Annotated in this window: 43 protein-coding genes and 1 pseudogene; 4 read left to right on the plus strand and 40 right to left on the minus strand. The window is 70.5% G+C overall.

Annotation, left to right across the window (positions count from 1 at the left end; genetic code table 11):
* Positions 1–13 precede the first annotated feature (13 nt).
* From VKZ50_11930 to rimP, 3 genes are all read right to left on the minus strand, one after another.
* Positions 14–430 (minus strand): YlxR family protein, encoded by a 417-nt coding sequence (locus VKZ50_11930; GenBank protein HLJ60430.1) that lies wholly within the window; start codon positions 428–430, stop codon positions 14–16.
* A gap of 2 nt (positions 431–432) precedes the next feature.
* Positions 433–1650 carry a transcription termination factor NusA gene (gene nusA / locus VKZ50_11935; protein ID HLJ60431.1) on the minus strand — a complete coding sequence of 406 codons (1218 nt, stop codon included), beginning with the start codon at positions 1648–1650 and terminating at the stop codon, positions 433–435.
* A gap of 94 nt (positions 1651–1744) precedes the next feature.
* Positions 1745–2239: a ribosome maturation factor RimP gene (gene rimP, locus VKZ50_11940; protein ID HLJ60432.1), complete on the minus strand. Its 495-nt coding sequence runs from the start codon at positions 2237–2239 to the stop codon at positions 1745–1747.
* A gap of 296 nt (positions 2240–2535) precedes the next feature.
* On the opposite strand from rimP, the gene VKZ50_11945 reads away from it, so the two are divergent.
* Positions 2536–3225, plus strand: a complete 690-nt coding sequence (locus VKZ50_11945) for a head GIN domain-containing protein (protein HLJ60433.1) — start codon at positions 2536–2538, stop codon at positions 3223–3225.
* 36 nt (positions 3226–3261) lie between these two features.
* On the opposite strand, the gene asnS is transcribed toward VKZ50_11945, so the two are convergent.
* Entirely contained in the window at positions 3262–4554 is a 1293-nt protein-coding gene (asnS, locus tag VKZ50_11950; GenBank protein ID HLJ60434.1) for an asparagine--tRNA ligase, read from the minus strand.
* Between the two features lie 17 nt (positions 4555–4571).
* Positions 4572–5105: a hypothetical protein gene (locus VKZ50_11955; GenBank protein ID HLJ60435.1), complete on the minus strand. Its 534-nt coding sequence runs from the start codon at positions 5103–5105 to the stop codon at positions 4572–4574.
* Between the two features lie 96 nt (positions 5106–5201).
* On the opposite strand from VKZ50_11955, the gene VKZ50_11960 reads away from it, so the two are divergent.
* Positions 5202–5939 (plus strand): HAD family hydrolase, encoded by a 738-nt coding sequence (locus tag VKZ50_11960; GenBank protein HLJ60436.1) that lies wholly within the window; start codon positions 5202–5204, stop codon positions 5937–5939.
* Between the two features lie 67 nt (positions 5940–6006).
* Here VKZ50_11960 and VKZ50_11965 read toward each other — a convergent pair whose 3' ends face one another.
* From VKZ50_11965 to VKZ50_12115, 31 genes are all read right to left on the minus strand, one after another.
* Positions 6007–7017 (minus strand): hypothetical protein, encoded by a 1011-nt coding sequence (locus tag VKZ50_11965; protein ID HLJ60437.1) that lies wholly within the window; start codon positions 7015–7017, stop codon positions 6007–6009.
* Positions 6980–7897: a ParA family protein gene (locus VKZ50_11970; protein ID HLJ60438.1), complete on the minus strand. Its 918-nt coding sequence runs from the start codon at positions 7895–7897 to the stop codon at positions 6980–6982. The genes VKZ50_11965 and VKZ50_11970 overlap by 38 nt, the downstream gene beginning before the upstream one ends.
* Before the next feature lie 118 nt (positions 7898–8015).
* Positions 8016–9287: a CCA tRNA nucleotidyltransferase gene (locus VKZ50_11975; protein HLJ60439.1), complete on the minus strand. Its 1272-nt coding sequence runs from the start codon at positions 9285–9287 to the stop codon at positions 8016–8018.
* A 68-nt stretch (positions 9288–9355) separates the two neighbouring features.
* Positions 9356–10147 (minus strand): SigB/SigF/SigG family RNA polymerase sigma factor, encoded by a 792-nt coding sequence (locus tag VKZ50_11980; GenBank protein ID HLJ60440.1) that lies wholly within the window; start codon positions 10145–10147, stop codon positions 9356–9358.
* Between the two features lie 3 nt (positions 10148–10150).
* Complete coding sequence (locus VKZ50_11985; protein ID HLJ60441.1) at positions 10151–10579, minus strand: ATP-binding protein; 429 nt, start codon at positions 10577–10579, stop codon at positions 10151–10153.
* 1 nt (position 10580) lies between these two features.
* Complete coding sequence (locus VKZ50_11990; protein HLJ60442.1) at positions 10581–10970, minus strand: YtxH domain-containing protein; 390 nt, start codon at positions 10968–10970, stop codon at positions 10581–10583.
* Complete coding sequence (locus VKZ50_11995; protein HLJ60443.1) at positions 10967–11386, minus strand: DUF948 domain-containing protein; 420 nt, start codon at positions 11384–11386, stop codon at positions 10967–10969. The genes VKZ50_11990 and VKZ50_11995 overlap by 4 nt, the downstream gene beginning before the upstream one ends.
* Positions 11383–12480 (minus strand): tRNA 2-thiouridine(34) synthase MnmA, encoded by a 1098-nt coding sequence (gene mnmA / locus VKZ50_12000; GenBank protein ID HLJ60444.1) that lies wholly within the window; start codon positions 12478–12480, stop codon positions 11383–11385. The genes VKZ50_11995 and mnmA overlap by 4 nt, the downstream gene beginning before the upstream one ends.
* A 49-nt stretch (positions 12481–12529) precedes the next feature.
* On the minus strand, positions 12530–13864 hold the full coding sequence (locus VKZ50_12005) for a replication-associated recombination protein A (protein ID HLJ60445.1): 1335 nt from the start codon (positions 13862–13864) through the stop codon (positions 12530–12532).
* Positions 13865–13952: 88 nt separating this feature from the next.
* Positions 13953–15176 carry a Glu/Leu/Phe/Val dehydrogenase gene (locus tag VKZ50_12010; protein HLJ60446.1) on the minus strand — a complete coding sequence of 408 codons (1224 nt, stop codon included), beginning with the start codon at positions 15174–15176 and terminating at the stop codon, positions 13953–13955.
* Positions 15177–15379: 203 nt separating this feature from the next.
* Positions 15380–17185 carry an aspartate--tRNA ligase gene (gene aspS, locus VKZ50_12015; protein HLJ60447.1) on the minus strand — a complete coding sequence of 602 codons (1806 nt, stop codon included), beginning with the start codon at positions 17183–17185 and terminating at the stop codon, positions 15380–15382.
* Entirely contained in the window at positions 17182–18519 is a 1338-nt protein-coding gene (gene hisS, locus VKZ50_12020) for a histidine--tRNA ligase (GenBank protein HLJ60448.1), read from the minus strand. The genes aspS and hisS overlap by 4 nt, the downstream gene beginning before the upstream one ends.
* Before the next feature lie 4 nt (positions 18520–18523).
* Positions 18524–19183: a hypothetical protein gene (locus tag VKZ50_12025; GenBank protein HLJ60449.1), complete on the minus strand. Its 660-nt coding sequence runs from the start codon at positions 19181–19183 to the stop codon at positions 18524–18526.
* Positions 19180–19653 carry a D-aminoacyl-tRNA deacylase gene (gene dtd / locus VKZ50_12030; protein ID HLJ60450.1) on the minus strand — a complete coding sequence of 158 codons (474 nt, stop codon included), beginning with the start codon at positions 19651–19653 and terminating at the stop codon, positions 19180–19182. Before dtd ends, VKZ50_12025 begins: the two co-directional genes overlap by 4 nt.
* Positions 19654–19937: 284 nt before the next feature.
* Positions 19938–21110, minus strand: a complete 1173-nt coding sequence (locus VKZ50_12035) for an aminotransferase class V-fold PLP-dependent enzyme (protein ID HLJ60451.1) — start codon at positions 21108–21110, stop codon at positions 19938–19940.
* The gene (locus tag VKZ50_12040) at positions 21107–22315 is read right to left on the minus strand and encodes an aminotransferase class I/II-fold pyridoxal phosphate-dependent enzyme (GenBank protein HLJ60452.1); all 1209 of its coding nucleotides are present in this window, start codon (positions 22313–22315) and stop codon (positions 21107–21109) included. The genes VKZ50_12035 and VKZ50_12040 overlap by 4 nt, the downstream gene beginning before the upstream one ends.
* Before the next feature lie 55 nt (positions 22316–22370).
* Positions 22371–24641 (minus strand): bifunctional (p)ppGpp synthetase/guanosine-3',5'-bis(diphosphate) 3'-pyrophosphohydrolase, encoded by a 2271-nt coding sequence (locus VKZ50_12045; GenBank protein ID HLJ60453.1) that lies wholly within the window; start codon positions 24639–24641, stop codon positions 22371–22373.
* A 17-nt stretch (positions 24642–24658) separates the two neighbouring features.
* A complete protein-coding gene (gene recJ / locus VKZ50_12050; GenBank protein HLJ60454.1) occupies positions 24659–28174 on the minus strand; it encodes a single-stranded-DNA-specific exonuclease RecJ in 3516 nt (1171 codons plus the stop codon).
* A gap of 41 nt (positions 28175–28215) precedes the next feature.
* Positions 28216–29511, minus strand: coding sequence for a phosphonoacetate hydrolase (gene phnA / locus VKZ50_12055; protein HLJ60455.1), 1296 nt, complete (start codon positions 29509–29511; stop codon positions 28216–28218).
* Between the two features lie 192 nt (positions 29512–29703).
* Positions 29704–30027: a LapA family protein gene (locus VKZ50_12060; protein ID HLJ60456.1), complete on the minus strand. Its 324-nt coding sequence runs from the start codon at positions 30025–30027 to the stop codon at positions 29704–29706.
* A 10-nt stretch (positions 30028–30037) separates the two neighbouring features.
* Complete coding sequence (secF, locus tag VKZ50_12065; protein ID HLJ60457.1) at positions 30038–31081, minus strand: protein translocase subunit SecF; 1044 nt, start codon at positions 31079–31081, stop codon at positions 30038–30040.
* 4 nt (positions 31082–31085) lie between these two features.
* Positions 31086–32471, minus strand: coding sequence for a protein translocase subunit SecD (secD, locus tag VKZ50_12070; GenBank protein ID HLJ60458.1), 1386 nt, complete (start codon positions 32469–32471; stop codon positions 31086–31088).
* Between the two features lie 112 nt (positions 32472–32583).
* Complete coding sequence (locus VKZ50_12075) at positions 32584–33477, minus strand: PaaX family transcriptional regulator C-terminal domain-containing protein (GenBank protein ID HLJ60459.1); 894 nt, start codon at positions 33475–33477, stop codon at positions 32584–32586.
* Positions 33478–33507: 30 nt separating this feature from the next.
* Positions 33508–34713: an acetyl-CoA C-acyltransferase gene (locus VKZ50_12080; GenBank protein ID HLJ60460.1), complete on the minus strand. Its 1206-nt coding sequence runs from the start codon at positions 34711–34713 to the stop codon at positions 33508–33510.
* 75 nt (positions 34714–34788) lie between these two features.
* Positions 34789–35565 carry an enoyl-CoA hydratase-related protein gene (locus tag VKZ50_12085; protein ID HLJ60461.1) on the minus strand — a complete coding sequence of 259 codons (777 nt, stop codon included), beginning with the start codon at positions 35563–35565 and terminating at the stop codon, positions 34789–34791.
* Positions 35566–35580: 15 nt separating this feature from the next.
* Positions 35581–36309, minus strand: coding sequence for a uracil-DNA glycosylase (locus tag VKZ50_12090; protein ID HLJ60462.1), 729 nt, complete (start codon positions 36307–36309; stop codon positions 35581–35583).
* Positions 36306–37079, minus strand: coding sequence for an enoyl-CoA hydratase-related protein (locus tag VKZ50_12095; protein ID HLJ60463.1), 774 nt, complete (start codon positions 37077–37079; stop codon positions 36306–36308). The genes VKZ50_12090 and VKZ50_12095 overlap by 4 nt, the downstream gene beginning before the upstream one ends.
* Before the next feature lie 29 nt (positions 37080–37108).
* Positions 37109–37810, minus strand: a complete 702-nt coding sequence (locus VKZ50_12100) for an SPOR domain-containing protein (GenBank protein ID HLJ60464.1) — start codon at positions 37808–37810, stop codon at positions 37109–37111.
* Positions 37811–37969: 159 nt separating this feature from the next.
* A complete protein-coding gene (locus VKZ50_12105) occupies positions 37970–38998 on the minus strand; it encodes a lysylphosphatidylglycerol synthase transmembrane domain-containing protein (GenBank protein ID HLJ60465.1) in 1029 nt (342 codons plus the stop codon).
* Between the two features lie 21 nt (positions 38999–39019).
* Complete coding sequence (locus VKZ50_12110) at positions 39020–41695, minus strand: valine--tRNA ligase (GenBank protein HLJ60466.1); 2676 nt, start codon at positions 41693–41695, stop codon at positions 39020–39022.
* Between the two features lie 411 nt (positions 41696–42106).
* Positions 42107–44932 (minus strand): diguanylate cyclase, encoded by a 2826-nt coding sequence (locus VKZ50_12115; protein ID HLJ60467.1) that lies wholly within the window; start codon positions 44930–44932, stop codon positions 42107–42109.
* 259 nt (positions 44933–45191) lie between these two features.
* Here VKZ50_12115 and VKZ50_12120 point away from each other — a divergent pair, with 259 nt between their 5' ends.
* The gene (locus tag VKZ50_12120) at positions 45192–49568 is read left to right on the plus strand and encodes a DEAD/DEAH box helicase (protein HLJ60468.1); all 4377 of its coding nucleotides are present in this window, start codon (positions 45192–45194) and stop codon (positions 49566–49568) included.
* Positions 49568–50539 (plus strand): D-2-hydroxyacid dehydrogenase, encoded by a 972-nt coding sequence (locus tag VKZ50_12125; protein HLJ60469.1) that lies wholly within the window; start codon positions 49568–49570, stop codon positions 50537–50539. The genes VKZ50_12120 and VKZ50_12125 overlap by 1 nt, the downstream gene beginning before the upstream one ends.
* A 64-nt stretch (positions 50540–50603) precedes the next feature.
* Here the strand turns inward: VKZ50_12125 and lon are convergent.
* From lon to tig, 4 genes and pseudogenes are all read right to left on the minus strand, one after another.
* A pseudogene (lon, locus tag VKZ50_12130) lies at positions 50604–53105 on the minus strand (endopeptidase La).
* 428 nt (positions 53106–53533) lie between these two features.
* Complete coding sequence (gene clpX / locus VKZ50_12135) at positions 53534–54808, minus strand: ATP-dependent Clp protease ATP-binding subunit ClpX (protein ID HLJ60470.1); 1275 nt, start codon at positions 54806–54808, stop codon at positions 53534–53536.
* A gap of 33 nt (positions 54809–54841) precedes the next feature.
* Positions 54842–55441, minus strand: coding sequence for an ATP-dependent Clp protease proteolytic subunit (locus tag VKZ50_12140; GenBank protein HLJ60471.1), 600 nt, complete (start codon positions 55439–55441; stop codon positions 54842–54844).
* A gap of 113 nt (positions 55442–55554) precedes the next feature.
* Positions 55555–56931 (minus strand): trigger factor, encoded by a 1377-nt coding sequence (tig, locus tag VKZ50_12145; GenBank protein ID HLJ60472.1) that lies wholly within the window; start codon positions 56929–56931, stop codon positions 55555–55557.
* Positions 56932–57207: the final 276 nt, after the last annotated feature.

The raw sequence follows: 57207 nt of genomic DNA on the forward strand, positions 1-57207 counted from the left end.
AGCTCATGGACCTTCACGACGATCCCTCCGTTTCACGCCTGTTCAGACCTATCGGAGCCTGCGCCGCCGCGTCCCGGATACCCCGCGGTGCCGCGTTTCCGCGCCCGGCCTCCTGCACTTGCCTCAGGGAAACCCGACGCACGACCGGGGCACGAGGCGTCGCGTCCCGGGCCGCCGCCTCTCGCAGGGCATCGAGCAACCCGTCCGGCAGGGGCTGCTCCAACACTCCCGCGAGGCGGCCGTCGCGCACCGCCCGGTCCACGCAGTCGGGCTCCGGACACACATAGGCGCCTCGCCCGGCCAGCCTCCCTGTGACGTCCACGCGCACGTCCCCGGCGGGCGTGCGGACGACGCGTACCAGGTCACGCTTGCCCCGAGTCCGCCCGCACGCCACGCACTGCCGTTGAGGAACCTTGCGCACCCTGGGCATCGCTACTCCGCCGCGGTCTTCTCCTCGACGCGCCCGGCGACCTCGTCCACGACGGCCGCCACGGCGGGCTCCCCTCCGCCGACGCTCGCCTCCTCCGGAAGGGGTGCGGGCTCGCCCTCCGCGGGCAACTGCACCGTCTCCTCCGCGGGAAGGTCGGCGAAGATCTTGCGGGCCTCCAACTCCTTGATCTGCGACTCGCTCTTGATATCGATCCGCCACCCGGTCAGCTTCGCCGCCAGGCGAGCGTTCTGCCCCTCCTTGCCGATCGCCAGCGAGAGCTGATTGTCGGGCACGATCACGAGCGCGGTCTTCGTCTCCTCCGTCACCTGGACCCGAATCACCTTCGCCGGGCTGAGGGCGCTGGCGACGAACGTGACGGAGTCGGCCGCCCAGGGGACGATATCGATCTTCTCGCCACGCAGTTCATCCACGATCGACTGCACGCGGGAACCCTTCGGGCCGACGCAGGATCCCACCGCGTCCACGTTCCGATCCCGCGACACCACGGCCACTTTGCTGCGAGCGCCGGCCTCGCGGGCGATCGCCTTGATCTCCACGATTCCCTCGTAGATCTCCGGAACCTCGAGCTCGAACAGTCGCTTCAGCAAGCCGGGGTGCGTGCGGCTGACCACGATCTGTGGCCCCCGCGTCCCCTGTTTGACCTCGACGACATACGCCTTCACCCGATCGTTCTGACGGTACCCCTCGCGCGGCACCTGCTCGGTCGGCGGCAGCACCGCTTCGATCCGCCCCAGGTCCATGTAGACGTTCCGCCGCTCGACCCGCTGCACCGTTCCGGTGACGATATCGCCCTCGCGGTCGCGGAACTCCTTGTACACCATGTCACGCTCGGCCTCGCGGATCCGCTGCACGATCACCTGCTTCGCGGTCTGCGCGGCGATCCGCCCGAAGTCCTTCGGCGTCACCTCGACCTCGACGATGTCGCCGACCCGGCTCTCCGGGTCCCACGTCTGCGCCTCGGCCAGCGGGACCTCGGTGTTCGGGTCCGTCACGGTCTCAACGATCGTCCGGACGCTGTAGACGTGCTGTTCGCCGGTCGTCCGATCCACCTCGACGCGGATGTTCTGCGCGGCGGCGCCGAAGTTCTTCTTGTAGGCGGACAACAGGGCCGCCTCGATGGCCTCGACGAGCACATCGGTCCCGAGCCCCTTCTCCTCTTCAAGCTGCTTGATCGCTTTGATCAGCTCCGTGTTGTTCATTCCGGCGTCACCCCCAACATCCCCCGGCGGCCGCCAAACCCGCGGTCGCCCCACCCTCCACCCGGATCGTCGTGAAGCGGCGCACCCGGCGCGTCTACGACCGCCTCAGGTCCTGCCGCAACTCTTCCATGTGGACGACGAGCCGTGCCTGCGCGATCTCGGTCGGTGCGAAGCGGACCTCGCGCCCGTCGTCGAGCCGCACGGCCACGCGGCCGTCCACTAACCCGAGCAGCCGTCCCCGAAACCGCCGCTGGCCGTCCACCGGTGCGTACGTCGTGACCGCCACGTTGCGTCCCGAGAACCGCACGAAGTCCTCTGGTTTCCGCAACGGCCGGTCGAGCCCCGGCGACGACACCTCCAGCGTGTACGCTCCCAACGGGAGATCGTACAGGTCCAGTTCCCGGCTCAGCGCCTCGCTCAGGCGGGCGCAGTCCTCAACGCCGACCCCGCCGTCCCGATCCACCAACACCTGCAGCACCTGATGACGCCCCGCGCCGTGCAACTCGACGTCCACGATCTCGAGCCCCATCCGAGCCCCGATCGGCGCAGCCAGCGCCACCACCTGTCCGGCGACTTCCTGGCGTCTCATCGACTCCCCTTCACACACACGCGCCCCAGCCTTCGGCGCCTCCTGAAGAAGCGAAAGAGTGGGTTTCAAACGACCCACTCCCCCGAACGCGCCAAGATTGGGGCACCGTCTTGCGCTAGCGCCGCTAGTGATTCGACTGTGAGTATAGCATAGCGCTTGCTCGACTGACAAGGACCGCCCCGGCGGGAGGCGCAGGGTGAGATCGCACCCTGGCGGCGGCAGGCGCCGCCGGGGCCCCGGCGAACCCCCCCTCACGCGGTCGCGACGATGGCCGGCCGCGGGGGAGCGTGCGGGCGATGGGGCGGAAGCTGTCCGGGCGGCCGCGGCGCGCGGGACGGACTGCGGTGACCGCGGTCTGCGGACTGCTTGCCGTCGGGTGCGCAACGCCGGGCGCCGTGATCGAGGGCACCGGGGGCGTCGTCGAGCAGGCCCGCGCAATGCCGTACTTCACCGCCGTCCGCGTCGCCGGCGCCTACGATGTCCACGTGGTTGCCGGCGCGACTCCCGACGTCACAATTCACGCCGACGCGAGCCTACTGCCCTACATCGAGACCTCGATCAAAGGGGACACCCTGTCCATCGGCACCACGCGCGGCGCGGTGCTTCGTCCCACCCGCACTCCGCGCCTCGATGTCTTCACGCGGGACGTGACCGCGATCGCCGTCACCGGCACCGCGGACCTCCTCGCCGAGCACCTCACCGGCGACGGCCTGGAGGTACAGATCACCGGCGACGGGCGCGGCACGCTCGCCGGCGCGGTCCGCGCGCTCCGTATCCGGGTGAGCGGCACGGCCGCCGTGGACGCCCGGAACCTCTCGGCCGACGCTGCGGTCGTGGCGATCAGCGGGGTCGGGGACGTCACCGTGACCGCCCGGGACCGCCTCACCGTCGACGTGTCGGGCACCGGCCGGGTGCGCTACGCGGGCCATCCCGCGGATATCACCCAACACGTGAGCGGAAACGGTCAGGTCGTACCGGTCCAGTAGCCGGGCGCGCACGCTCCGGCCCGCCGCGGCCCGGTCCTACGGATACAACCGGTTGATCAGCCTCGGAAAGGGTATCGTCTCCCGCACGTGCTCGAGCCCGCAGATCCAGGTCACCGTCCGTTCGATTCCGATCCCGAATCCACTGTGGGGGACCGCGCCGTAGCGCCGGACGTCCAAGTACCATTGGTACTCCTCGCGCGGCAGCTTCATCTCGTCGAGACGCCGTGCAAGCAGCGCGTGGTCGTGAATGCGCTCGCCTCCGCCGACGATCTCGCCGTACCCCTCGGGGGCCAGGAGATCGGCGCCCAGCACGACCTCGGGGCGTTGCGGGTCGGGCTGCATGTAGAACGCCTTGCACCGCGCCGGATACCGATGCACGAACACCGGCCGGTCGAACTGTCGGCTCAGCACCGTCTCCTCGTCGCCCCCGAAGTCCTCGCCCCACGTGATCGCGGCGCCCTGCGCGCGCAACCGCTCCACCGCCTCGTCGTACGTGATGCGCGGAAACGGCGGCCGCACGGCCTCCAGCGCGGCGGGATCGCGCTGCACGAGCTCCAACTCGCGGCGCCGCCGCTCCAGCACCCGCCGCACCACGGCCGTGACCAAGCCTTCCGCCAGGTCCATATAGCCGTCGAGGTCGAGGTACGCGGCCTCGGGTTCCAACATCCAGAACTCCGTGAGGTGACGGCGCGTCTTTGACTTTTCGGCGCGAAACGTCGGGCCGAAGCAGTAGACGCGCCCAAACGCGGCGGCCGTGGCCTCATTGTACAGCTGGCCGCTCTGCGTGAGGTACGCGCGCCGCTCGAAGTACGGCGTCTCGAACAGCGTCGTCGTGCCCTCACACGCGGACGGCGTGAGGATCGGGGTATCCATCCGGAGATAACCGAGCTCGTCGAGATGGTCGCACATTGCCCGCTCGACCTCGGCGCGGATACGCATGATCGCCCACTGCCGCTGGCTGCGGAGCCAGAGGTGCCGGTGATCCATGAGGAACTCCACGCCGTGCTCCTTCGGCGTGATCGGGTACGGCTCCGCGACGTGCACCACCTGTAGCCGACGAAGCGCCATCTCGTACCCGCCGGGCGCCCGCTTGTCCTCGCGCACGAGCCCTTCCACGATGACGGCAGACTCCTGCGTCAGGGCACCCACGGCCTCGAACACGTCCGCCGGAAGCTCGGCCCGCACCGCCACGGCCTGGAGAATCCCGCTGCCGTCGCGCACGAGCAGGAACCGCAGCGCGCCGCTGCTGCGCAGGTTGTAGACCCATCCGCGAATCTCGACGTCCTCGCCCACGTACTCGCCGATGCGCCCGATCGTGGTCCCGACCATGCGACCGCTCCCGTCCATCATGAATGATTGCCCGCCGCGTCCACCGCGTGCTCGATCGTCGCCAGCTCCGCGCTGTCCGTCAACGGCGGCGACGCGTCCACCTGTCCCTCGCGGACGATCAGGACGCGGTGCCGCCACAGCCCCGTGAAGGGGATGACGACGCCGGACACACCGCCGAGCCGCTGCCCTGCCACATCCAGCGCCTGGGTCCGCCAGATCGTCACGTCGACCAGGTGCTCGTTCATGCGGAGGTTCGCCAGCAGGCGCGGCCCCCCGGGTTCCGGGGCGATCGCCGGGACGGCTCCGAGCACCTGCCATACCGCATCGAGGACCGGCGCCGCGGCATCGGGCGAGAGGCGGACCGTCTTCCCGCGCACGACGGTGACGAACGCGTTCGACGTGGTGAAGCCGCCGGATGTCTGCACCGGCTCGGTGGCGTGGCGCGGGGTCGGGGCGGGACCGCGCGTGAGCCTCAATGGACCCACGCACCCCGTCGCCACGACGGTCGCCGCGAGCGCCCATATGATCCCGCCACGCACAATCGCCGACACGATGCGAACGCGTGTGACTCCCGGGCGGTGCCTCGGGGAAATCTGCGGACACGCATCCGGCGTCCGCCGAACCGTCATGGGTAACGGGTACGCCGGGTGCGCGTGCTTCTCCTCCGCCCTCGCGCGCAATTGCGGTTGCGGCGGCGGGGCGGTGCGTCGTACAATGCGCACATGGTGCCGCCGACGCGAGTCGCCCTGATCTTCGACATGGACAACACGCTGATCGGCTCCCGGATCGATTTCGCGGGCATCCGGCGCAGCCTCATTGCGTTGTTGCGGGCCGCGGGCGCCACCGACGACTCCGACGAGGCGCTACTGCGGCGCGCGATCCCCGAGCTCGTCGCGTGCGGCAGCGCGCACGATGGCGTACACGGCACCGTGGTCGCCCCCGAGATGTGGCGGATCATCGAGGCACATGAACTCGACGGACTGCGGGACGCCGCCGCGCTCGACGACGCTCCCGCAGTCCTCCGCACTCTCGCGTCCCGAGGGTACCGAATCGCAATTCTGACCAACAACGCGCGCGCCGCCGCGACCGAAGCAATCCGCGCGGCCGACCTCGCGCACTGCGCGGAGACGGTCGTCGCTCGCGGCGACGTAGCGACGCTCAAGCCCGCCGGAGACGGCGTGCGTGAGGTGATCCGGCGGCTCGGCGGAGTCGACCGCGCCTACGTGATCGGGGATTCGTGGGTCGACGGTGCCGCGGCCGCAGCGACCGGGGCGCGGTTCATCGCCTACAGGCGGCCGCTCGAAGACCTGCGCCACCGCGGGGTCTTGCCGTGGCAGACGATCCACCATCTCAGCGAGATGCTCGAGCTCAACCTGACCGACTGACGTCCGCGGGCCCGAGACCTGACCTCCGACCGCATCGCCCGCGGCGCGCCGGGCGTGGTGCCGCCGGTCACCAGAGGTGCTTGTATTTCGCCGCGAACCGCCGCTCAAGGGCCTCCTGGTGGAGGTGGTACACCGGACAGTCTCGCATCGCGCACACGTGCAACGCGGTGTTGCAGTACGCGTCGGATACACGCCAGCATTCGTTGTTCACGAAATAGGCCGAACACACGCCCTTGCGCGACTGCACCTGACGCGGCTCGACGCCGTTGAGCAGCATGTGATCGCCGGCCGGCCGGTGCTCGCGCGGGGCACGCCGACGCGACGCGGCCGCCTTCTTGGCGGACGTCCGCGGCCGGGTCTTTCGTGCCCGCGCCTTCGCCCGGGCCGCTCCCTCACCCCCCCGCCGCTCGCGCCCCGGGGCTGACGGCGCCCCGGCGACCCGATGAGCCTTGGACGCCGGAGCGCTCTGCCGCACCGCCGCGTCCGCCTGAGCGGCCTCCTCGCGTGGTGCCGCCGCCTCACGCTCCGCCGCGGTCCGCGGCTCCGGTGGACTCTCAAGACGCCTCGGACCCCACCGCGGCTCGACGAGACTCTCATCGCGCCCGTCGGGTTCACGATGCTCCTTGGCGTGCTCCGGGGCGTCATGGCCGTCGTGTGGCGCATCCGTCGCGGGTACCCGTCCCGCAGGCGGCGCGTACCCATCCCTCCAGCCCGTGCCGCCGTCGGTTGCGTGCGGGGCGGGCGACGCCGGTCCGACGCGGGCGGGACCGACTTCCCGCACCTCGACGGCGAGCACCTCGGCGTCCAATATCACCCGTTCGTCGACGTCACTCCCGGCGTCCGACGCGGCTGCGTCCTCGGCGTCCCGCTCTCCCGTGTCCGCCACGACGGCGCTCTGCACGTCGCCCCACTCCGCGCGGGGATGGGGCGCGTCCTGGGGCGCCGCGGGGGCGCTATCTGTGTCCTGCGCCGGCGCCTCCACGGTCGCGTCGCGCCCCTCGAGATCGGCCAGCTCGCGGGACGTCTCCTGGATGAGCGACCTAATCCCCCGCCGGAGCGCCTCGCGGTGCTTGCTCAAGCGCCATCACCTCCTTGGCGAGACTCATGTACTCCTGGGCCCCGCGCGAGGTGCGATTGTGCACAAAGACCGGCACGCCGACCATGCTCGACTCAACGAGCTTGATGTTGTGGTGCACGACACTCCGGAACATCTTGTCCCCGAAGTAGTCCTTGATCCCCTGCAGGATCTCCTTGCTGATGCTGGTTCGGGCATCGTACATTGTCGGGACGACCCCGGCGATTTCAATCTCGTGCCCAACCTCTTCCCGCACCACCTTGATCGTGCGGAGCAGCTGGCGCATCCCGAGCAGCGCGTAGTAGTGGGTCTGGATCGGAATGATCACCTCGCGACAGGCGACGAGGGCGTTGAGCGTCAGGAGGCCGAGGGACGGCGGCGTATCGATCAGCACGTAGTCGTACCGGTCGCGGACCGGCGCGATCTTCTTGCGCAGCATGTTCTCGCGGCCGATGCGCGCGGACAGCTCGAGTTCCGCCGCCGCCAGATCGATCGACGAGGGAACGAGATCCAGGTGCTCGACGTTGGACGGCAGGATGACGCTGGCCATCTCCACGCCGTTGCCGTCGTCGCCGGCATCGTCCACGAGAACCTGGTAGATCGTGCGGGACAGGCTCCCCGGGTCCACACCGAGGCTCACGGTCGCGTTCGCCTGGGGATCGAGGTCGATCAACAGCACGCGGCGCTTGTTGACGGCGAGGCACGCGGCCAAGTTCACCGAGGTGGTCGTCTTGCCGCACCCGCCCTTTTGGTTGACGAGCGCGATCACGCGCCCCGTGGTGCCCGATGGTCCCTGCAGGACGCCGCCTCCCACATCCGAACCGCGTCGGGACCTGGCGTCGAACACCGACACGACACCCGTCGCGGTCCGCGTGTTACGCACACGGGTTCGACCATACGCGCGCGATCTCCTCCGGCACGCGTGGCGCGGGGAACATCCGTCCGCGCGGAAAAGGCCACCGACGCTGCGGCCGCGCGGCCGGCCGCGCGCGCCGGCGGGGTCAGCGGCCGGCGAGCTCGCGGGCGAGCGCGAGCGCTTCGTCCCGCGTCCGGACGCGCCCTTCGAGTCGGGCATCGTCCAGCGACCGGAGGATCGTCCCCACCCGCGGGCCCGGGCGCACGCCGAGCGCCAGCAGATCGTCTCCCGTGACGAGCCGCGGGGGAAGCGGCGGCTCGGCCTCGATCTCGCCCTGACGCTGGCGCACCCAGTCGTACGTGGACAGATCCCCGTGACTCGCCACGCAGTCGGCGCGGTGCAGTTCCAGCAACTCCGGGAATTCCGGGGAGGCGAGCAGTCGCCTGAGCCGCGCCTCCCGCATCCGGGGCACATCCTTGAAGATCATATGCTGCTGCACGAGCGACGTCACGCGCTCCACGTCACGCCGGGGGAAGCGTAGACGTTCCATCACCCCGTGCGCGAGCGCCGCGCCGACCTCGTCGTGACGGTCGAACCGGATGCGGTCCGCCCGCACCAGCGTCGGCGGCTTCCCGACGTCGTGGAGCAACGCGGCCATCGCGAGCGCGGGCGTCGGCGCCGCGAGCGCACCCATCACCAACCGGGTGTGCTCGAAGACGTCGCCCTCAGGGTGGAACTCCTCGGGCTGCGGAACACCGGCCTCCGCGGCCACCTCCGGCAGCACGACCCCGAGCAGCCCGGTGGCGTGCAGCAACCCGAGCGCCCGCGCCGGGGCCGGGCCGGTCGCGAGACGCAGGAGTTCGTCCCGCACGCGCTCCGGACTGATCTGGCGGAGCCCGTCGCGCATCCGTCGGAGGGCCGTGAGCGTGTCCGGCGCGATCTCGAACCCGAGCTCGGCGGCCTGGCGGATTGCGCGAAGCATCCGCAGTCCGTCCTCCGCGAACCGAGCCTCCGGATCTCCAATCGTCCGCAGCACCCGGGCCTCGAGGTCCGCCTGCCCTCCCACGAAGTCCAGCAGACGCCCGCCCTGGGGGTCCCAGAACAGCCCGTTGACGGTGAAGTCGCGCCGGAGCGCGTCCTCGCGCGGGGTGGCGTAGCGGACCGACGACGGGTGCCGCCCGTCGCGGTAGGGACCCTCCGTGCGGAACGTCGCCACCTCGTAGGCCTCGGCGCCGACGATCACCTGGACGACGCCGAACGCGGCGCCGACAGGCACGGTCTTCGGAAACAGCGCAGCCACCTCGGCCGGCGTCGCCGCCGTCGCGATGTCGTAGTCCGCCGCCCGGCGGCGGAGCAGCATGTCCCGCACGCACCCGCCCGCGAGATAGCTCTCGAATCCGGCCGCGCGCAGGCGCACCACGACCTCCGACGCAGTGGTCAGCGAGGGCATCGTGAAGAAAGCGAGGTTGGCCTCGGTCGCCGCGGTCAGTCGCGCGCCGCCGGCGGCCGCCCCGCGATCATGCCGCGCAGGCGCGCGAGCGCATCGCGCAGCACCCGCGACACGTGCATCTGCGAGATCCCCAACCGACGGGCGATCTCGGCCTGAGAGAGGTCTTCGTAGAATCGAAGCCGCACCACCTCGCGCGCGCGTTCGGGCAGCCGGGCGAGCGCCGCGTCGAGCGTCGCGCGGTCCTCCAGGGACTCGAGCACCGGATCCTCGGTGCCGACCGTGTCCGCCAGCGCCGTCCCGTGATCGTCGTCGCCGTCCGGCATCTCCGCGTCGAGCGACGCCGGGCTGTACGCCCGTCCGACTTCCATCGCTTCGAGGACGTCCTCGAACGGGATGCCGGCGGCCTCCGCGATCTCGGGAATCGTGGGCGACCGACCCAGCTTTTGCGAAAGCTCCTCGACGGCCCGCATCAGCGCGTAGTTCAGCTCGCGCAGCCGCCTGGGCACGCGAACCGCCCACAGCTTGTCCCGAAAGTGCCGCTTGATCTCGCCGACGATCGTGGGCGTGGCGTACGTCGTGAACTCGATGCCGCGCATGGGGTCGTAGCGGTCGATCGCCTTCAACAGCCCGATCTGCGCGACCTGGATCACGTCCTCGAGCGGCTCGCCCCGGTCCGCGAACTTCCGGGCGAGATAGATCGCCAGGTTCTCGTGCGCGAGCACGAGTTCGTCTCGCGCCTCAGCCTCTCGCCCGGCGTGGTACCGCGCAAACAGCGCACGGATCTCGGCTTTCGTCGGAATCGGGCGCGCGGGACGGCGCGACGCCATCGATCAGCCTCCGCGCCGCTTGACGAGCCGCACCCCGGCCGTGCCCGCCGCGACATCCCGGCGCGCTTCGACCTCGTCCACGAGGCACTGCATCAGGAACACCCCCAGGCGCCCCTCGTCTAGGTCGGCGTCGCCGTCGGGCGCCCCGGGAGCCAACGAGATCCCCGGGCCGCGCCCGTCCACGCTGACCTCGAGCGCGTCCCCGCGCAGCGCAAACCGCACGACCAGGGAGGACCCCGGCGCAACACCGGCGGTGATCAGCGACGTACAGGCCTCGCTCACGGCGATCTTGAGGTCCTCGATCTCGTCGTACATCAGCCCCTGGCGTGCCGCCACTGCGGCGGTCGTGAGTCGCACGACGCTGACGAATTCGGCGCGGGCCGGGATCGTGACCTCGACCTGCTCGACGTCGGCCGACCGCGGCTGCTCCACCCTACGCCTCCCGGTCGTCGGCGGGCAGATCGTCGCTTCCCCGCCGCAAGATCGACTCGCGCCCCGACTCGAACGCGTCCCGCATGCGCCCGGACGTCTCGTCGAACACGCCGCGGCCGCGGTCCAGCACGTCGCCCGCGGTAGAACGGACGCGGGACGCGATCTCGTCGGCGTTGGCTCGGACTCGGCCCGTGACCTCATCGGCGGTCCGGCGGACCTGGTCCGCCACCCGCTCCGCGCGGTCCCGCGCGCGGTCGCGCATCTGCTCGCCCTCCCGGCGAAGACGCTCCCGCGTCTCTTCGCCGGCGGCGGGTGCGAACAGGATTCCCAGCGCCACCCCGATCAGGGCACCCAACATCAATCCCGTGAACAAATCGCGACGCTCGTTCATTCCCCGTCCCTCCTCCTGTCCCGTCTCGGCCGGACCCACTCCATCCCCTCGCGGACGACGGATACGAGCCCCGCGACGCTGGCGAGCGATGGCAACACCACATCACGCGCCGCGTGACCGATGCTATCCAGCACGCCGTCCACTCTCCGAACGGCCGAGGTCGACAGTTTCTCGAGCCGTTCCACCGACGCCGCAAGGCTGGCCACCGTGTCGGTCGTCCGATTGAGCTGCTGGATCAAGCCCTCAAGGTCGCGCACCAGACTCGGGAGCGCACCGTCCACGCTCGCGAGCACCGCCTCGGCGCGCATCGCGGTCCGGCGAATCTGCAACAGCGCTGGCACCAACGCGATCACCGCCGCGGCGAACGCCAACGCGATCACCGCCAGGCTCAAGTCCGCCACGCTCACCCCGGTCATCGGCGCCCCCCTCCACTATACTCTACCCTGTCGATCACGCCGCCTCCCAACACCACGTCGCCGTCGTAAAATGCGATCGCCTGCCCGGGAGCCGCGGCACGGGGCGGCTCGGGAAACCGCACGCGCACCCGCCCGTCCGGCGTCGGCAGGACCACCGCCGCGATGTCCGCGCCGGCGTGACGGATCCGGGCGGTGACCCGGCGCTCGCCCGCGAGCCGCGGGATCGCGATCCAGTTGACCTCGGTCGCCAACAGCTCATCGCAGTGCACGGATGCCTCGTCGCCGACGACCAGCGCATTTCGCGCCGCATCGATGGTGACGACGTATCGAGGGTCGGCGCCCGCCGCTCCCAGTCCGCGGCGCTGGCCGACGGTGTACCGCGCCAGTCCCCGATGCTCGCCGACCTGGTGCCCTTCCAGATCATAGATCGGCCCGGGCCGCGCCGCTGCTGGCTCCAGCCGCGCCACCACCTCGCTGTAGTCCCCGCGTGGCACGAAGCAGATCTCCTGACTGTCCGGCTTCTCCGCCACGTTGAGGCGGTGCCGACGCGCGATCTCCCGGATCTGCGGCTTCGTATACGCGCCGACCGGGAACCGCACGTGGGCGAGTTGCTCCTGCGTGAGGCCGGCGAGCACGTAGGACTGGTCCTTGCGCGCGTCGACCGCCCGCAATAGGCGATACCGTCCGTCCGGCCCGCGTGCCACGCGCGCGTAATGGCCCGTGGCGAGCGCGTCCATCTCGAACCCGAGGACCCGCTCGAGCAGCAGCCGGAACTTGATCGCCCGGTTGCAGGCGATGCAGGGGTTGGGCGTGCGGCCGCGCGCGTACTCGTCGGCAAAGTAGCCGATCACCTCGCGCTCGAACGCGTCGCGGAGGTTCAGGACGTAGTGCCGCACCCCCAGTGCGCGGGCGGCCGCCCGGGCGTCGTCGATCGCGCCCACGCCGCAACACCCGGCCCCGGTCTCGGTCTGGGGCACCCACGACGGCCACAGGTTCATCGTGAACCCGACGACGTCGTGCCCCTCCGCGACGAGCAGCGCCGCAGCGACCGCGCTGTCCACCCCGCCGCTCATCGCGACGGCCACACGTACCATGCCTGCCTCCCCGCGTCCCGCGACGTCGCCTCACGTCGCCGCGCGCTCCCTACGGCCGGCGATACCGTTTGCTGCCTGACCACCACGCGCGGAGCCGGCGGGACACCTCCGCCTCGTAGCCAAACCCCGTGGGGTCATAGTATACCCGATCCTTCACGTTGTCGGGAACATACTGCTGCGCCACGAACCCGTCCGGATCGTCGTGGGGGTACACATACCCCTCTCCGTGGCCAAGCGCGCGGACGCCGGGCACGCTCGTGTCGCGCAACGCCCGGGGTACCGGCCGGGCCTCCTCGCGCCGTACGTCCTCCGCCGCCCCGTCGATCGCGCGGACCGTTGCGTTGCTCTTCGGCGCCGCTGCGATGTAGATCGCCGCCTCGGCCATCGGGATGCGGGCCTCGGGCAGCCCGACGAGGTCCAGCGCCTGGGCCGCCGCGACGGCGATCAGCAGCGCCTGCGGGTCGGCGAGGCCCACGTCCTCCGCGGCATGCACCACCATGCGGCGCGCGATGTAGCGGGGATCCTCCCCCGCCTCCAACATCCGGGCGAGCCAGTACACCGCGGCGTCCGGGTCCGACCCGCGCATGCTTTTGATGAACGCCGAGATCATGTCGTAGTGCGCGTCGCCCGCGCGGTCGTACAACAGCGTGCGCTTGCCCGCCTCCTCGGCGGCGGCCGCGGTGATATGGCGCACGCCCGACGCGTCCGGGGTCGTGGCCGCGCATGCAAGTTCCAGGACGCCGAGCGCCGTCCGAGCGTCGCCGTTCGAGGCGCGGGCGATGTACGCGAGGGCGTCGTCGGACGCCGCCACGCGGTCCTCGCCGAGGCCGCGTGGGTCGATGAGCGCGCGGCGGAGGATCGTCTCGAGATCATCGAGGCCGAGCGGCTCGAGCGCGAACACCCGTGAACGCGACACAAGCGTGGGCGTGACGTCGTGGAACGGATTGCCCGTCGTGGCGCCGATCAGCACGACGGTCCCGTCCTCGACATGCGGGAGGAGCACGTCCTGCTGCGCCTTGTTCAGGCGGTGGATCTCGTCCACGAACAGGATCGTACGCACGCCGTGGAACCGCCGGCGATCCCGCGCTTCCTCGATCAGCCGCCGGATCTCGGCAACGCCGGTCGTCACGGCGTTCACCGGCTCGAAGTGCGCCCGGGTGACCTGCGCGATCACGTGCGCCAGCGACGTCTTCCCCGTCCCGGGCGGCCCGAAGAGGATCGCAGAGGTGAGTAGGTCGGCCTCGATCACCCGTCGGAGCAGACGGTCGGGACCGAGCAAGTGGACCTGCCCCACCACTTCATCGAGCGTGCGCGGACGCATGCGAGCGGCCAGCGGAGCCCCGCGGTCGCGCTCTCGCGCGTCGGGCGGCGTGAACAGATCCACGCCCCCATCATGCGCGCACCTCAAGACCGTGTCAAGGAATGGCGCTCGCGCCGGCGCGCCGCGCGGTGGCCCTCACGTCGGTCGCGGACTACGGATAGATCCCGCGCGCCATCAACGCCTCGGCCACGCGCTGCACGGAGAAGATCAGCGCCCCGGTGCGCAGCGACACGCCCTGCTCGCTCGCAACCCGCGTGACCTGCCCGAAGCTGTGCACCATCAGCCGCTCGAGGTTGGCGTTGATCTCCTCTTCGCTCCAGAAGTAGGACTGGAGGTCTTGCACCCACTCGAAATACGACACGATCACGCCGCCGGCGTTGGCCAAGATGTCGGGCACGATCGTGACGCCGCGGGTGCCCAGGATCTCGTCGGCCTCGGGCGTCGTCGGCCCGTTCGCCCCCTCGACGATCACCCGCGCCTGGATCCGCTCGGCGTTCGCCCCGGTGATCTGCCCCTCGATCGCGGCCGGCACGAGCATGTCACAGGGCAACTCGAGCAGCTCCGCGTTGGACACGGCCTCCGCCTCGGGGTACCCGGCGAGGGCGCCCGTCTCCTTCAGATAGGAGAGCGCCGCGTTCGGATCGAGGCCCTTCGGATTGTAGATCCCCCCGCGCACGTCGCTCATCCCGACGACGGTGCACCCCTGCGCGTGCAGCAGGCGCGCGGTGACCCCGCCGACGTTGCCGCTTCCCTGCACCACCGCGCGGCTCCCCGCAAACGGACGGCCGAGATACCGCGCTGCCTCCCGGGCGGCGATCATGACGCCCCGGCCGGTCGCTTCGAGGCGGCCGGCGGAACCGCCGATCACGACGGGCTTGCCGGTGACCACCGTCGGCACCGAATAGCCTCGGTGCATGCTGTACGTGTCCATGAACCACGCCATGACCTGGGCGTTGGTGCCTACGTCCGGCGCCGGGATGTCTTCGTGCGATCCGATCAACGGGCTGATCTCCGTTGCGTATCGGCGCGTCAGCCGCTCGAGCTCGGCCGCGGACAGCGCCGCCGGATCACAGGTGACGCCGCCTTTGGCGCCGCCGTATGGCAGATGGTTGAGCGCCGCCTTCCACGTCATCCACATCGCGAGCGCGCGGACCTCGCTGATCCGCACCTGAGGGCTATACCGAAGCCCGCCCTTCGTCGGGCCCAGGGTGCCGTTGTGGATGATGCGGTATCCGGTGAACATCTGCACCGACCCGTCGTCCATCTGCACCGGGAAGTGCACCGTGAACTCCCGATGGGGTTGGCACAGCACGTCCCGAATCCCCCGCTTCAGCGTCAGGCGATCGGCGGCGTAGGAAAACTGCCGCAGCGCCATCTCCCAGGGGTCGTCGTGCAGCGCCGCCACGTCTGCGGGGGTGCTCTTCACCACCGGCGACCCCACGAGACACGCATCCGCATCCGGTCTCCCGCTCCCTTCGTCACACCGCCGTCCATCATAGCATCGCGCCGCGCGGCGGTTCAATTCGGCGCACGCTCGCACCAGCGCTCGACCGGCGTGACCGAAGCGCCCGACCGCACCTACCGAGGATCGCGGTCGCGGATCTGGATGTGGACCTCCTCGAGTGCCTCGGGGTCGACCTCCGACGGCGCGCCCGTCATGAGATCCGTCGCACTCTGGGTTTTGGGAAACGCGATGACTTCCCGGATCGATTCGTCGCCCGTCAGCAGCATCACCATCCGGTCGAACCCCAGGGCGATGCCGCCGTGGGGCGGCGCCCCGTACTGGAAGGCGTCCAGCAGGAAGCCGAACCGCTCCCGGGCGATCTCGGGAGCGATGCCGAGCACCGAGAAGATGCGTTGCTGCAGCTCACGCCGGTGGATGCGGATGCTGCCGCCGCCCAGTTCCACGCCGTTGAGCACGAGATCGTACGCCTTGGCCCGCACCCCGAGCGGGTCGTGCTCGAGCCTCGGCAGGTCCGCGTCGATCGGCGCCGTGAACGGATGGTGCACCGCGGCGATCGAGCGGTCCGAGCCGCGCTCGAATAGCGGAAACTCCACCACCCACAGCAGGGCGAGACGGTTCGGGTCGAATCCCACGCGCTCGTGCAGCTCGGGGCGCAGCCGCACCAGGTCCAGCCGCAGTCGGCCGAGCGCCGTGCTCGCGCCGATGGGCTCGCCGGCCACCAGGAGCAGCAGATCGCCGGCCGACCCGCCGAGGCCCTTCCGCAGCGCCGCCACCGTGTCAGGCGGAAGATGCCTGGCGATCGCGCCGCGCACCCCGTCAGCGTCGAGGTGCACCGGCACGAGCCCGCGGGCGCCCGCGGCCTTCGCCAGCGCCTCGAGCTCCTGGATTTCGCGGCGGCTGCATCCGGAGGCGCCCGGCACGCAGATGCCGCGGATGGCGCCGCCCGACGCCAGCGCCTGCGCGAACACCTGGAACCCCGTCCCCTCGAACACGGACGAGCAGTCCACGATCTCCATACCGAAGCGCAGATCCGGCTTGTCGCTGCCGTAGCGGTCCATCGCCTCCGCGTACGTCAGGCGCGGCAGCGGGAGCACGACGTCGCGTCCGAGCGTCTCCCGGATCACCGACGCGATCATCCGCTCCCCCAGCGACAGCACGTCGTCCCGGTCCACGAACGACATCTCGATGTCCACCTGGGTGAACTCGGGCTGCCGGTCGGCCCGGAGGTCTTCGTCCCGGAAGCAGCGGACGATCTGGAAGTAGCGCTCGGCGCCCGCCACCATCAGGATCTGTTTGAACAGCTGCGGCGACTGGGGGAGGACGTAGAACTTGCCAGGTTGCAGCCGGCTCGGGACGAGAAAGTCGCGCGCGCCCTCCGGCGTCCCCTTGATCAGCATCGGCGTTTCGACCTCGAGGAACCCCTCGGCGGAGAGGAAATCCCGAATCGCCTTCGCGGCGCGGTGGCGCAAGCGGAGCCGCTCGAGCATCCGAGGGCGACGCAGGTCGAGGTAGCGATACCGCAACCGCACCGCCTCGTCGACGTCGCCGTCGTCCGCGATGGGAAACGGCGGGGTCTCCGACGGGTTGAGGACGCGGACCTCGCGCGCGCGCACCTCGATCTGCCCGGTGGCGAGCTTCGCGTTCTCTGTGCCCGCCGGTCGGCCGGCGACCACGCCGCGCACCGCGACCACGTACTCGCTCCGGAGTTGGGACGCGACAGCCGCGGCGTCGGCGCTCTCTTGCGGGTTGCAGACGACCTGCGTGATGCCCTCGCGGTCCCGGAGGTCGATGAAGATCAACCCGCCGAGATCCCGCCGGTTGTGCACCCACCCCATCAACGTGACCTCGCGGCCGACATCGGCCGGGCGCAGCCCGCCGTTGTCGTGCGTCCGCCGCCAGGTCCCCAGCTCGGTGCTCATCCTCGCTCCTTCCCCGCCGCGCGAGGCCCGACGCGCGCGGTCACCGCGCGCACGATCCGTTCCATCGCGGCCTCGTCCCCGTGCGCCACGGCCCCGGCCTCCGCGGGGTCGGCCGCGAGCGCCACCTCTTCTTTTGTGCCCATGTCGCGCAGCGGCAGCCGCGTTCCATCCAGGATCAGCACGAAACGGGCACCGACGCGGTTTGCGTGCCGCATCTGCGCGGTCAGGCTGCGTCCCATCGCGTCTGCGTCCGCGACAAGCCCAGCCCGCCGCAGCCGATCGGCGAGCGCGTGAGCCGCCACGCTCAGCGCGCGCGCGGGATCCTCCGACGCGCCCGTCGCGATGAACAGATCGGGCGCCGCGTCGACCGGCACGCCGACGCCCTCCTGCTCCAGCACCAGGAGCACGCGCTCCACGCCCATGCCGAACCCCACGCCCGGACTCGGCCGTCCGCCGAGTTGTTCGGCCAGCCCATCGTAGCGGCCGCCGCCGAACATCGCGTTCTGGGCGCCGATCTTGCCGGAAAACACCTCCGCGGCGGTGCGCGTGTAGTAGTCCAGCCCACGCACGATCCCGGGGTCCACGCGGTACGTGATACCCATCGCGCCGAGATGCGCCTGCACGCCGTCGAAGTGCGCGCGACACGCGTCGCAGAGGTAATCGAGCATCCTCGGCGCTCCCGCCGCGATCCGCCGGTCGTGCTCCTTTTTGCAGTCGAGCAGGCGGAGCGGCGCGATCTCGAAGCGCCGCCGACAGTCCTCGCACAGCTCCTCAAGATGTGGCCGGAAGTAGTGCCGCAGCGCCTCCAGATAGCGCGGACGGCAGACGGGATCGCCCACGCTGTTCAGGTGCAACGCGACGTCGGTGAGGCCGAGCGTCTCCAGACCCCGGACCGCGAGGCTCAGCACCTCGGCGTCCGCTGCGGGCTCCGCGCTGCCAATAATCTCCGCGCCGAACTGGGTGTGCTGGCGGTAGCGGCCGGCCTGCGGCCGATCGTACCGGAAGATCGGGCAGATGTAGTACACGCGCACCGGCAGGCCGCCGGCCCCCAGGTTGTGCTCGAGGAACGCGCGCATGACGGGAGCGGTCCCTTCCGCCCGCAGCGACAGACTGCGCCCACCGCGGTCGAGGAACGTGTACATCTCCTTTTCGACGATGTCGGTGCCCGCACCCACGCCACGCTGGAACACCTCGGTGTGCTCCACGACGGGCGTCCGGATCTCGCGATATCCGTAGCGCCGGGCGATGTCCCGCAGCACGCCCTCGACGTGCTGCCACCGGGCGGTCTCGCCGGGCAGAACGTCCTGCATTCCCCGCGGCGCCTTGACGTCCATCGCGCTAGGCGGCCTCCTCTCCAGACGCGGACCGGCGTGCGAACGGCCGGCACACGCCCCACGCCGCCCCGAGCGCCCCCCCGACCGCGACGGCGGCGAAAAAGCCCTCGGCCTCAGTCCGATCCAGCACGTAGCTGAGCGCCACGAGATGCCCGTGAGCGCGCCATTCCGCGAGCCCGACCGCCACCGCGGCGATCGGCACGGCAAATGCGCGGAGCCGCCACCAGCGGGTGCACCGCGCGACGACAAGCAACCAGCCCGCCAGCAGCGCGAACGCAAACGTCGCGATGAGCACGTTCGGCGCGGTCTTGGCCACGACCGCGATCGTGTGCGGCGGCAGGCGGCGCACACCGTAGAGCAGCGCGGCGCCGAACACGCCCAGCGCGACGAGCGTGCCGCACGCGCTCCAAAGCACCGCGCGCCACGCGCTACCCGGCCGCGGGCCGGCGAGCCACGCCACGAGCGCGCCCTGCGCAGCGCACGGGACGAACAACAGCATCGGGATCAGCCCCCACGTCACGGCGTCCCACGTCGCCCGAGGGAACAGGTCGAGCAGCAGCCGGAGCGCGCCGACCCTCGCCGCCGCGGCGAGAGCCCACACCCCCGCCCCCCCGACCGCGGCGCCCGCGCCGGCGAGTTCCCAGAACGCGACCGGCGGCGTCATGGACCGGTTGGCGCCTCGAGCAGGATCGTCACCGGACCGTCGTTGTGAATCTCCACGTTCATGTGCGCCCGAAACCGCCCGGTGACAACGGGCACGCCGGCCGCGGCGAGGCACGCATTGAACCGCAGGTACAGGGGCTCCGCCTGCTCGGGCGGTGCGGCGTCGACGAAACTCGGCCGGCGGCCGTGGCGCGTGTCGGCGTACAGTGTAAACTGCGGAATGCTGAGCACCTCTCCTCCCACATCGAGGATGGACCGGTTCATTCGCCCCGCGTCGTCGGCGAACACGCGCAGCCCGGCGACGCGACCGGCCAGCGTCTCCGCGTCCTGCGGCGTGTCGCCCACGCGCACGCCGAGCAGCACGACGAACCCGGACCCGACGCGCCCCACCGGTTCGCCGCTCGGTGTCCCCGTTCCGTCATCGACGACGTACACCGCCGCGCGGCAGACGCGCTGCACCAAGGCCCGCATCGCGTGCTCCGTCCCCCTACCCCGCCCCGAGCGCTCGCCGGCGCTCGGCGTGTCGGTGAAGCCTCGGGCATGCTGGTCGGCAAGACGGCGCTGCCCCACACACCGGCAGTCGCCGCGCTCGAAACTCCATTGAGCGTACCAGGATGCGGGACGGTGAGCAACGCGGCGCCGAGATCGTCTCGACGGCACGCGCGCGGCGGCGGTCCCGCACTCGGCCCGCGCACCGGGCGCGACACGCGGCCGGGGCAGCGCCCCACCGCCGGCCGTCCCGTCGTACTCCGCGGCTACCGCAAGTGCGTCCGCAGCGACGCGAGTGTGCGCTCGATGTCCTGGAGCGTGTTGTAGAAGTACGGCGAGAGCCGGATCACCCCGGGGCGGGAATCGATGATCACGCCATCACCGCGCAACGCGGCGACCGCCGCCGGTGGATCCTCGACCGGCACGGTCACGATCCCCGCGTGCGCGGCCGCGGCCCCGCGCAGGCGTGGCCGCAGCCCCAACCCGACGAGCCCGTCCGCCAGCGCCGACGTCAACTCGATCTGACGCGCGCGGATGCGTTCCACACCGATCTCGTGCACGTACTCGAGCCCGGCGCGCCCCGCATACACCGCCGCGAGGGACGGCGTGCCGGCCTCGAGCCGGCGCGCGGTGTCCGCGTACTCGAGGTGTTGGGTGTCGAACGCGAACTGCTCCCGGTGGGCAAACCATCCCGACACCGCCGGACGCAGTCTCGGCAGGAGATCCCGCCGAGCGTAGAGATATGCGATGCCCGGCCCCCCCAGCAGCCACTTGAGCCCGCCCGCCATCAAGAAGTCCACGTCGGCGGCGCGCACGTCGGTGGGGAGCTGCCCGACCGACTGATACGCGTCCACGAGCAGGTAGGCGCCGCGAGCGTGCGCGAGGCGCGCCAGCGCCGCGATGTCCTGCACGACGCCGCTTTGAAAGTAAACGTGCGAGGTTGCGACGAGCTGCGTCCGGCTATCGATCGCGCGCTCGAACGCCTCGAGCGGCGCCCCCAGCCCGTCGGGGCTCCGCACGAACGTCACTTCCGCGCCGTGAGCCGCGCGAGCGAGCCACTGATACGCCACGGTCGGAAAGTCGATGTCCGCGACGACCACCCGCGGACGCGCGCGGTAGTCGAAGCAGCTCGACACCGCGGCAAGCGCCCCGCTGATCGACGGGGCTAGCGCGATCTCCTCCGCGTCGGCGCCCAGCAGCCGCGCGACCGACGCCCGGAGCGCGTCGAGCTCCTGCCACCACGGGCCGTACCACGCCGACGCGCCCGACTCGCTCCACAGGTCCAGGAACCGCTCGACGGCGGCGCGCACGCGGCTCCCAAGTGCGCCGAGCGAGCAGGTGTTGAGATACGTCGCCCGGGTGAACACCGGGAACTCGTCCCGATACGCCGCCCACGACCGGACGGCCTCGATCGGCTCGGGACGCGCAGGCCCCGTCATCCGCCGGCACGACGCGCGGTGGTGGCCGCGCGCGCGGACCCCGCGCCGGGGCCGAGCCGCCGGAGGCGCGTCCGCACCTCGTCGAACGTCTCCTCGCGCTTGGGGAACGCGAACCGCACGTAGTCCTTGCCGTGCGCGGGATCGTGGAAGAACGACGACCCCGGCACGGGCGCGACGCCGACGTCCTTGATCAGGTGCATCGTGAAGGCGTAGTCGTCCGCAAACCCAAACCCGCTGATGTCGCAGATGATGTAGTAGGCGCCCGCCGGGACGAGACACGGGAATCCGGCGCCGTGGAGGATCTCAAGCAGAGTGTCGCGCTTCCGCTGGTACATCTCCGCGAGACGCCGGTAGTAATCCCGCGGGAAGCCGAGCGCGACCACCGCCGCCTCCTGCAGCGGTGCCGCCGCGCCCACGGTGAGGAAATCGTGCACCTTGCGGATCCCGTCCGCGATCGGCGCGGGCGCGATCGCCCACCCGACGCGCCACCCGGTCACGCTGTAGCTCTTCGAGATGCTGTTCACGATCACGGTCCGCTCGGCCATCCCCGGCAGCGTCGCCAGGCTCACGTGTTCCGCGCCGTCGTAGACGATGTGCTCGTAGACCTCGTCCGTGATCGCCAGCAGGTCGTGCCGGCGGCACTGGTCGGCGATCAACTCCAGCTCCGCGCGCGTGAACACCTTGCCGGTTGGATTGTGCGGCGTCGTCACGATGATCGCCTTCGTGCGGGGCCCGATCGCGTTGCGCAACTCGTCGGGGTCGAAGGGGAACCCCGGCTCGAGGCGGATCCGGACGAAGCGGGGCACGGCGCCGGACAGCTTCGCGTCCGGGCCGTAGTTCTCGTAGAACGGCTCGAACACCACGACCTCGTCGCCCGGGTTCACGGTGGCGAGCAGCGTCGCCATCATCGCCTCGGTCGCGCCGCACGTGACCGTGATGTTGCGCTCGGGGTCGGCCTCGATCCCGTTGAACCAGCGCACCTTCTCCGCGAGCGCCCGCCGCAGCCGCGGGGAGCCCCACGTGATCGCGTACTGGTTGTACCCGTCGGCGAGCGCACGACCGGCCGCCTCCACCAGCTCCGCCGGGGCGGGGAAATCCGGGAACCCCTGGGCCAGGTTGATGCCGCCGTGCTCCGCGGCCAACCGGGTCATCTCCCGAATCACCGATTCCGTGAACACCGCCACGCGCGACGCCGTCTGGATCATCTCTCGCCTCCCGATCGTTGCGTCAACCCGACCCGCCCACCGTTGCGTCCGCCCGTCAGTGGGGCACCACCCGCTCGACGTTGTAGACGTCCTTCACCCGTCCGATCCGATGCATCACGGCCGTCAACTGCGTCACGTTCCCGATGTCCGCGACGATGCTGACGACCGCCACCTTATCCTTCCGCACGCGGGCGTTGACCGACACGAGATTGGTCTTCGTCTCGGTGATCGCCCCGAGGATGTCCTTGAGCATGCCGACGCGGTCCAGCGCCTCCACCTCGATCTCCACCTTGTAGGTGCCGTCCGGCGACGCCTCCCACTCGACCTCGAGCAGCCGCTCCGGCTGCGACCGCAGAAACTGGATGTTCGGACAGTCCGCGCGGTGAATGCTCACGCCCCGCCCACGTGTGATGTACCCGACGACGCGGTCACCCGGCAACGGACTGCAGCAGCGCCCGAAGCGCATCAGGACGTTATCCACGCCCCGCACCCGGATCCCGCGCGCGGTGGTCGCCGCCGGCGGCGCCGCCGGCGGGAGCGGCGCCTGCTCCTCCTCGACCGCGGGCGCGCCGCGGAGCGCCTGGACGACGTGCAGCAGCGAGACGTCGCCGTTGCCGAGCGCGGCGTACAGCTCGTCCTCGTTCGGCAGGCTGAACCGGGCGGCCACCTCGCGCAGGCGGTCAGGCTTCATCAGCGCGGCGACGCTCCCGCCGCGGCGCAGTTCCTTCTCCAGCACCTCTTTGCCGCGCACGATGTTCTCGTCGCGGCGCTCCCGCTTGAACCACTGCCGGATCTTCGTGCGCGCGTTGCTCGTCTGCACGAACGCCAGCCAATCGCGGCTGGGACCGGCGCTGTTCTTGTTGGTGACGACCTCGACGATGTCGCCGGACTGCAGCGGGTGACTCAGCGGCACGAGGCGCCCGTTGACCCGCGCGCCGGTCGTGTGGTAGCCAACGTCGGTGTGCACCCGGAACGCGAAGTCCACCGGCGTCGCTCCGGAGGGGAGATCAATCACGTCCCCCTTCGGGGTGAAGACGAACACCTCGTTCTGGAACAGGTCGATCTTGACGGAGTGCATGAACTCGCGCGCGTCCTGGAGCTCCTGGTGCCACTCCAGCAGTTGACGCAGCCACGAGAGCTTTTGCTCGAACGCCGGCTCGCCCTTACCGCCGCCCTCCTTGTACCGCCAGTGCGCGGCGATGCCGTGCTCGGCCACCCGGTGCATCTGCTGCGTGCGAATCTGAATCTCGAGCGGTTGGCCCTCGTACAGGACCGCGGTGTGAAGCGACTGATAGCCGCTCGTCTTGGGGTTCGCGATGTAGTCGTCGACCTCGCCGGGGATGGGCTTCCACAGCGCGTGCACGATCCCGAGCGTCTCGTAGCACTCCCGGACGTCGTTCACCACCACGCGCACGGCGAGCCGGTCGTAGATCCGCCCGACGCCCTGCCCCTGGTACTTGGGACGCTGCATCTTCTGGTAGATGCTGTAGACGTGCTTCGGGCGCGCCGTGATCGCGCCGCGATCCACGCGGATCCCGGCCCGGCCCAGCTCGGTGTGCAGCGTCGCGACGACGCGCGCCAGCAGCGCGTCCTGTTCCTGGCTGCTGCGTTCGAGCTGCCCCGCGATCTCTGTGTGCGCCCCCGGCTCGAGCACCCGGAATGCGCGGTCCTCCAGCTCGCGTTTGATGCTGCCGATCCCCAGCCGCTCGGTCAGCGGCGCGTAGATCTCGAGCGTCTCCCGGGCCGTCCGCTTCTGCTTCCACTCGGGGAGGAACTCGATCGTCCGCATGTTGTGCACGCGGTCGGCGAGCTTGATCAGGATGATGCGGATGTCGCTGGCCATCGCGAGAAACATCTTCCGGAGATTCTCGGCTTGCCGTTCCTCGCGGGTCTTCCATTCGATGCGGCCGAGTTTCGTTACGCCGTCCACGAGCCCGGCGATCTCCGGCCCGAACTTCGCCTTGATCTCCTCGATCGGATGGGCGGTGTCCTCAGGGACGTCGTGCAGCAGCGCCGCGGCGATCGTCGCGGAGTCCAGGCGCAAGCCGACCAGGATGTCGGCCACCGCCACGGCATGATGCACGTACGGCTCGTTGGAGGCCCGGGTCTGCCCGGCGTGGGCGGCCTCCGCGAACAGATACGCGCGACGGATCAGGTCGCGGTCGGCGTGCGGGATCGTCTCACGGACGTGGCGCAGCAGCGCCTCCGCATCCTCCGGCAGCGCCTCCTCGGCGTTCCCGCGGACGAGGTGGAGGCGCTTCATCGCTCCGGCCACGACATCCGCCGGGCCCGGTGCTTTCGCGCCGCCTGGCTGTTCCGCGCTCATGCCCCTCCCCGTCGCGACTATGCGCGCGCCGCGCGTTGGATCTCCGCCGGCGCGGCCCGCTCCACCCACGCGGCGAACGCATCGAACGCCGCACGCTCGCGGACGCCCTCGCGAAACCGCAACGAGACGTTGAGGTCACGCCGCGCGTCCGCGGGCACCAATCGCACCGACCACCCCGACCCGACGCTCTCGCGCACGGCCAGCCCGACCTCCTCGAACACCGCGCAGGCCGCGCCCACCGTCGCGCGCGCGGCCTCGGGGACCGCGGCGCGGACGCGCGCCCAGGTCTCCTCGTCCGGCCAGGCAATGGGGTCGCCCCCACGCCACTCGCGAAGCGCGCGGTAGATCCGGACCAGCAGGTCGCGGCCGGGAGACCGGATCTCGATCGCCCGGCGCCGTACCTCCCGGCAGCCGGCGCCGAACGCGAGCGTCACCGTGGATGGACGCCGGTCCAGCCCCACCGTGGCACAGGCGGCGAGCAACTCACGGCGCCCGCTCGGAAACGACGCCAAGACGGCCCGCCGCAGATCGTGCGGCACCGCCTCCTCGTGCAGCATCGTCGTCACAAGCACCCTGAGCCGTCCCTCCTCGAACGCCCGCGCCACCACGTGTCGCACCCGCCCCGGCAGGCCCTCATGCAGGTACCCGATCCGCGCGTCCGCGCCCGCCCGTTCCCGCAGGCGAGTCGCCAGGCGCACGCATCCCTCGGGCGACGCAGTATAAACGACGGTTTTCTCGCCTACGTTGACCACTTCCTCTACCACGGCGTCCGGGTCGGCGGCGTCCCGCCGGTCCTCGAAGCGCACGAGCGGGCGCGCGGGATCGTCCCGCAGCAGCGGCACACCGGGTCGGCCGCGCACCAGTGCGGCGGCCTCCGTCGGCTCACCGATGGTCAGCGTAGTGCGGCGCAGGATCGTCGGCGGCAACGTCGCGACATCCGCGAGGGAGACGCCGTCGAGCACGGTCACCGTCGCCCGGTCGACCCACGGCGCCACCAACGTTCCCTCGCGTGCCGCTTCCACGCTCGCGACCACAACATCCGCGGCCCCCGCGCGGAGCGCGGCCAGCGCCCGATCCCGCTGTCCGATGCCGAGCAGGCCGTGCACCGGTTGCACCCGGAGGCCGAGCCCGCCGAGCTGGGCCGCCAACTGTTCGCCGCGGCGGACGGCGTCGCACCACAGCGGTTCAACCACGAGCGCGCCCAGTTCACCGCCCGCCGCCACCGCGGCGGCTCCGGCGATCACCGTGACCCATCCTCGCCCCGGGGACGCCGCGAGCACGACCGAACGGCCCCGGGCGATCTCGGCCAGCGCCTCAGCCTGGGCGGGCCGCAGGGGGCGTCCGCCGTTGACGTAGATCGGCAACCGCGCGATCGCCGCGTCCCGGTCCAGCGCGCGCCACGCCCGCCGGGACGAGGCGCCGAATGCGGTGGGCTCGCCGTCCTCGCGCTGAACGTAGAGGTTCACGCCGAGCGTGCGGTCCCCGCCGCCCGTGACCGCAGACACCGTCGCCCGGTACCGCCCGCCCGCGTCCATCCCGGGCGCGATCCGCCCGGCGACGCGCGCACTGAGATAGCCCACCATGCGGCCGTCCGCGGTCGCGACGCGGACGGCGTGCGGGTCGTACGGGTTCGCAGGCTCGCGTCGGAGCGACAGCGGATCGCCCTGCACAAGCGTGGCGATCACCGTCTGACGATCGTCGAACGTCACCCCGGCGACCTTGGTGTAGAATTCCGGCGCGTTCTCGCGGTCGTCCTCGGGTCGGTCGAGATAGTCGTCCGCCCGCCGAAACAGCCGATCCACGAGCAGGCCCGTATCCGACAGCACCGTCGCCGGATCGAGGCCCGGAACCTCCAACGCGCGCAGCCGGAGGCGAACCCGTCCCGGCTCGAACCGATCGAGCTCCGGCACGAACGCTAGGTCCACCGAGGCGTCGGTGAAGCTCAGCACCTCGCCGAGCGCCGCCATCGAGAACCCAATCGTCTCAGCGAACACCGACCCGTCCGTGACGCCCATGCGCAGGTGCGCGCCGTCTCCCACGAGCCGCCGCGTCACCGCGCGGACGGCCCGCACCGCGAGCACCGGTTGGGGATTGCCCGGCCCGAACGGCGCGAGGGCGTCCAGCGCGGTCACGAGGGCTACGGTCACGTCCGGGAGCGCGAGTTCGGCATCAACGTCGAGCGGCGCCGCCCGCGCGGGCGCACGCTCTGCGGCCACCTCCAGGAACGCGCGGCGAAATCCGTCGATCTCGGCGCCGTCGATCGACAGTCCCGCGGCCATCGCGTGCCCACCGAACCCGCGCAGGTGGGCGCGGCAGGCGCCGAGCGCCTCCACCAGGTGAAATCCCTCGACGCTGCGCGCCGAGCCCCGGCCGGTTCCGCCCGCAAGCGCCACGGCCACTGCCGGGCGGCCGTACTGCTCCGCCAGCCGCCCGGCGACGAGCCCGACGACCCCCGGATGCCACCCCTCGCCGGCGACCACGAGCGCCGCCCCATCAGGTTCGGGCCCGACCTGCGCGAGCGCCTCTGCCAACACGTGCTCGAGGACGGCCTGCCGCTCGCGGTTGGCCTCGTCGAGGGTCTGCGCCAGCGCTCGTGCCTCCACAGGATCGTCCGTGAGCAACAGGCGCAGGGCGGGCGTCGGATCACCGAGCCGGCCCGGCGCGTTGAGCCGGGGGCCGAGCTGCCAGCCGACGTGCCACGCCTCCACCGGCCCCGTGATTCCCGCGATCTCCAGGAGGGCTTTGAGACCCTCGGCCGGCGCGGCGCGCAGTTGCGCGAGCCCGCCCGCGGCCAGCCGTCGATTGGCGCCGCGCAGGGGCACGACGTCGGCGATCGTGCCGAGCGCGGCGAGGGCCGCGAGGTCTACCGGCGCCCCGCGCCCCGCGACGCGCCGACGCAGCGCCCACGCGAGCAGGAACGCGAGGCCGGCCGCGCAGGGCGCGTCCGTGCGCCCCTCGTCCGCCGCACCGCCGTGGGCGTCGGGCGCCACGATCACGGCGGCCGGCCGCTCGGACCCGGGCATGTGGTGGTCCACGACCACGACGTCGAGCCCCAACGCCCTGGCGCGGGCGACCGCCTCCACCGCGGTAATGCCGCAGTCCGCCGCGATCAACACGCGGGCGCCCTGGGCCGCGAGTTCCTCCACGGCGCGCACGCCGAGACCGTACCCGTCCCGCGTCCGGTGCGGCACGTACCACAACGGGTCCGCGCCGAGGCCGCGCAGGGTGCGCACGAGAATCGCGGTCGCGCAGATGCCGTCCACGTCGTAGTCACCGTGCACCGCCAGCGGCTCCCCCGCCTCGAGCGCGCGGGCGAGCCGCTCCGTCGCGTCCGCCATGCCCGGAACCGTCAGCGGGTCGGAGAGACCGTCAAGGGAGGGGTTGAGAAAATCGCGCGCCGCCGGAACGGTGACGATCCCGCGGCGCCGGAGGATCCCGCCAACGATCGGCGGCACGCCGACCGCGCGCGCGAACGCCTCCGCCTCGGGATCGGGAGGCGCCACCACCCAGGAGGTTTTGTTGGCGACGGCCATCACTTTGAATTATAGCGCGTGGTCCGTCGGGCCTCGCACCGTCAACCCAGATGGACGCCCGGGACGTGCGCGCCACACCCGTTCAGCGCGAACTCGAAGATGTCAAAGTTCCGCAGGCCCTGGTTCGCCCGCGCGGCATAGTCGCGGGTCACCGGGTGCGACACGATGAACGGCACGGGTTGCTCGGTTACACCGCCGTGCGACCGAAGCCGCGCCCCGACGAGGTGCGTCAGGTCGTGCTCGACGACCCGCGAGCCGATCGCACACCCGCGTCTGGCCACGACGGCGATATCGGCCTCCCGGTCCTCGGGCAAGTCGAACCGCGCACAGGCGTCCTCCCGCGACAACGCGCATTCCACGGCGGGCAGCGCGCCGATGAACCGCAACACGGTGGCGCGCTCGATCCCGGGACGCATCAGATACACGCGGACGAAGCCGCCGAGCGCGCCGTGGTGCCTGACAAACGGGTCGGTGATCGGACAGATCACCCGGGTCGCCCCCGCTCCGAACGCCGCGTCCAGTCGATCGCCGAGATAGAGCACATTCGGGCGGCCGTCCGGCAGCGCCATGTCGGTCATGCCGTGGTCGGCCACGACCCCGACGCGGGCCCCGCACGCCGCGAGCCGCCCGAGGCGTTCGTCCACGGCGCCCATGAACACGTTGGCCTCCGGAGACCCCGGCGCGTGCTTGTGCTGCACGTAATCCGACAACGACAGGTAGGTCAGATCGGGGCGGCGCGTCTCCAGCAAACGGATCCCGGCGTCCAGCACAAACAAGGAGAGATCGGCCGAGTACGGATCCGGCGCCGAGCGGCCGACCAACTCGACGACCCCGTCTATGCCGTTCTCGGCGATCGTGCACGACCCAGCCCGCTCGGCCGAAAAGACGACACCGGTGACCCCCGCCCCCAGCGCCAGCCGCAGCTTGTCCTTGGCGGTAATCACCGCGACCGCGGCGCCCGCGTCGGAGAACCGCGCGAGGATCGTCGGCGCCCGGAGCGGCTGCGCGTCGACCATCATGACCTCCCGCCCGGTCTCCCGCTCGAGATAGTAGTTCCCCGACACCCCGTGGATCGCCGGAGGGGCGCCGCAGACAATGGAGATGTTGTTCGGGTTCGTAAACGTCGGCATCGCCGCCGAGGCGATGGCCGCGAACCCCTCGCGCGTCATGCGGTCGATCACCGGGATCACGCCCGCGGCACGCGCGGCCGCAATGTACGCGGGGTCGCATCCGTCGATGCAGACGACGACCACCGGCAGCACGGGCCAGCGCAGCACGCGCCCGTTGACGGGAACCGGTGCCTTCCCGGCGCCGCGAGCGCGCTCGGCCAATGACATGTGCTCGGTTCGCCTCCTGTCGTCCCGGCCGCGTGTCGAGCTCACGGGGTGACACATCTCAAGACCGCATCCGGAGACAGCGTCCGGGTTAACGGCTCGGGAACGGACGGCGAAGACCTGGGCCAGGCGCTCCGGCGGACGGAACGCCAGGGGCTCCGCCCTCGAGCGCGGGGGCGGCGCGTCCGGGCGCGGCTATGGAAACCGCCGGGTGTCGTCGGGGCCCGGCGGCGAGGAGGACAGGCCCGGCCCGGACGGGGCGCGCGTGGGTCCTTCGTGCGTCCGCAGGCGTTGTTCGAGGTCGCGGATCCGCCCGCCGAGGCGCACCCGGTGGGGCAGCGAGGAAAGAAACGTCAGCAGCGCCCCGAGCACGCCCGCCCCCACGATGGCCAGCGCGACCGGGCCGTCGAACAGCTGCCACTGCCAGAACCGCACGACGACCGTGGTGGTGGTATTGCTAAGCGTGAAGATGGTCACCGCGAGCAGGATGAGCACGAGCCACACCGGCACCCCGCGCATCCGCGACCTCCTACCGCCGTCGGCGGCCGCTCCGGCGCCGTCCGGCTCCCGGCCTGACTGGGGCGTTCAGCACCGGCGCCACCATCGCCTCGTCGCCGCTGCCATCGCCGCTCGGCGCCGGCTCCCGGGGCCCAGCCGCGGGACGCGGGGCGGACGCGCTCGACGACGGGTGCCGCCGCTCGGCCCAGTTGTGCCAGTCCACCAGAATCGGGCTGGCGTTGAAGATCGAGGAGTACCCGCCGGTGACGATCGACACCACCAGGCCGAACGCGACGCCGCGAATCGTCTCCCCGCCAAACACGTAGACCGCGCCGATCGCCAGCACCGCGGTCATCGCGGTGTTGATCGACCGGACGAGCGCCTCGAGCACGCTGCGGTTGACGAGCGGCTCGAACGGCTCGCGGGTCCGCATGTTCAGGTTCTCGCGGATCCGGTCGAAGATCACGATCGTGTCGTTGATGGAGTAGCCGGCGACCGTGAGCAGCACCGCGAGGAACGAGCTGTCGACCTCGAACTGGGTCAGCGCGAACGCCCCAATCACCACGAGCAGGTCGTGCAGCAACGCCACGTCCGCCGCGATCGCGAACCGGATCGAGCGGAACCGGATCGAGATGAAGATTACCTGCAGGATGATGCCGAGCACGACGCCCATGATCGCCGCGTTGCGCAGCTCGGCCCCGATCTCGGGCCCCACCGTGTCCTCGCGCAGCATCTGCGTGTGCGTGAACTTGGCCCGCACGGCGTCGGTGATCTGGTTCATCTGCAGTTGGGTGAGCGGCCGCGTCTTGATGAAAACTTCGTTCTGACCGGACCGCTGGATCACCGCATCGGCCAACCCGAACCCAGTGATCACGTTCCGGATGTCCCCGTCCGAGAACGGATCGTTGATCTGCAGTTCCAGCTGGTTGCCGCCGGTGAAGTCGACGCCCCAGTTGAGGGCGTGATGATCCCTCACGTGATGCACGTACAGCGCGATGAGCCCCGGAATGATCACCGCGAGCGATAATAGATAGTACCATCGGCGGTGACGGATCAGATTGAACGTCTTGTCCACGCGCCTACTCTCCCGCGCCGGCGGCGCCGCCGCCCTGGGCCGCGAGCGGCCGCCCCCGCCCCAGGAACGCCAGGTTCTGGATCCACGCGGCGAGCGACGGGACGTCGAGGGCGATGTCCACGAACACGCGCGTCACCACGATCGCCGTGAAAATGCTCGTGAGGATGCCGAGGATCAGCGTCACCGCGAACCCACGGACCGGCCCGGTGCCGAGCCAGAGCAGGACCAGTGCGCCGATGAGAGTCGTGGCGTTGGAGTCGAGGATCGTCACGATCGCCCGGCTCCACCCCGTCGCCACCGAGGCGCGGAGCGTCTTCTGCGCGCGCAGTTCTTCTTTGACCTTCTCGAAGATGATCACGTTCGCGTCCACGGCGACGCCGAGCGACAGAATGAACCCCGCGATGCCCGGCAGGCTGAGCGTCGCGCCGATCCCCGCCATGAGGGCGAACAGGATCAGCGTGTAGACGACGAGCGCGACGTCGGCGAGCAGGCCCGCGAACCGATAGTAGAGGAACATGAACAGGGCGACGAGCACGATCGCGATCTCCCCGGCGCGGATGCTCCGATCGATCGAGTCCCGACCGAGCACGGGACCCACCGTCCGATTCTCGACCACGGTCACGGGCAGCGGCAGCGCGCCGGCTCGCAACAGCACGGCGAGGTCCCGCGCGGAGTCGAGCGTAAAACCGCCTTCGATCACGCCCTTCCCGCCGGGAATCGGGCTGTTGATCACGGGCGAGCTGATGACCCGGCTGTCGAGCACGATGGTGAGGTATTTCCCGATGTTCTTGGTGGTGTAGTCCTCAAATTTCTTTGCGGCGGAGCTCTTGAACGTGAATCCGACCTGCGGCCGGCCGAATTGGTCAAAGGTGACCTGCGCGTCGCTCAGGTCGGCGCCGGTCAGCAGCACGCTCTTGTGCAGCTTGATCGTCGATTTGTCCTGGGGCAGCACGACCGTGTCCGACCCCTGCCACTCCGCGCCCGCGGGCAGCGACTGCGTCGCCGTGTCCACGAACTCCAAGAGCGCGGTCTTTCCGATGATGTCGATCGCGCGCTGGGGATTCTGGATGCCGGGGAGCTGCACCTGAATTCGGTTCGGGCCCTGGCGCGCGATGTCGGGCTCGGCCACGCCGAGCTGGTCCACGCGGTTGCGAATCACGCGCAGCACGCCGTCCATCGCGTCGTTGCTGATCGGGGTCTGCGCGGTGGGCTGCGCCTGCAGCACGATGTTGCTGCCGCCCTGGAGATCGAGCCCAAGGTTGAGGTGCGGGCGCGGCGTCTGAAACACGGGCGTCGCCCCGTCCATGCGGACAGGTTGGAACGCGACGCCGAACGCCGCGAGCGCGATCACGAGCACTCCGATCAGGCGGAGCGGGTGGCTCAGTTTCACGCGTACGTACCCTCCGGCACAAACAAAAAAAGCCTTCCGAACCGCCCCCCATTATATCGGCCGACCGGACGCGATGTCAAACGCCTGATCGGTGACGCGTCGTCCGGGAGCGTCACCCCGCGACCGCGGCCGGGCGAAACGGATCCCGACGTGCCGCACGTCGTCCGTCCGGCAGGTCGCCCTCACGTCCCGGCGCCGGGCGGTAGCGCGCCTCGAAGAACGCGAGGGCGCCCTCCGCCAACAAGTGATAGTACGCGGAGAACACACCGCGCGCCTCGGCCCCGCTCCACCGCGGCGGCAGCAGCTCCTGCGGGAGCCCCGGATCGATGAACAGGAATTTTCGAAACTCATGCACGAGCCGCGTCTTTTCGGCGAACGCGGTGGCATCGGACAGGAGCCCAGCCGACCCCTCATCCCGTCGCGCCTGCACCTTCGGCCTCCACTCCGTCAGAAATCCGGCGTACGCGCGCTCGATCGCGCCGAGGTCCCAGTGGCGGGCGGCAAGTTCGGCGTCGGCGCTCCCGCCGAGGTGGCGCGCCGCGAACACTTCGATCCGCCCGGCCAATCCGTACCGGTCCGCAACCCCCGCAACATGCTCCAGCAGATCGTTCGGCGCAAGGTACACGCTTCGCGCGAGCGGGGCGAACCCCATCCACGCGAGTTCGCGGCGGAGCCCCGCGCGGCGCTGGCGATCGGCGGGGTCGCCCGGGACGATCAGCAGTCGCCACACTCCGTCCCACGGCTCCGGGTGCAGCTTGAAGATCCGACGGGCGGCCTCCTCCACGCGCCGCTGCCCCCGCACCGTGAGCGCGTAGTAGCTCGCCCGCCCGTCCCGGATCGGCGTCAGCCAGCCCTGCCGGGCCATGCGCGACACCGCCGCCCGCACCGCGGTGGCCGTAAAGCTCAATTCCGCCATGAGCGCGATCAGGCTGCCGATCCAGATCGTGCCGCCGTAGTGTCGGACGTAGTCGCCGAACAGCGTGAAGAGCATCGAGCGGGCCCGCAACGAAGACCCCCTTTCCGCCTGGTGGCCGGCTTACGCCTCCGACCGCTCCACGAGCGTGGCGATTCCCTGCCCCACCCCGATGCACATCGTCGCGAGCCCGCGCCGGGCGTTCCGGCGTCCCATCTCGCGAACCAGCGTCACCAAGAGCCGGGCCCCGCTCGCGCCGACCGGATGCCCGAGCGCGATCGCACCGCCGTTCGAGTTCAGCCGCGCGCGGTCGATCGCGAGGTCCTGCACGCACGCGAGCACTTGCGATGCGAACGCCTCGTTGAGCTCGATCAGGTCGACCTCATCGAGCGCCCATCCCGCGCGCGCGAGCGCCTTCCGCGTCGCGGGAACCGGCCCGATCCCCATATACGACGGATCGACGCCGGCCACCGCACCGCCGACAATCCGGGCGAGCGGACGCTTCCCCTGTCGCTCCGCCCACTCCGCGGACGCCACGAGCAGGGCCGCCGCCCCGTCGTTGATACCGGAGGAGTTCCCGGCAGTGACCGTGCCCCCGGGGCGGAACGCCGGCCGCAGCGCGGCCAACCGCTCGAGCGTCGTGTCCGGCCGCGGATGCTCGTCAACGTACACCGTCGTGGACTCCCCGCGCGACGCGGGCACCGGAAGCGGCACGATCTCCTCCGTGAACCGCCCGTCCCGGACGGCGGCGGCGGCGCGCTGCTGGCTCTCCAGCGCAAAGGCGTCCTGCGCCTCACGCGAGATCGCGTAGCGCTCGGCGACGTTCTCCGCCGTCTCCCCCATGCTGTAGAGGGGGAACCGCGCCTCCAACCGGGGGTTCGGGAACCGCCATCCGAGCGTGGTGTCCTGCAGCAACATCGGGCCGCGCGGATACGCTGCGCCCGGTTTCCCCATCACGAACGGTGCGCGCGTCATGCTCTCCACGCCGCCGGCGATGTACACCTCGCCGTCGCCGTACGCGATCGCGTGCGCGGCGACGTGCACCGCCTGCATCCCGGAGCCGCACAGCCGGTTCACGGTCTGCCCGGGAACGTGATCCGGCAGGCCGGCGATTAACACCGCCATGCGCGCCACGTTTCGGTTGTCCTCGCCCGCCTGGTTCGTGCATCCGAACACGACGTCCTCGACGGCCTCCGGGTCGAGGCCATTGCGCTGCACGATCGCCTGGACGACGTGGGCCGCGAGGTCGTCCGGCCGCACGGCTCGCAGCGCCCCGCCGTACCGGCCGATCGGCGTCCGGACCGCGTCCAAGATCACCACGTCACGCATCACCGCACTCCCTTCCGCTGGCTTCCCGACGTCCCGTCCGGCGTGCCTCCCGCGCACGCCGCACCCGATCCGGCGCTAGCGGCCGCGATAGGCGGGTGTGCGCTTCTCGCGAAACGCGCTGACGCCTTCGCGGTGATCGTCGGTCCGGCCGGCGATGTCTTGGAGGAACGCCTCGTAGTCCAACGCGCTGCGTAGGTCCGCGGACAGATTACGTTCGACCCCCCGCTTGATCAATCCGTACGCGCGCGTCGGCCCCTGGGCGAGGCGCGCCGCCCACTCCATCGCGCGCGGCAGCAGTTCGTCGTGCGGCACGACGCGGTTGACGAGGCCGATCCGCTCGGCGGTGGGCGCGTCCACCGGTTCGGCAAGCATCATCATCTCCAGCGCGCGGCCCGTGCCCACGAGGCGCGGCAGCAACCAGGTGCCCCCGGAATCCGGGATCAACCCGATGCGCGCGAACACCTCGATGAACGACGCCCGGTCCGACGCGATCCGCAGGTCGGCGGCCAGCGCGAGGTTGCACCCGGCCCCGGCGGCGACCCCGTTCACCGCCGCGAGCACCGGTGTCTCCATCGTCCGCATGCGAAGGATGATCCGGTTGTATCTTGTCCGAAGCAGCGCACCGTACGCGCGCGGACCGGGCGATTCCTCGCGCAGATCCTGGCCGGAGCAGAAGCCCCGTCCGGCGCCGGTCAACAACACGCTCCGGACGGCGGCGTCTTGTTCCGCGTCGCGCAGCGCGTCATGCAGTTCGTCCCCCATCGTCGCGGTGAACGCGTTGAGGACGTCGGGTCGGTTGAGCGTGATCACCCGCACCCCGTCCCGCGTCTCGAGCAGCAGCGTCTCAGCCATACGCGCTTCCTCCCTCTACGGTGCGAGCGTGGATGCCGGTCGCGCACCGGGGTCCCGCGCGACGAGCAGGCGCGCGGTCCGGAACACGTCGTCCAGCATCGGCTGGGTGAGCTTTCCCGTGTTGGTGTTCTGGCGGCTCGGGTGGTAGCTTGCGATCAGTGCCGGCCGCCCGCCCCCGAACTCATAGCACGCACTGTGCGCGAAGCGCAGCCCGCGCACCTCGGCGCCGCAGGCCCGGAGCAGATGCCGACAGACGTCGAACGCCACGCGGCCGAGCGCCACGAGGACGCGCACACGCGGAAGCAACGCCACCTCCCGTTCAAGAAACGGCAGACACCGCGCGAACTCCGGGCGCAGCGGTTTGTTCTCCGGCGGCGCGCACCGGACCGGGGCCGTCATGTACGCGCCCGACAGCCGCAGCCCGTCCTTGCGGTGCTCGGATGTCGGCTGGTTGGCAAACCCGGCGCGGTGCATCGCGCGCACCAGCCACATCGCCGAACTGTCGCCCGTGAACATCCGGCCGGTGCGGTTGGCGCCGTGCGCGGCGGGCGCGAGACCGACCACGAGCACCGCCGCGCGGGGATCTCCGAACCCCGGGACGGGTTGACCCCAGTAGGCCCACCCGGCGAATTCGGGCTTGCCGCGCGCGGCCACCGCGGTGCAGTATCGTCGGAGCCGCGGGCACGCGTGGCACGCGATCACATCGCGCGCCAGGGCGGCAAGCGAGTCTCGCCGCTGGGTCACCGGCCGGTCCACTCCGGCCGTCGCTTGTCGAGGAACGCCCGGATACCTTCGCGTGCGTCCGCCGTGCCGAACAACAGGTGGAAGCACCGGCGCTCGAACAGCACGCCGTCGGCTAGGGGTGTCTCAAACGCCTGCAACACGGCCTCCTTTGCCAGGCGAACGGCGAGCGGCGGCTGTGAGGCGATCACACGCGCAAGGGCCTTCGCCTCGTCGAGGCAGACCTCCACCGGCACCACCCGGGAGACCAGCCCCGCCGCATGCGCCTCCTGGGCCGTGATCGGCTCCCCGGTGAGGATCATCTCCATCGCACGCGACTTCCCCACCGCCCGCGTCAGCCGCTGCGTACCACCGGCCCCCGGCATCACGCCCAGGCGGATCTCGGGTTGCCCGAACCGCGCGGTCTCGGATGCCACGATGATGTCGCACAGCATCGCGAGCTCGCAGCCGCCGCCAAGCGCGAACCCGCTCACGCTGGCCACGATCGGCGTCGCCACGCGGCGAATACGCTCCCACTGCTGGAACCGATAGCTCCGGACCATGTCGCCCGTGCTCGCCTCCGCCATCTCGCGGACGTCTGCGCCGGCCGCGAACGCGCGCGGGCCACCCCACACCACGGCGCACCGCACGTGCGGGTCCTGATCAAATCCCTCCAGCGTGCCGGCCAGCTCCTCCATCAGCGCCTGGTTCAGGGAGTTGAGGACCTGCGGCCGGTTGAGCGTGACCACGGCGATCGGATCTTCGATGCTGACCAAGAGGTGTTCGTGCGCCATCGGCGGCTCCTTCCCTGACTCGAGATCTGCTACCGCGGGGTCAAGACCGCGTCGAACCCGGCTTTGCTGAGAATGTCGGCGAGGCGCTGCGCGGTCGGCTGGTCCACGTAGCCGCCCACCCATACGCGGTACGGCGAACCTTCGACCAGCGTGACCGCGTACCCCAGGGACCGCAATCGCAGCACGAGCGCCTCGGCGTTCTGCCGCGCGTCGAACGCGCCCACCTGGACGTGGAACCTAGTCGGTGCGACCGGTGGGGCAGCCGCGCTGGCCGCCGGCGGTGCCGGAGACGGGGTGGATGGCGGGTTCGGCCTCGGCGTCTCCCCCGGCGCGGGCGATCCCGGCGGGATCGGGGTCGGACTCGTGGTCGTCGTCGGCGCCGATAACCCGGGGGTGCCGGGCGTGGGCGCCGTCTGCACCGCCACGGAGGGAAGCCCGGCGGACCCCGGCGCGGCGCCCGACGTCCCCGACGACACCCCACCGGGTGCCGCCGAGCTGCCGGACGGAGGCGCGGTGCTTCGTGCACCCGCACCACCGGGCGCCGCTGAGGACGCCCCTGGCGCGGCCGGCGCCGCCTCCGACGGCGGACCGGCCGTGGGGCGGGCGGGAGCACGGGCACTCGGCGGGGACGACCGGAACGCGCTTTGGCCGAGCAGGTATCCCGTACCGACCGCCCCGGCGAACAGCCCGGCGACGATGAGCAGCAGCAGCACCACACGCCCCGGTCTCACCGCACGCTCTCCCATCGGCCCCAGAGTTCGCGGGAACCTCGCCGCCGCTCCTGCTGAGGAGCCGACGCGAAGCGGAGTGACTTCCCGGCGCAACGATCCCCGTGGGGCCAGCACCGCGCCGCCGCGCGCTCCCGCGGGGCCGCAGGTCTCCGAGCGAGTCTAGCGGAAGACGTGGCGGTACCGATGGTACGCCATCAGCAGCGCGGCACCGATCAATGTGGGCAGGTAGTACGAGAGCGTGCGGTCCAACAGCACGGCGCTCCGGGCGAGCACCGGGGGGAGCGCGTGCGGGGCCAACAGCGCGATCAGCCCGACCTGCGAGACTTCGGTCACGCCGACGCCCCCGGGGACGAGCAGAGCCATGCCGAGCATGGCCGCGCCGACGTACGTGAACGACACAAATGTGGGCGACAGACCGGTCCCCATCGCCCAGAACACGATGCAGACCCTGGCGAGATCGAGCGCTGTCACGACCGCGGTGACGAGCACCAACACCCCAAGCGTCCGACCCTGCCGCCACACGAGAATGCTCTCGCACAGCGTGTCGGTCAGGCGGACGGCGCGCGCGCGGACGCCCGCAGGCATCGGCAACCGCCGGAGCAGGTGCCGGGTCCACGTCCGGACACCGAGCGGCGCGGCGGCGAGCACGATCGACCCCGCGATCAGGGCGGCGATCAACACGAGCAAGAATTCACTGGCCGTGATCATCCGGCGGGGGAGGAGCAGGCCCGCGACCAGGAACGCGGCGATCATCAACACGATGTCCAGCAAGCGCTCCACCAGCATCGCGGACGTGGAGAGGCCCAGGCCGGTGCCGTACGAGCCCTTGAGCATCATGATCTTGGCCACCTCGAAGCTGCGCGCCGGGGTGACGCTGCCCGCCGCGACACCTGCGAGAATCGAGACCACCGAGAACCTGACGGAGATCACCGTCCCGGTGAGGCGCGCCACCATGTACCGCCAGCGCACCGCTTTGACCAGCACTTGGGCACCGACGGCGGCCACCGCGAGGCCCAGCAGGCTTGGGCGCGCGCCGTGAAGCGCCGCGCCCAGCTGACCGGGATTGATCGTGGCCGCAAAGACGACCAGGATGACGACCCCGCACAGGATGAGCACATACCCGACCCACCGCACGGGCGCGGCCGGGGTGACCACCGCCTCCGGCGTGCCCGCGACGGGACCGCTCATCGGCGCGACGTTCGCATCGGGTCAAGCACCTAAGCCGGCGAGGTACCGCGCGAGCGTGTCGCGTCGCGATGCGAGCTCCCGCTCCCGCGTCCGGTCCGCGGCGACGACCTCCACGGGCGCCTTCTCGAGGAACGCGGGGCTCCGCAGCCGCTCCCCGAGGCGTTCGAGGTCCCGTTCGATCCCGCCCATCTGTTTGCGGAGCCGCTGACTCGCCGCGGCGCGTGCCTCCTCGGACTCCACCGGGACCGCGATCTCGATGTCTCCCCACAGCGCCGAGACGGCGCCGGCCGGACGCGCGCCGGCGGCGCCCGCGCGGGCGAGGTCCAGGCGGGAGGCGCGGATCAGCGGCGCGATGTACCGGTGGGCGTCCCGGAGTAACGCCCCCCGGTCGTCCGGGGCGAGCAGCACCACCGGCACGGCGTCTGCGGGCGCCAATCCCAGGTCGGCCCGCATGCCGCGGACGGCGTGCACCAGTCCCATCACCTCGGCCATCGCCGCATCCGCAATTCCGTCGGTGCGGCGGGCCCGCCAGTCCGCGCGCGCGGCCAAGTCTTCCGGCACCGGCCACCTGGCGCGCATGATCGTCTGCCCCTCGTGCGGCAGCGCCTGCCAGATCTCCTCGGTCAGCGACGGCATGATCGGATGCAGCAGCACCATCGTCTCCGAGAGGACCGACGCGAGCACGCGGCGGGTGCCGTCCGCCAACTCGCCGCCCGCGCGGAGGTTTTCCTTCGCCATCTCCACATACCAGTCGCAGAACTCGCTCCAGATGAACCCGTAGAGGGACGCGCAGGCGTCTCGGAACTCAAACCCCTCGAGCGCCGTCGTGACGTCCGCGGCGGCTCCGGCAAACCGGCTGAGAATCCAGCGGTCGGGCAGCGTCCGTCCGGCACCGTCCGCGCCCGCCGCCGCCTGCGGCGCCGCGCCCCCGCCAAGCGACAAGCGCACGAAGCGCGCCGCGTTCCAGATCTTATTGGCGAAGTTACGCGTGTCCTCGACCATCTTCTCGGAAAACCGCAGGTCCTGTTCGCCGGTGCAGCGGTTGATCAGCGCGAACCGCATCGAATCGGCCCCGTAGCGGTCCACCAGACCGAGCGGATCGATCCCGGTCCCCAAGCTCTTGCTCATCCGCCTTCCCTCGATCGTCAGAACGGTCGGATGCACGTAGACGTCGCGGAACGGCACCTCGCCCCGAAACTCCAGACCAAACATCATCATTCTCGCCACCCAGAGAAACACGATCGACCGATCGGTGAACAACGTGTTCGTCGGGTAGAAGTACCTGAGGTCGTCCGTCTCCTGCGGCCAGCCGAGGGTCGCCATCGGCCACAGGGCCGAACTGAACCACGTGTCGAGAATGTCCGGGTCCTGCGTAAGCTCCCGCGCGCCGCACTTGGGGCAGCCCGCGGGAGCCTCCGCGCTCGCCACCATCTCGCCGCAGCCACAGTACCAGATCGGGATGCGGTGGCCCCACCAGAGCTGACGGCTGATGTTCCAGTCCCGGATCTGCTCCATCCAATTCAGGTAGAAGTTCGTCCAGCGCTCCGGATGGAACCGCACGCGGCCGTCGCGCACCGCCGCGATCGCCGGCGCCGCGAGCGACTTCATGCGGCAGAACCACTGGTCCGAGATGTACGGCTCGATGATCGTCTTACACCGATCACAGCGGCCGATATTGGTAGTGTACGGTTCCTCGCATTCGAGCGCGCCGGCCGCGCGGAGGTCCTCCACGATGTAACGCCGCGCGTCCGCGCGATCCATGCCGAGATACCGGGGCCCGCCGAGATCCGTGATCCGCCCGTGCTGATCGAGGCACACGAGCACCGGGAGCTCGTGCTCGGCGCCGATCTCGTAGTCCAAGAAATCGTGGCCCGGCGTGATCTTCACCGCCCCCGTCCCGAATTCGCGCTCCACCCGCCGGTCCGCGATCACCGGAACCGGCCGCTCGACCAGCGGCACCACCACCTTCGTCCCCACTAGCGCGCGGTAGCGGGGGTCGTCGGGGTGCACGGCGACCGCGACGTCGGCGAGGATCGTCTCCGGACGCTGGGTGGCGATCACGACGCCGGGCCCCCCGTCCTCCCCCAGATAGCGGAGAGAGTAGAGCGTGCTCGCCTCCTCTACGTACTCCACCTCGAGGTCAGATATGCTGGTTTGGTCCTTGACGCACCAGTTGATCATCCGCTTGCCCTTGTAGATCAGGCCCTTCCGGTACAGTCGGATGAAGCACTCCTGGACGGCGGCGTAGTAGGCGGGATCCATCGTGAACGTGGCGCGTTCCCAATCGCACGAGAACCCCATCCGCTGCATCTGCTCGAGGATCCGGCTGCCGATCTCCTCCTTCCACCGCCAGGTTTCCTCGAGGAAGCGCTCACGCCCCAGATCGAACCGCGTCTTACCGTCCTTCGCCAGCCGCCGCTCCATCACCACGTGCACGGCGATGCTCGCGTGATCGGTGCCCGGCTGCCACAGCGCGTTGTAGCCGCGCATGCGACTCCACCGCGTCAGGCAGTCCTGCAGGCTGTTGTTGAGCGCGTGCCCCATGTGCAGCTCGCCCGTCACGTTCGGGAGGGGCATCATGATCGCGTACGGCGGTCGCGAATCCGGGACGGCATGGAAGTAGCCACGGGCCATCCACACCGCGTACCATCGCCGCTCGGTCTCTGCCGGGTCGTAGGTCTTGGGCAACTCGTGCACGATCCTCGCCTCCTCACACAACAACGCCGCTCCGCCCAAAGGGCGGAGCGGCGCTCCGCGGTACCACCTTCGTTCCGGTCGCAGCCCGCTCCCGGGCACGAACGCCCGAGCGTGGACGGCATCACCGGCTCTCTGCGCTGTCACGGGCGCGACCCGATCGGCCGCCGGCGCACGCGCCTCCGACCCTCCGCTCCGGGGTGACGTTCGGTCCGGCGTCCCGGGGAGCTTCCACCATCCTCCCCTCGCTTGAGGGCGCCCGATCAGGGCTGTCCGGACCTACTCCTCCCCATCCTCGCGCACTGTATGTATGCGCGTATTATACGTCCGCCACGCCGCCCTGCGCAAGCGACCGGCGGCATCCGCCAGCGCTGCGCACGGACCCGCACCCCTCCCCGCAGGGCGGACCAGGGCTCACCCGGCGCCGACGCGGTTCCCGCCGGCGCGTTTCACCTCGTACATCCGCTGATCTGCCGTGGCGATGAGCGCCTTCGCCGTGTCCCCATCCTTGTGCATCGTCGCCACGCCGACGCTCACCGTGACCCCCATCGCGCCCGACGCCCGAATCTGTTCGACCCGGGCGCGTACGCGCTCCGCGATCTGCGCGGAGATGTCGTGTGGCGCATCCGGCAACAGCACCACGAACTCGTCTCCCCCGAAGCGCGTGACGAGATCCATCGCCCGACTGTTGCTCCTGAGCGCGTCCGCGACCGCCTGCAGGACCAGGTCGCCTTCCAGGTGACCGAACCGATCGTTGAACCGCTTGAACCCGTCGATCTCGACCATCACCACGGACACCGGACGCCCGTTGCGCCGGGCCCGCGCGATCTCGCGTTCGAGCGCCTCCCAGAGTGCGCGGTGGTTCGCCAGCCCGGTGAGCCCGTCCGTGAGGGCAAGGCGACTGAGGTCCTCGTCGCGTTGTGCCCGCAGGATGGCCAACCCGGCCAGGACGGCAAACGCCTCCAGGAACTCGCGACTTTCTTTCGGGAACGCATCCACCGTCGGACTCTCCACGTTCAAGACGCCGATGACTCGATCGTCCACGATCAACGGGAACGCGGCTTCCGAGCGGGTCACCGGCGAGATGGAGACGTAGAGCGGGTCGCGAGCGACATCCGCAGCGTAGTATGACCGTCGCTTGTCGGCGACCCATCCGACGATCCCCGCCTGGCCGACCCGGAGACGCGTGACCCTCGCCACCTGCGGATCGTACCCCCGTTGCGCTTTCACGTACAGCGCCTGAGCCTGCTCGTCGACGAAGAACACGCAGCAGATCGGATAGCCGAACACCTCTTGGATGTGGTGCAGGATCTCGTCGAGCACCTCCGTGAGATCGAGGGGACGCAACAGGCGCCGGGTCACCTCCGTCATCGCGGGCACGGCGCGGCCGGCGCGCTGGCCGTACGAGAGCGATCGCGCGATATCGGTCGCAGGCGCCTGCGGATCGCTCGCGCGCGGCACTCCGTCCTCGGCGGAGACGGCGGCGTCGCTGCCGCCGTCCCCGACCAGCCGACAGAACGCTTCGACGACGTCCGGATCAAACTGGACGCCGGCGCAACGGCGCAGCTCCGTCAGCGATTCATCGGTGGTCCGCTGCGTGCCGTAGACGCGGTGGACCCGATCGTCGGTCATCGCACTGTAGGCGTCCACCACGGCCAGGATGCGCGCGCCGAGCGGAATGGCGTCGCCCGCGAGCCGGTCCGGGTACCCGGATCCGTCCCAGCGCTCGTGGTGGTGCCGGACGAGCAGCGCGACGTCGCGCATCCGCTCGACGGGATTCAAGATCTCCGCCCCGATCGCCGGGTGTTGGCGCACGATCTGCCACTCGCGGTCTGTCAGCGCCCCGGGCTTCCGGAGAATGCTGTCGGGGACCCCCAATTTGCCGATGTCGCGAAAGAGCCCACCCCAGTGGATGTCCTGCGCCTCCGCGTCAGAACACCCCATCGCCCGCGCCAGGGCGACCGCCCGGGTCGCGAGGCGTTCGTCGTGATCGCCGGTATAGCTCTCCCGCGCAGCGGTCACTTTGGCGAGGGCCAAGACCATCTCGATGTAGGATTGCTCGAGACGGTCGTGGAGCCGCGCGCGGCGGATCGCCGTGCCCGCGATTTCCGCGATCCCCTCGAGCAACCGAACCTCGGCATCGGTGAACGCGCGGACCCCGGGGCGATTCCACCGGGCCACGCGGAGCGTGCCGGTGATCTTCTCGTCCGATCGAACGGGAACGATGATCAACGGCCCGGACGCATGGTAGGCCGGGTAGTCGGAGCCAAGATGCGGCACCTCGCTGCTGAAGTCCCGCGTGACGAACGTGAGGCCCGTTTTGAGCACGCCACCGGACGGGCTCTGGGCCGCGGAGAACACGAGCCCCGGTTCCTCCAGCGCGACCCCCTGCGTATGCGCCACCGTGAACGACTGGCGGTCCGGGGCGGCCAGCGCCAGGGCGCCGTGATCGGCGATCAGCAGCCCGCACGCGTGCTCGACGATGATAGGGTACATCTGCTCCACGGTCCGGGCCTGGCGCAACCGGTGGCTCAAATCGTAGAACGTCTCCAGCTCAGACGTGCGCTGGCGCGTCGCCTCGAGCAGTTGCAGGCGATGGGCCAGGCCGCCGATTTGCGTTCCGATCGCCTCGACAAGCCGCAGATCGTGGGACGACCACGTCCGTGGAGCCGCGGACAGTGCGGCGATGGCACCGATCGGAAGACCCGCCGCCAGAATCGGAGCCTGGAGCGACGCGCGAACGCCCGCCCGGAGCATCGCGGACGCCATCGGTTCGGCGCCGACGGGTGCGCGACTCTGCCAATCCTCCACCGCGCACACGGTGCGGGGATCCGCCAGCAGCGACGCGAACAGATCCACCGTCACCCCGCGGAGATCGTACGTATCACCGATCCAGATGGCGCCTTGTTCACACCCGAGGGCGTCGAGCGCGCGGCCGATCGTCGCCTGGAGGAGCGCAGGCGGGTCGCCAACGGAGATCGCGGCGGAGATGACGGCGTTGAGCGCCTCGAAATACGCCGCGCGGCGGCGAGTCTCCTCTTCGGCCCCTGTCAGGTCCGCGTCGTGCAGCGATCCCCGGAGCGCGGCCCAGACGCGGCGAAGCCGCCCCAGGATCGGGCTGGGGACGGGTCTGAGCAGCAGGGACCAACGGCTCTCCGCGTGCGGTCTGTCGTCCTGAGGAAGCAGTGCGCAATCCCCCTTGGGGCGCGGGCGTCGATGGCGAAAACCTACGCGGCGCACCCCAGACATCCCGAGGCAGCAACTGCAGGCGGGAAGACAAGAGGGCCCGCGGCCGCCTGCATCGACCGGTATACCCGAGTTTTGGAGGTTGTAGCCGCACTCCATTCGTCCCTGAGTCCACCGCACCGACCGCGTAACCCCAGATCCGGCCGAACCGGCGTCCAAGCGTGTGCCCCGTGGCGCCGCGGGCGGGTCTGAGGGGCGCTCGGGTGGAACGGCGCCTGGAAGATGGCCCCGTCGCGGTGGTAGACTCGACTAGATGAGCCTCGCCCTGTTTCATCCGTTAGTCACCCGTTGGTTCGTCCAGCGGTTCGACGCGCCCACCGCCGCCCAGGTCGCCGGGTGGGCGGCGATCGGCAGCGGGCGGGACACCCTCGTCGCCGCGCCCACCGGATCTGGCAAGACGCTCGCCGCGTTCCTGTGGTCGGTGAACGGGCTCGTCCGCGAAGGCGCCACCGGGGGTCTCCGCGACGGCACGTCCGTCGTATACGTCTCGCCGCTCAAGGCGCTCGGCAACGACATCCAGCGCAACCTCGTGACGCCGCTCGAAGAACTGAGGCGGCTGGCCGCGACCGAAGGGACGACGCTCCCCGAAATTCGGGTGGCGGTCCGCTCGGGCGACACACCCGCGCGCGAACGAGCGCTTATGCTCCGGCGGCCGCCGCACATCTTGATCACCACGCCGGAGTCGCTCTATCTGCTCCTGACGGCAGAGCGGAGTCGGGAGTTTCTGCGCACGGTACGGACGGCGATCGTCGACGAGATCCACGCCGTCGCCGGGGACAAACGCGGCGCGCACCTCGCGCTCTCGCTCGAGCGGTTGGACCTCCTGACGGGCACCCGCTGCCAGCGCATCGGTCTATCGGCCACCCAACGACCGATCGAGGAAATCGCCCAGCTACTCTCCGGGTCGGCGCGGAACGGCCGCGGGCCGAGCTCGGAGTGTACGATCGTCGACACGGGCCACCGCCGGCCGTGGGAGTTGGCGGTGGAGGTGCCGGGTCCGCCGCGCGGTCCGATCGCCACGCATGAGATGTGGGACGCGATTTACGACCGCGTGGCCGCGCTCGTGCGGGCCCACCGAACCACGCTCGTGTTTGTGAACACGCGGCGGCTAGTCGAACGCGTGGCGCACCACCTGACGCTGCGACTGGGCGAGGGGCGGGTCGCCGCGCATCACGGCAGCCTGTCCCGACAGATCCGACTGGACGCCGAGCAGCGTCTGCGCGCTGGGGACGTCCCGGTGGTGGTGGCCACGGCGTCCCTCGAACTCGGCATCGACATCGGTCACGTGAACCTGGTCTGCCACCTCGGCGCGCCGCGCGCGATCGCCACGCTGCTCCAGCGCGTCGGACGCTCGGGGCACGGCGTGGCGGAAACGTCCAAGGGCGTGCTGTTCCCGCTCACGCGGGACGATTTGATGCAGGGCGCGGCCGTCGTACGCGCGGCGCGGGCAGGCGACCTGGACGGCGTCGTGCTGCCCGACAAACCCCTCGACATTCTCGCGCAGCAGATCGTCGCCACCGTCGCGACGCAGGAGATCGCCGAGGACACACTCTTTGACGTCGTGCGGCGCGCGCACCCCTACCGCGATCTCACCCGGGGCGAGTTCGACCAAGTCGTGGGGGTGCTCGCGGAAGGCGTGGCCCGCCGACTCGGCCGGACGACCGCGTTGCTCCACCGCGACGGCGTGCACCGCGTCCTGCGGCCCAGACGCGGCGCGCGCCTTGCGGCGATCACCTCGGGCGGCGCGATCCCGGACACCGCGGACTACGACGTGGTGCTGGAGCCGGACGGAACCGTCGTCGGCACCGTCAACGAGGATTTTGCCGTGGAGAGCATGGCGGGCGAGACGTTCCTGCTCGGGAACACCTCCTGGAGAATCCGCCGTATCGAGGCGGGGCGGGTGCGCGTCGTGGACGCGCACGGTGCGCCGCCGTCGGTGCCGTTCTGGATCGGTGAGGCGCCCGCGAGGACGCCGGAGCTCTCCGCCGCGGTGTCCGCGCTCCGCGGAGACATCGCCGCGCGCCTCGAGGATCGGGCGGCGGCATCCGCCTGGCTCGCGGCCGAGGCGGGCGTGGATGCGGACGGCGCGGCGCAGGCGGTGGACTACGTCGCCGAGACCGTGGCGTCGTTGGGCTGCGTCCCGTCCCAGGAAACGATCGTCGCCGAGCGGTTCTTCGACGAGGCCGGCGGGATGCAGGTCGTGCTGCACACGCCGTTCGGCGCGCGGATCAACCGGGCGTGGGGGCTCGCGCTGCGGAAGCGGTTCTGCCTGACGTTCGACTTCGAGCTGCAGGCCGCGGCGACGGACGACGGGATCGTGCTCTCGCTCAGCCAGCAGCACAGCTTCCCCCTCGACAGTCTCTTCGGGTTCGTGCGGACCCGGACGGTGGAAAAGGATCTCGTCCAGGCGCTGCTCGCGACACCGCTGTTCACGACGCGCTGGCGGTGGAACGCCACGCGGTCCCTCGCGCTGCTGCGTCACATGGGCGGCCGACGCGTGCCGATGCCGATCCAGCGGATGCGGTCCGACGACCTCCTCGGGGCGGTGTTCCCGGAGCAGGTGGGCTGCCAGGACAATCACATGGGGCCGATCGAGCCGCCCGACCACCCGCTTGTGACCGAAACGATCCGCAACTGTCTGCACGAGGCGATGGACCTCGACGGTCTGCGCGGGGTCCTCGGCGCGCTGGAGGCCGGCGCCATCCGCGCGGTTGCGGTGGAGACGCCGACCCCGTCGCCGATGTCGCAGGAGATCCTGAACGCGAACCCGTACGCGTTCCTCGACGACGCGCCGCTCGAAGAGCGGCGCGCCCGCGCGGTCTCGCTTCGGCGTACCGACCCCGATCTCGCGCGCGGCGTCGGGGCGCTCGACCCCGCGGCGATAGCCGAGGTCCGCGCGCAAGCGTGGCCGGACGTCCGGACCGCCGACGAACTACACGACCACCTGCTGACGGTCGGCGTGCTCCCGGTTGAAGACGTGCTGTCCTGGACGCATCCGCCCGGCGGACCGCAACTGGCCGACGCGCTGGTCGCGGCCGGGCGCGCCGTCGTCGCCCGGTGGGCCGACGTCGCAGGCCGCGAGCGGCGCGCCTACGTCGCCGCCGAACGCGTGGCGCTCGTCGGCACGGCGCTGCCGGGCGCGCGATTCGACCCGGCCCCGGCGGCGCACGACGCCTCATCCTCCGCGCCGCCCGGCGGATCGGCGACGATCGGGCGCAGCGACGCGGTGCGGGAAATCGTGCACGGGTGGCTGCAGTGCATCGGCCCCGCCACGGCCGGCGGCCTCGCGGACAGGATCGGCCTCCCGGTCGCCGACGTCGAGGCCGCGCTCGCCGTGCTGGAGGGCGCGGGGACCGTGCTGCGCGGGCGATTCACGCTGCGGCCGGACAGACTCGAGTGGTGCGAGCGACGGCTGCTGGCGCGTATCCACCGTCTGACGCTCGGCCGGCTCAGGCGCGAGATCGAACCGGTTGAACCGGCCGCGTTCATGCGGTTTCTCCTGCGCTGGCACCACGTGCAACCGGGAACACAGCTGTACGGCCGGGACGGGGTCGCCGCGGTCGTCGCGATGCTAGAGGGCGTGGAGGTGCCCGCACCCGCGTGGGAGGAGCATGTGCTCCCTGCGCGGATCCGCGAGTACAATCCGGCGGATCTGGACGCGTTGTGCCTCGACGGCACGGTCACGTGGGGGCGGGTTCCCGCGAACCGACCGGCCGCCGAACCGGAGGATGAAGCCGGCGCGCGGGTCAAGCCCGGTCACCCATGGCCCGGCCTCTCGCGCGCCGTCCCGATCACGCTCGCGCTACGCGACAACCTGCCCGCCCTCCTCGGGCCCGGCGCGCATGTCGAGGAGACGCCGGGGCTCAGCCACGCCGCGCGCGACGTGGCGGGCGTCCTGGCGGCGCGCGGCGCGTCGTTCCTCCTCGATATCGCCCGCGCCGTGCGCCGCCTTCCGGCGGAGGTCGAAGCGGCGCTCTGGGAACTCGTCGCCGCCGGGATCGTGACGGGAGACGGACTAGCGGGGCTGCGTCGCCTGGTGCACGGCGCGCCGCGCGCCCGGCGCCGGCATCGCGCGTCTCTTTCGGCGGTCGGAAGACGGGTGTCAGCACGGCCACTCCCGGCGGGACGCTGGGCGATCTGGGACCCGGGCGCCGAACCGCTTAGCGCCGACGAACGCACCGACGCGCTCGCCCGCCGATTGCTGCAGCGCTACGGAGTGGTCTTCCGCGACCTGCTGGCGCGCGAGCGATGTGCGCCGGCGTGGCGCAGCCTGCTCGACCGTTATCGACGGTGGGAAGCCCAAGGCGCGATTCGCGGCGGGCGGTTCGTTGCGGGATTCACCGGAGAGCAGTTCGCGCTCCCGGAGGCGGTCGACGCGCTGCGGGCCGTTCGCCGGACGCCCGACGAGACGCGCGAGGTCGTCGTCTCGGCGGCCGACCCGCTCAACCTGATCGGGGTGGTGCTCCCGGGTACCCGGGTGTCACCGCTCTCTGGGCTTGCGATCGCGTTCCGGAACGGCGTCCCAGTCGACGTCGCTCCGCGCGGCGCGCTCCTCGCGCGGCTGAGCCTGGCCGCACACGGGCCTGCGTCGCCGACCGCCGCCGCCACGCCCGTGCCGCGGCGCCCGTGATGACGCACGGCCCGGTGCTCCTGATCGTGCCCGCGCCCATCCCGGACCAGGTGCGGGCCCGGCTCGCGGAGTCGGCCCGGACCGCCGCCCCAGGGATCGATCTCACCGTCACGGATGGTGCGGACCGCGCCGTCGCGCGCGCCGAGGACGCGGAGGTCATCGCCGCCTACGAAGTGCCCGCGTCGCTCGCCGCGCATACCCGCCGACTGCGGTGGATCCACGCGTTTACCGCCGGTGTCGATCAGTTCATGACGGTCCCCGGCATCGCGGACGGCGGCGTCACGCTCACGCGGACCGTCGGCGCCCACGGCGCCATGCCCGAACACGTCATGGCGCTGATCCTCGCATTTGCGCGCCGCCTGCACGTGAGCATCCGGAACCAGGCCGCGCACCGGTGGGACCGCGGGTCCGCGATCGGCGACGAGGTCGCCGGCCGGACGCTCGGCGTCCTCGGGCTCGGCCAGATCGGGCAGGCGCTCGCGTCGCGCGCGGCGGCGTTCGGCATGCGCGTCATCGGCACCCAGCGCTCCCCGCGACCGCTCCCCTTCGTCGACCGGGTATTCGCGCCGGACCGCCTCCTTGAGGTGCTCCACGAGGCCGACTACGTCGTCGTCTTGCTGCCGCTTACCGCGGAGACGCGGGGCTTGCTCGGCGAACCCGAGCTGCGGGCGATGAAACCGAGCGCGGTGTTGATCAACGTCGCCCGCGGCGCGATCGTGCAGGAACCGGCGCTGCTCGCGGCGCTCCGGCAGGGGTGGATTGCGGGAGCGGGGCTCGACGCGCTCGAGCAGGAGCCGTTGCCGCCCGAGCACCCCCTGTACGAGATGGAGCGCGCCATCATCACCCCGCACGTCGCCGGCGTCGCCCCGGCGTACTTCGACCGGGTGATCGCCGTCTTCTGCGAAAACCTCCGGCGGTACGTCGAGGGCGCACCGCTCCTCCACGTCGTGGACGTCGTGCGAGGCTACTGAAACGCACACGGCGCCACAGTCTCGCGCGACCGGCACCGCGGAATAACACGGGCGGGGCGGCCCCTCAGAGGACCGCCCCGCCCGGAATCGCTTGAAGACCGCGCCGGGCCGCGCCGCCCGGACGATCCTCGTTACGCTATGCCTGGATCGAGGGCTGGGACCGGCGCACCGAGCTCGGCGGCGGGGTGAGCATGGGCAGTCCCGCCGGTTCCCCGAGGGCCTCGGTGAGCACCTGGTCCATGTGCTGCACGAACACAAACCGCAACTTCTTCCGCACGTTGCCCGGGATCTCGTAGAGATCCTTCTCGTTCTCCTTGGGAAGCACCACCGTCTTGATCCCTGCTCGGTGCGCGGCGATCACCTTCTCCTTCACGCCGCCGATCGGGAGCACCTTGCCCCGCAGCGTGATCTCGCCGGTCATCGCGACGTCGCTCCGCACCGGCCGGCTCGTCAGCGCCGACACGATCGCGGTCGCCATCGTGATCCCCGCGGAGGGCCCGTCCTTGGGCACCGCGCCCGCCGGCACGTGCACGTGCACGTCGTACCGCGACGCGAACGCTTCGTCGGCCCCCAAGCGGCGCGCTCGCGAGCGCACGTAACTGAACGCCGCCTGCGCGGACTCCTTCATGACGTCGCCGAGTTGTCCGGTCATCGACAGCTTCCCTTCGCCCCGCAGGAACGTCGCCTCGACGGTGATGATGTCCCCGCCCTGCTCCGTGTAGACGAGCCCCGTGGCGGCGCCGATCTCGTCCTCTTTCTCCGCGGTCCCGTAGTGGAACTTCGTCGGCCCGAGGAACTTGTGCACGTTCTGAGTGGTCACCTTGACCGACGTCACCTCTTCCTCGGCGACCTCGCGCGCGATCTTCCGGCAGATGGTGCCGATTTCGCGCTCGAGGTTCCGGACGCCGGCCTCCCTGGTGTACTGACGGATCACGTGCCGCAGCGCATCGTCGGTGAACGTCACTTGGTCGGGCTTGAGACCGTTCTCCTTGAGCTGCTTCGGGATCAGGAACTGGGTCGCGATGTGGTGCTTCTCCTCCTCGATGTACCCGGAGAACCGGATCACCTCAAGCCGGTCCCGCAGCGCCGGCGGCACCGTGTCGAGAATGTTGGCGGTGGTGATGAACATCACTTCGCGCAGGTTAATCGGCAGCTCGAGGTAGTGGTCGCTGAACGCGTCGTTCTGCTCCGGATCGAGCGCCTCGAGCAACGCGGCCGATGGGTCACCGCGGAAGTCCATGCCGAGCTTGTCGATCTCGTCCAGCATGAATACGGGATTGCGGCTGCCGGCGGTGCGCATCCCCTGAACGATCCGGCCGGGCAGTGCGCCTACGTACGTCCGGCGATGCCCCCGGATCTCCGCCTCGTCCCGCACGCCGCCCAGCGACACGCGCACGAACTTTCGGCCGAGCGCCCGCGCGATCGACTTCCCGAGGCTCGTCTTGCCGGTGCCGGGCGGTCCGACGAAGCACAGGATCGGTGCCTTCGAGTCCGGCGCGAGCTTGCGGACGGCCAGGTACTCAACGACGCGGTCCTTCGCTTTATCGAGACCGTAATGGTCCTCGTCGAGAATCGTCCGCGCGACCTTGGTGTCGAGGCGATCGTCGGTGTGCGTGCTCCACGGCAGCGCCAGGATCCAGTCGAGGTACGTCCGGACGACAACGGCCTCGGCCACCATCGGGGGCATCTTCTCAAGCCGCCCCAGCTCCTCGAGCGCCTTCTCCTTGACCTTCTCCGGGAGGTTCGCCTCCTCGATCTTCTTGCGGTACTCGTCCACCTCGGCGGTACGCTCGTCCTTCTCGCCGAGCTCCTGCTGGATCGCCTTCATCTGCTCCTTGAGGAAGTACTCGCGCTGGCTCTTCTCCATCTGCTTGCGCACGCGATTCTGAATCTTGCGCTCGAGCTCGAGGATGTTGATCTCCTTGGTCAGGATGCCGCTCAACATCTCGAGCCGGTCTTTGGGCGCCGCCACGAGCGCACGCTGCCGCTCCTCCACCCGCAGCTGCAGATGTTGGGCGACCAGATCCCCCAGGCGGCCGGGTTCCTCCGCGGACATCACGAGCATGAACGCCTCGGGCGGAATCGAGCGGGACAACCGCGCATAGCGCTCGAACTGGGAAGTCACCCCGCGCATCAGCGCCTCGATCTCGAGCGGTTTGTCGGTCGAGTCCGGCCGCGTTTCGACCCGCGCCTGGAAGAACGGCGCGCTCTGCACGAACTCAACGATCGCTGCGCGCACGGCACCCTCGACCACGACCTGCACCGTACCGTCCGCCTGCTTCCCGACCTGCAGGATGCGGCACATCGTGCCCATCCCGTACAGCCCGTCGGGCTCCGGATTCTCCTCGTCGTCCTTCTTCTGGGCCACGAGCAAGATCACGCGATCCCCAGTCAACGCGGCCTCGAGCGCCGCCAGCGACTTCGGGCGTCCCACGCCCAGGGGTACAACCATCGAAGGCAGCACCACCGTGCCCTTGAGCGGCAGGGCCGGCACCACCTCCGGGAACGATTGAATATCCGGCGTCGGCAGCTGCTCCGGCGTCTGCTTCGGCGTTTGTTCCGTCATCGACAAACCTCCTCGGGGAGGACACCCTCCCCCTCACGACCCATTCCTAGAGCCGGACGCCCCACCCAGATGTGCCGCGACTCCATGCGATAACCATCCAACATGAGCGCCCGCTCACCACACGTGCCCATCCCATTCTTGCCCTAGTTGCCCCTGTCTCGGCTCACGCCTCCGACTTCCGTTCTTATCTACTATATACGGTGGAAACGCCCGCGGGGATTCCAGCCCCCAGCGGACTAGTTCCGGCGGCCCCATCGAAGGACCCGATACGACCAGCGTCGGGACTCGCTCGCGAGCTCCACGGCCCCGCCTCGGCGTCCGCCGCCCAGTTTGGACGTAGCCTGGCCGGATGCCCCAAAAGGGGAAGAAGCCTGCGGTGCAGGCTTCTTCCAAGGCCGTACTCACGGTGTCCGCGTGCCCGGGCTCGCTCAGGCGGGCTTCTCCTTGGGCATCTTCTTCAGGTCGCCGGCGGTGAGCAGCAGCGGCTCCATGTGTTTCTCCACGGTCTCCCGCGCCACGATGCAGCGCTTGACGTCCCCGCGGGCGGGGATCTCGTACATGATGTTGAGCATGAGCTCCTCGATGATCGTGCGGAGCCCCCGCGCGCCGGTGTTCCGCGTCATCGCCTCCCGGGCGATCGCGCGGAGCGCATCGTCGCCGACGATCAGCTCGACGCCGTCCATCTCCAAGATCTTCTGATACTGGCGCACGAGCGCGTTCCTCGGCTCCACCAGAATCGTCACGAGGTCCGACTCCGTCAGCGGCTCCAACGGCACCACGACCGGAAGCCGGCCGATGAACTCCGGGATGAGGCCGTACCGGAGCAGGTCCTGCGGCATCACCTGGGCGAGCAACTCGCCGATCCGGTGCTCCCGCTTGGGTTCGATCTTCGCGCCAAACCCGATGCTCGCGACGCGGACGCGCGACTCGATGATCCGGTCGAGCCCGTCGAACGCGCCCCCACAGATGAACAGGATGTTCGTCGTGTCGATCTGGATGAACTCCTGGTGTGGGTGCTTCCGGCCGCCCTGCGGTGGGACGTTCGCGGTCGTCCCCTCCAGGATCTTGAGCAGCGCCTGCTGCACGCCTTCGCCGGACACGTCGCGTGTGATCGACGGGTTCTCGGACTTGCGCGCGATCTTGTCGACCTCGTCGATGTACACGATGCCGCGCTCGGCGCGCTTGACGTCGTAGTCCGCAGCCTGAATCAGCCGCAGCAGGATGTTCTCGACGTCCTCACCGACGTACCCCGCCTCCGTCAGCGACGTGGCGTCGGCGATCGCAAACGGCACGTCGAGGATCCGCGCGAGTGTCTGCGCCAACAACGTCTTGCCGCACCCGGTCGGGCCGATCAGCATGATGTTGCTCTTCTGCAGCTCGACCTCGGGCGACCGTTTGGAGTGGGACCCGATGCGCTTGTAGTGATTGTAGACAGCCACGGCCAGCGCTTTCTTGGCACGTTCCTGACCGATCACGTACTGGCAGAGGGTCTGGTAGATCTCGTGCGGCTTGGGAACGCTCCGCGGCTTCGCGTGCCCGTGGGGTCCCGCCGCGAGCTCCTCCTCGATGATCTCGTTGCACAACTCGATGCACTCGTCGCAGATGTAGACACCCGGGCCGGCCACGAGCTTCCGCACCTGTTCCTGGGTCTTCCCGCAGAACGAGCACTTCAGGCGGTCCCGGTCGTCTGTGGTCTTAAACATCGTGTCTCGGCTCTCCGTCTGCCCGGCGCGTCGTCATGTAGGCCGGTTCCCGCTCCGCGGCTTGATCACGTCGTCGATGAGCCCGTATTCCTGCGCCTCGCTGGCGCTCATCCAGAAATTCCGGTCGGTATCCCGCTGCACGCGCTCCAGCGGCTGCCCCGTGTGCTGGGCGAGGATTTCATCCAGAATTTGCCGGATCGCGAGGAACTCCTTCGTCTGGATGCTGATATCCGACACGGAACCCTGTGCGCCGCCCCACGGCTGGTGAATCATCATGCGAGAGTACGGCAGCGCAAACCGCCGTCCCTTCGTTCCTCCGGCCAATATAATCGCCCCGGCGCTGGCCGCGAGGCCTACGCAGATGGTCGACACGGGCGACTTCAGGAACTGCATCGTGTCGTAAATCGCGAGCCCCGCGGTGGCCGACCCGCCCGGGCTGTTTACATAGAGTTGAATCTCCTTTTCGGAGTCTTCATAGTCCAAATACAGCATTTGGGCGATGATGAGGTTGGCCATCTCATCCTCGATCGGCCCGCCGATGAAGATAAGACGTTCCCGGAGGAGCCGGGAGTAGATATCGTACGCCCGCTCTCCGCGGGCCGTCTGCTCGACAACGATCGGCATGTAGTACATGCATGCGCTCCCTTCCTACAGTCCCGCGTTTCCTCCGCCCTCTTCCTTCCCATCGTCGGCCGCGTGACAATGCGACGAGCATGGCGGAAAGGCGAGGAGAATGCGGCCCGAGGCTACGCGCCCGTACCCCGATCGGACTCCGGCGTCGCCGGGGGCTGCGGGTCACCCTCGGCCGTCGCCTGACTGGCCGCTGCGGGTTCGCCCACCGGCGTGCTCAGCGTGGAGGTCGTCTGCGGCTCCGGTCCGGCGACCGCCTCCACGAGCACCGCGATGGCCTTTCGCCGTGCCATGGTCTCCCGAAGGCCGTCCCGCCGCCCGCGCTCGGCGAGCCACGCCTCGACCTTGGGGATGTCCTGTCCCAACTCGGCCGCGAGTTTCTGGACCTCGGCGAACATCTCCTCCTCGCCGACGGCGAGCGACTCCCGCTCCGACACCGCCTCGAGCAGCAGGCGTACCCGCACCCGGCGCTCCGCCCGCGGCCGCATCTCCGCACGCAGCGCCGCCTCGTCCTTCCCCGCGCTGCGGAGATATCCATCGAGCGTCAACCCGCGCGACTGCAGCCGACCCGCGAGGTCCTCCAGGACATGCTCGACCTCGTGCTCGACCAAGCTCTCCGGCAGGTCGATCGCGGTCTGCGCGAGGACGGCGTCCACCACGCGGTCCTGCAGCGCTCCTACCTCTTCGTCGGCCCGCTCCGCCGCGAGACGGGCGTGCAGTCCCTCCCGCAGCGCCGCGAGCGTGGGTTGGTCCGATACCGTCTTCGCGAATGCGTCGTCGAGCGGCGGCAGCTCCTTGCGGCGCACATCGTCGACGCGGACGGTCACCTCGCCCTGGTCCGACGCCAGCTGGGCGGTGCGGGTCTCGCCAGCGCGGGTGCCCTCGAGCGCCGTCTCCACTTCCTGCGGCAGCAGCCCTCCGCCGAGCTCAACCAGCATCTCTTTGCCGGCCTGGAGCCGCTCGAACCCGGCCGGGGAGGCGGTGACCGTTAGGAGCACGAAATCGCCTCGCCGCGCCGCTTCGTCTGGCGCGCTCGCCAGCCGGCCATGACGCGCGCGGATGTCCTCCAGCGCGCGATCCACATCCTCGTCGGCGATCGGATGCGACTCGCGTTCGATGTGGATCGCCCGATAGTCCGGCAGCGTCACGTCGGGGTACACGTCCACCGTGGCGGTCACGCGTAGGCCCTTGCCGTCCTCCCCATCCTTCACGTCGATGGCAGGCTGGGTGATCGGAGCGATGCCCGCCTGCGAAATCGCCTCAGAGTACTGCGCCGGGACGAGTGTCCGGATCGCCTCTTCGCGGATCGAACCCTCGCCGAGATGGCGCTCCAGGATGGCGCGCGGCGCCTTACCGCGCCGGAACCCGGGCACGCTGACTCTCCGAACGAGCGACGCGTAGGCCTGGTCCATGGCGCGGGCCAGCGCTTCCTCGGGCACCTCGATCTCCAGCACGGCCCGGCTGCCGGGTTCGTTCCGCACCGCCACCTTCATCGCAACCCGCTCCTTCACGCCAAAACGGGGATCAGGACGGAAGAAAGCCTCGGCGCGGCATCGCCGCCGAGGCCCACAATCACCCGGGCGCAGTATACACAGGGCAACGCGCGCGTGTCAAGGCGATGTCGGCAACCGTGTAGTAGTTCAGCAATAATGTCACCCCCTAACAGTTCCGTGACTATGTCACCCTGGGACTATGACCAGGGAGACGATCATGTTGAGTCAGAAGGATCAACAGCGCGTGCAGGTCCTGACACAGGTCCATCGGGGCAC

The sequence above is a fragment of the bacterium genome, from assembly GCA_035295165.1.
Classification (GTDB): domain Bacteria; phylum Sysuimicrobiota; class Sysuimicrobiia; order Sysuimicrobiales; family Segetimicrobiaceae; genus JAJPIA01.

Bases quoted from the DNA above. Each gene is read 5' to 3' on its own strand.
- VKZ50_11930 (HLJ60430.1), bottom strand. From the start codon at position 430: ATGCCCAGGGTGCGCAAGGTTCCTCAACGGCAGTGCGTGGCGTGCGGG.
- nusA (HLJ60431.1), bottom strand. From the start codon at position 1,650: ATGAACAACACGGAGCTGATCAAAGCGATCAAGCAGCTTGAAGAGGAG.
- rimP (HLJ60432.1), bottom strand. From the start codon at position 2,239: ATGAGACGCCAGGAAGTCGCCGGACAGGTGGTGGCGCTGGCTGCGCCG.
- VKZ50_11945 (HLJ60433.1), top strand. From the start codon at position 2,536: ATGGGGCGGAAGCTGTCCGGGCGGCCGCGGCGCGCGGGACGGACTGCG.
- asnS (HLJ60434.1), bottom strand. From the start codon at position 4,554: ATGGTCGGGACCACGATCGGGCGCATCGGCGAGTACGTGGGCGAGGAC.
- VKZ50_11980 (HLJ60440.1), bottom strand. From the start codon at position 10,147: ATGGCGTCGCGCCGTCCCGCGCGCCCGATTCCGACGAAAGCCGAGATC.
- VKZ50_11990 (HLJ60442.1), bottom strand. From the start codon at position 10,970: ATGAACGAGCGTCGCGATTTGTTCACGGGATTGATGTTGGGTGCCCTG.
- VKZ50_11995 (HLJ60443.1), bottom strand. From the start codon at position 11,386: ATGACCGGGGTGAGCGTGGCGGACTTGAGCCTGGCGGTGATCGCGTTG.
- mnmA (HLJ60444.1), bottom strand. From the start codon at position 12,480: ATGGTACGTGTGGCCGTCGCGATGAGCGGCGGGGTGGACAGCGCGGTC.
- VKZ50_12010 (HLJ60446.1), bottom strand. From the start codon at position 15,176: ATGGCGCTGCGGCAGTTTTCCTACGCCGCCGATCGCCTGACGCTGAAG.
- aspS (HLJ60447.1), bottom strand. From the start codon at position 17,185: ATGAGCACCGAGCTGGGGACCTGGCGGCGGACGCACGACAACGGCGGG.
- hisS (HLJ60448.1), bottom strand. From the start codon at position 18,519: ATGGACGTCAAGGCGCCGCGGGGAATGCAGGACGTTCTGCCCGGCGAG.
- VKZ50_12025 (HLJ60449.1), bottom strand. From the start codon at position 19,183: ATGACGCCGCCGGTCGCGTTCTGGGAACTCGCCGGCGCGGGCGCCGCG.
- dtd (HLJ60450.1), bottom strand. From the start codon at position 19,653: ATGCGGGCCTTGGTGCAGCGCGTCTGCCGCGCGGCGGTGTACGTCGTC.
- VKZ50_12035 (HLJ60451.1), bottom strand. From the start codon at position 21,110: ATGACGGGGCCTGCGCGTCCCGAGCCGATCGAGGCCGTCCGGTCGTGG.
- VKZ50_12040 (HLJ60452.1), bottom strand. From the start codon at position 22,315: ATGATCCAGACGGCGTCGCGCGTGGCGGTGTTCACGGAATCGGTGATT.
- VKZ50_12045 (HLJ60453.1), bottom strand. From the start codon at position 24,641: ATGAGCGCGGAACAGCCAGGCGGCGCGAAAGCACCGGGCCCGGCGGAT.
- recJ (HLJ60454.1), bottom strand. From the start codon at position 28,174: ATGGCCGTCGCCAACAAAACCTCCTGGGTGGTGGCGCCTCCCGATCCC.
- phnA (HLJ60455.1), bottom strand. From the start codon at position 29,511: ATGTCATTGGCCGAGCGCGCTCGCGGCGCCGGGAAGGCACCGGTTCCC.
- VKZ50_12060 (HLJ60456.1), bottom strand. From the start codon at position 30,027: ATGCGCGGGGTGCCGGTGTGGCTCGTGCTCATCCTGCTCGCGGTGACC.
- VKZ50_12080 (HLJ60460.1), bottom strand. From the start codon at position 34,713: ATGCGTGACGTGGTGATCTTGGACGCGGTCCGGACGCCGATCGGCCGG.
- VKZ50_12085 (HLJ60461.1), bottom strand. From the start codon at position 35,565: ATGGCTGAGACGCTGCTGCTCGAGACGCGGGACGGGGTGCGGGTGATC.
- VKZ50_12095 (HLJ60463.1), bottom strand. From the start codon at position 37,079: ATGGCGCACGAACACCTCTTGGTCAGCATCGAAGATCCGATCGCCGTG.
- VKZ50_12105 (HLJ60465.1), bottom strand. From the start codon at position 38,998: ATGAGCGGTCCCGTCGCGGGCACGCCGGAGGCGGTGGTCACCCCGGCC.
- VKZ50_12120 (HLJ60468.1), top strand. From the start codon at position 45,192: ATGAGCCTCGCCCTGTTTCATCCGTTAGTCACCCGTTGGTTCGTCCAG.
- VKZ50_12125 (HLJ60469.1), top strand. From the start codon at position 49,568: ATGACGCACGGCCCGGTGCTCCTGATCGTGCCCGCGCCCATCCCGGAC.
- clpX (HLJ60470.1), bottom strand. From the start codon at position 54,808: ATGTTTAAGACCACAGACGACCGGGACCGCCTGAAGTGCTCGTTCTGC.
- VKZ50_12140 (HLJ60471.1), bottom strand. From the start codon at position 55,441: ATGTACTACATGCCGATCGTTGTCGAGCAGACGGCCCGCGGAGAGCGG.
- tig (HLJ60472.1), bottom strand. From the start codon at position 56,931: ATGAAGGTGGCGGTGCGGAACGAACCCGGCAGCCGGGCCGTGCTGGAG.